At 45.4% G+C, this 44,900-nt stretch carries 50 protein-coding genes, 3 tRNA genes and 1 pseudogene (1 of these 54 only partly in view); 31 read left to right on the forward strand and 23 right to left on the reverse strand.

All coding sequences use genetic code 11. The annotated features are described in order from the left end of the window. A protein-coding gene (locus Q8P05_06055) for a hypothetical protein (GenBank protein ID MDP2667034.1) crosses the window boundary here: on the reverse strand, positions 1-247 show its start. The gene continues 701 nt to the left of window position 1, outside the view; 247 of the gene's 948 nt are visible here — the first part of the coding sequence; it begins with the start codon at positions 245-247; its stop codon lies beyond the left edge, outside the window. Between the two features lie 75 nt (positions 248-322). Between Q8P05_06055 and Q8P05_06060 the strand changes: the two genes are divergently transcribed. The 6 genes from Q8P05_06060 (at position 323) to Q8P05_06085 (ending at position 5,041) form a co-directional block, all read left to right on the forward strand. Beyond that, entirely contained in the window at positions 323-451 is a 129-nt protein-coding gene (locus Q8P05_06060; protein MDP2667035.1) for a hypothetical protein, read from the forward strand. 138 nt (positions 452-589) lie between these two features. After that, entirely contained in the window at positions 590-799 is a 210-nt protein-coding gene (locus tag Q8P05_06065) for a hypothetical protein (GenBank protein MDP2667036.1), read from the forward strand. A gap of 133 nt (positions 800-932) precedes the next feature. Beyond that, complete coding sequence (locus Q8P05_06070; protein MDP2667037.1) at positions 933-2,549, forward strand: hypothetical protein; 1,617 nt, start codon at positions 933-935, stop codon at positions 2,547-2,549. Positions 2,550-2,832: 283 nt separating this feature from the next. Continuing rightward, positions 2,833-3,390: a hypothetical protein gene (locus Q8P05_06075; GenBank protein ID MDP2667038.1), complete on the forward strand. Its 558-nt coding sequence runs from the start codon at positions 2,833-2,835 to the stop codon at positions 3,388-3,390. 56 nt (positions 3,391-3,446) lie between these two features. Next, positions 3,447-3,797, forward strand: a complete 351-nt coding sequence (locus Q8P05_06080) for a hypothetical protein (protein MDP2667039.1) — start codon at positions 3,447-3,449, stop codon at positions 3,795-3,797. Positions 3,798-3,958: 161 nt separating this feature from the next. Further along, a complete protein-coding gene (locus tag Q8P05_06085; GenBank protein MDP2667040.1) occupies positions 3,959-5,041 on the forward strand; it encodes a hypothetical protein in 1,083 nt (360 codons plus the stop codon). A 226-nt stretch (positions 5,042-5,267) separates the two neighbouring features. Here the strand turns inward: Q8P05_06085 and Q8P05_06090 are convergent, their stop codons facing one another. Next, a complete protein-coding gene (locus Q8P05_06090) occupies positions 5,268-5,996 on the reverse strand; it encodes a hypothetical protein (protein ID MDP2667041.1) in 729 nt (242 codons plus the stop codon). Between the two features lie 78 nt (positions 5,997-6,074). Between Q8P05_06090 and Q8P05_06095 the strand changes: the two genes are divergently transcribed. Both Q8P05_06095 and Q8P05_06100 read left to right on the forward strand, forming a co-directional pair. Next, positions 6,075-6,572 carry a hypothetical protein gene (locus tag Q8P05_06095; protein ID MDP2667042.1) on the forward strand — a complete coding sequence of 166 codons (498 nt, stop codon included), beginning with the start codon at positions 6,075-6,077 and terminating at the stop codon, positions 6,570-6,572. After that, positions 6,559-7,749 (forward strand): hypothetical protein, encoded by a 1,191-nt coding sequence (locus Q8P05_06100; GenBank protein ID MDP2667043.1) that lies wholly within the window; start codon positions 6,559-6,561, stop codon positions 7,747-7,749. The genes Q8P05_06095 and Q8P05_06100 overlap by 14 nt, the downstream gene beginning before the upstream one ends. Here the strand turns inward: Q8P05_06100 and Q8P05_06105 are convergent. After that, a complete protein-coding gene (locus tag Q8P05_06105; GenBank protein ID MDP2667044.1) occupies positions 7,746-8,492 on the reverse strand; it encodes a hypothetical protein in 747 nt (248 codons plus the stop codon). The two genes, Q8P05_06100 and Q8P05_06105, sit on opposite strands and share 4 nt — an antisense overlap. A gap of 96 nt (positions 8,493-8,588) precedes the next feature. Between Q8P05_06105 and Q8P05_06110 the strand changes: the two genes are divergently transcribed. Beyond that, positions 8,589-9,437, forward strand: coding sequence for a hypothetical protein (locus Q8P05_06110; GenBank protein MDP2667045.1), 849 nt, complete (start codon positions 8,589-8,591; stop codon positions 9,435-9,437). Between the two features lie 8 nt (positions 9,438-9,445). On the opposite strand, the gene Q8P05_06115 is transcribed toward Q8P05_06110, so the two are convergent. The 5 genes from Q8P05_06115 to Q8P05_06135 form a co-directional block, all read right to left on the reverse strand. Further along, the gene (locus Q8P05_06115) at positions 9,446-9,721 is read right to left on the reverse strand and encodes a hypothetical protein (GenBank protein MDP2667046.1); all 276 of its coding nucleotides are present in this window, start codon (positions 9,719-9,721) and stop codon (positions 9,446-9,448) included. A gap of 444 nt (positions 9,722-10,165) precedes the next feature. Further along, on the reverse strand, positions 10,166-10,621 hold the full coding sequence (locus Q8P05_06120; protein MDP2667047.1) for a nucleoside deaminase: 456 nt from the start codon (positions 10,619-10,621) through the stop codon (positions 10,166-10,168). A gap of 2 nt (positions 10,622-10,623) precedes the next feature. Next, positions 10,624-11,262 carry an SGNH/GDSL hydrolase family protein gene (locus Q8P05_06125; GenBank protein ID MDP2667048.1) on the reverse strand — a complete coding sequence of 213 codons (639 nt, stop codon included), beginning with the start codon at positions 11,260-11,262 and terminating at the stop codon, positions 10,624-10,626. A gap of 2 nt (positions 11,263-11,264) precedes the next feature. Then, a complete protein-coding gene (cutA, locus tag Q8P05_06130; protein ID MDP2667049.1) occupies positions 11,265-11,579 on the reverse strand; it encodes a divalent-cation tolerance protein CutA in 315 nt (104 codons plus the stop codon). A 49-nt stretch (positions 11,580-11,628) separates the two neighbouring features. Next, positions 11,629-12,003, reverse strand: coding sequence for a nuclear transport factor 2 family protein (locus Q8P05_06135; GenBank protein MDP2667050.1), 375 nt, complete (start codon positions 12,001-12,003; stop codon positions 11,629-11,631). A 52-nt stretch (positions 12,004-12,055) separates the two neighbouring features. On the opposite strand from Q8P05_06135, the gene Q8P05_06140 reads away from it, so the two are divergent. Then, positions 12,056-12,688: an MBL fold metallo-hydrolase gene (locus tag Q8P05_06140; GenBank protein ID MDP2667051.1), complete on the forward strand. Its 633-nt coding sequence runs from the start codon at positions 12,056-12,058 to the stop codon at positions 12,686-12,688. An 82-nt stretch (positions 12,689-12,770) separates the two neighbouring features. On the opposite strand, the gene Q8P05_06145 is transcribed toward Q8P05_06140, so the two are convergent. Together Q8P05_06145 and Q8P05_06150 are read right to left on the reverse strand one after the other, a co-directional pair. Next, positions 12,771-13,127: a hypothetical protein gene (locus Q8P05_06145; protein ID MDP2667052.1), complete on the reverse strand. Its 357-nt coding sequence runs from the start codon at positions 13,125-13,127 to the stop codon at positions 12,771-12,773. Between the two features lie 20 nt (positions 13,128-13,147). Continuing rightward, entirely contained in the window at positions 13,148-13,498 is a 351-nt protein-coding gene (locus tag Q8P05_06150) for a hypothetical protein (GenBank protein MDP2667053.1), read from the reverse strand. Positions 13,499-13,575: 77 nt separating this feature from the next. Here Q8P05_06150 and Q8P05_06155 point away from each other — a divergent pair, with 77 nt between their 5' ends. Beyond that, complete coding sequence (locus Q8P05_06155; GenBank protein MDP2667054.1) at positions 13,576-13,965, forward strand: VOC family protein; 390 nt, start codon at positions 13,576-13,578, stop codon at positions 13,963-13,965. A gap of 1 nt (position 13,966) precedes the next feature. Here the strand turns inward: Q8P05_06155 and Q8P05_06160 are convergent, their stop codons facing one another. The 4 genes from Q8P05_06160 to cca all read right to left on the reverse strand — a co-directional run bounded on the left by Q8P05_06160 (position 13,967) and on the right by cca (position 17,586). Beyond that, positions 13,967-14,410 carry a PIN domain-containing protein gene (locus Q8P05_06160; GenBank protein ID MDP2667055.1) on the reverse strand — a complete coding sequence of 148 codons (444 nt, stop codon included), beginning with the start codon at positions 14,408-14,410 and terminating at the stop codon, positions 13,967-13,969. Next, on the reverse strand, positions 14,407-14,688 hold the full coding sequence (locus Q8P05_06165) for a hypothetical protein (protein ID MDP2667056.1): 282 nt from the start codon (positions 14,686-14,688) through the stop codon (positions 14,407-14,409). Before Q8P05_06165 ends, Q8P05_06160 begins: the two co-directional genes overlap by 4 nt. Positions 14,689-14,813: 125 nt before the next feature. Next, complete coding sequence (locus Q8P05_06170; protein ID MDP2667057.1) at positions 14,814-16,184, reverse strand: GTPase; 1,371 nt, start codon at positions 16,182-16,184, stop codon at positions 14,814-14,816. A gap of 13 nt (positions 16,185-16,197) precedes the next feature. Further along, the gene (cca, locus tag Q8P05_06175; protein MDP2667058.1) at positions 16,198-17,586 is read right to left on the reverse strand and encodes a CCA tRNA nucleotidyltransferase; all 1,389 of its coding nucleotides are present in this window, start codon (positions 17,584-17,586) and stop codon (positions 16,198-16,200) included. Between the two features lie 51 nt (positions 17,587-17,637). Between cca and Q8P05_06180 the strand changes: the two genes are divergently transcribed. The 3 genes from Q8P05_06180 (at position 17,638) to Q8P05_06190 (ending at position 21,707) form a co-directional block, all read left to right on the forward strand. Then, on the forward strand, positions 17,638-19,236 hold the full coding sequence (locus Q8P05_06180) for an ATPase, T2SS/T4P/T4SS family (protein MDP2667059.1): 1,599 nt from the start codon (positions 17,638-17,640) through the stop codon (positions 19,234-19,236). A 63-nt stretch (positions 19,237-19,299) separates the two neighbouring features. Continuing rightward, the gene (locus Q8P05_06185) at positions 19,300-20,094 is read left to right on the forward strand and encodes a hypothetical protein (GenBank protein ID MDP2667060.1); all 795 of its coding nucleotides are present in this window, start codon (positions 19,300-19,302) and stop codon (positions 20,092-20,094) included. A gap of 11 nt (positions 20,095-20,105) precedes the next feature. Continuing rightward, entirely contained in the window at positions 20,106-21,707 is a 1,602-nt protein-coding gene (locus tag Q8P05_06190; protein MDP2667061.1) for a tRNA uridine(34) 5-carboxymethylaminomethyl modification radical SAM/GNAT enzyme Elp3, read from the forward strand. 1 nt (position 21,708) lies between these two features. On the opposite strand, the gene Q8P05_06195 is transcribed toward Q8P05_06190, so the two are convergent. Then, positions 21,709-22,398, reverse strand: a complete 690-nt coding sequence (locus Q8P05_06195; GenBank protein MDP2667062.1) for a hypothetical protein — start codon at positions 22,396-22,398, stop codon at positions 21,709-21,711. A gap of 43 nt (positions 22,399-22,441) precedes the next feature. Beyond that, a complete protein-coding gene (locus tag Q8P05_06200) occupies positions 22,442-23,389 on the reverse strand; it encodes a hypothetical protein (GenBank protein MDP2667063.1) in 948 nt (315 codons plus the stop codon). 52 nt (positions 23,390-23,441) lie between these two features. Between Q8P05_06200 and Q8P05_06205 the strand changes: the two genes are divergently transcribed. Beyond that, a complete protein-coding gene (locus Q8P05_06205; protein ID MDP2667064.1) occupies positions 23,442-23,807 on the forward strand; it encodes a hypothetical protein in 366 nt (121 codons plus the stop codon). Next, complete coding sequence (locus Q8P05_06210) at positions 23,800-24,168, forward strand: Holliday junction resolvase-like protein (GenBank protein MDP2667065.1); 369 nt, start codon at positions 23,800-23,802, stop codon at positions 24,166-24,168. The genes Q8P05_06205 and Q8P05_06210 overlap by 8 nt, the downstream gene beginning before the upstream one ends. Before the next feature lie 286 nt (positions 24,169-24,454). Here Q8P05_06210 and Q8P05_06215 read toward each other — a convergent pair whose 3' ends face one another. Then, a complete protein-coding gene (locus Q8P05_06215) occupies positions 24,455-25,507 on the reverse strand; it encodes an mRNA surveillance protein pelota (GenBank protein MDP2667066.1) in 1,053 nt (350 codons plus the stop codon). A 60-nt stretch (positions 25,508-25,567) separates the two neighbouring features. Here Q8P05_06215 and Q8P05_06220 point away from each other — a divergent pair, with 60 nt between their 5' ends. Together Q8P05_06220 and Q8P05_06225 are read left to right on the forward strand one after the other, a co-directional pair. Beyond that, the gene (locus Q8P05_06220) at positions 25,568-25,765 is read left to right on the forward strand and encodes a hypothetical protein (protein MDP2667067.1); all 198 of its coding nucleotides are present in this window, start codon (positions 25,568-25,570) and stop codon (positions 25,763-25,765) included. An 18-nt stretch (positions 25,766-25,783) separates the two neighbouring features. Beyond that, a complete protein-coding gene (locus Q8P05_06225; GenBank protein MDP2667068.1) occupies positions 25,784-27,556 on the forward strand; it encodes a ribosome biogenesis/translation initiation ATPase RLI in 1,773 nt (590 codons plus the stop codon). Between the two features lie 87 nt (positions 27,557-27,643). Here the strand turns inward: Q8P05_06225 and Q8P05_06230 are convergent, their stop codons facing one another. The 3 genes from Q8P05_06230 to Q8P05_06240 form a co-directional block, all read right to left on the reverse strand. Next, on the reverse strand, positions 27,644-28,447 hold the full coding sequence (locus Q8P05_06230; protein MDP2667069.1) for a hypothetical protein: 804 nt from the start codon (positions 28,445-28,447) through the stop codon (positions 27,644-27,646). Positions 28,448-28,635: 188 nt separating this feature from the next. Then, positions 28,636-29,496 (reverse strand): lipopolysaccharide core heptose(II) kinase RfaY, encoded by an 861-nt coding sequence (locus tag Q8P05_06235; protein MDP2667070.1) that lies wholly within the window; start codon positions 29,494-29,496, stop codon positions 28,636-28,638. Between the two features lie 48 nt (positions 29,497-29,544). Beyond that, on the reverse strand, positions 29,545-30,111 hold the full coding sequence (locus tag Q8P05_06240; protein MDP2667071.1) for a hypothetical protein: 567 nt from the start codon (positions 30,109-30,111) through the stop codon (positions 29,545-29,547). 128 nt (positions 30,112-30,239) lie between these two features. Between Q8P05_06240 and Q8P05_06245 the strand changes: the two are divergent. The 4 genes and pseudogenes from Q8P05_06245 (at position 30,240) to Q8P05_06260 (ending at position 34,947) form a co-directional block, all read left to right on the forward strand. Then, positions 30,240-32,555 (forward strand): annotated as a pseudogene (locus Q8P05_06245) (AAA family ATPase). A gap of 174 nt (positions 32,556-32,729) precedes the next feature. Continuing rightward, on the forward strand, positions 32,730-33,116 hold the full coding sequence (locus tag Q8P05_06250) for a hypothetical protein (protein MDP2667072.1): 387 nt from the start codon (positions 32,730-32,732) through the stop codon (positions 33,114-33,116). A 193-nt stretch (positions 33,117-33,309) separates the two neighbouring features. Further along, positions 33,310-34,551, forward strand: a complete 1,242-nt coding sequence (locus Q8P05_06255; GenBank protein ID MDP2667073.1) for a LuxR C-terminal-related transcriptional regulator — start codon at positions 33,310-33,312, stop codon at positions 34,549-34,551. Between the two features lie 102 nt (positions 34,552-34,653). Beyond that, entirely contained in the window at positions 34,654-34,947 is a 294-nt protein-coding gene (locus Q8P05_06260) for a hypothetical protein (GenBank protein MDP2667074.1), read from the forward strand. Positions 34,948-35,039: 92 nt separating this feature from the next. On the opposite strand, the gene Q8P05_06265 is transcribed toward Q8P05_06260, so the two are convergent. Beyond that, the gene (locus Q8P05_06265) at positions 35,040-36,287 is read right to left on the reverse strand and encodes an Nre family DNA repair protein (GenBank protein MDP2667075.1); all 1,248 of its coding nucleotides are present in this window, start codon (positions 36,285-36,287) and stop codon (positions 35,040-35,042) included. 88 nt (positions 36,288-36,375) lie between these two features. Between Q8P05_06265 and Q8P05_06270 the strand changes: the two genes are divergently transcribed. The 3 genes from Q8P05_06270 (at position 36,376) to Q8P05_06280 (ending at position 40,598) form a co-directional block, all read left to right on the forward strand. Continuing rightward, entirely contained in the window at positions 36,376-37,410 is a 1,035-nt protein-coding gene (locus Q8P05_06270) for a sigma factor-like helix-turn-helix DNA-binding protein (protein ID MDP2667076.1), read from the forward strand. A 25-nt stretch (positions 37,411-37,435) separates the two neighbouring features. Then, the gene (thrS, locus tag Q8P05_06275; GenBank protein MDP2667077.1) at positions 37,436-39,370 is read left to right on the forward strand and encodes a threonine--tRNA ligase; all 1,935 of its coding nucleotides are present in this window, start codon (positions 37,436-37,438) and stop codon (positions 39,368-39,370) included. A gap of 118 nt (positions 39,371-39,488) precedes the next feature. Next, positions 39,489-40,598, forward strand: a complete 1,110-nt coding sequence (locus Q8P05_06280; protein MDP2667078.1) for a PQQ-dependent sugar dehydrogenase — start codon at positions 39,489-39,491, stop codon at positions 40,596-40,598. A 182-nt stretch (positions 40,599-40,780) separates the two neighbouring features. Here Q8P05_06280 and Q8P05_06285 read toward each other — a convergent pair whose 3' ends face one another. After that, on the reverse strand, positions 40,781-41,464 hold the full coding sequence (locus tag Q8P05_06285) for a queuosine precursor transporter (protein ID MDP2667079.1): 684 nt from the start codon (positions 41,462-41,464) through the stop codon (positions 40,781-40,783). Between the two features lie 59 nt (positions 41,465-41,523). On the opposite strand from Q8P05_06285, the gene Q8P05_06290 reads away from it, so the two are divergent. After that, entirely contained in the window at positions 41,524-42,210 is a 687-nt protein-coding gene (locus Q8P05_06290) for a DUF2431 domain-containing protein (GenBank protein MDP2667080.1), read from the forward strand. On the opposite strand, the gene Q8P05_06295 is transcribed toward Q8P05_06290, so the two are convergent. Beyond that, complete coding sequence (locus Q8P05_06295) at positions 42,211-43,308, reverse strand: hypothetical protein (GenBank protein MDP2667081.1); 1,098 nt, start codon at positions 43,306-43,308, stop codon at positions 42,211-42,213. It abuts the gene before it with no gap. A 113-nt stretch (positions 43,309-43,421) separates the two neighbouring features. On the opposite strand from Q8P05_06295, the gene Q8P05_06300 reads away from it, so the two are divergent. The 5 genes from Q8P05_06300 to Q8P05_06320 all read left to right on the forward strand — a co-directional run bounded on the left by Q8P05_06300 (position 43,422) and on the right by Q8P05_06320 (position 44,770). Further along, positions 43,422-43,493 (forward strand) — tRNA-Val (locus Q8P05_06300). 65 nt (positions 43,494-43,558) lie between these two features. Next, on the forward strand, positions 43,559-44,287 hold the full coding sequence (locus tag Q8P05_06305; GenBank protein ID MDP2667082.1) for a hypothetical protein: 729 nt from the start codon (positions 43,559-43,561) through the stop codon (positions 44,285-44,287). A gap of 26 nt (positions 44,288-44,313) precedes the next feature. Next, on the forward strand, positions 44,314-44,529 hold the full coding sequence (locus Q8P05_06310) for a hypothetical protein (protein MDP2667083.1): 216 nt from the start codon (positions 44,314-44,316) through the stop codon (positions 44,527-44,529). Positions 44,530-44,558: 29 nt separating this feature from the next. Next, a tRNA-Gly gene (locus Q8P05_06315) sits at positions 44,559-44,630 on the forward strand. Between the two features lie 69 nt (positions 44,631-44,699). Beyond that, positions 44,700-44,770, forward strand: a tRNA-Gly gene (locus Q8P05_06320). The last annotated feature ends 130 nt before the right edge of the window (positions 44,771-44,900 follow it).

The following is a 44,900-nucleotide window of genomic DNA, read 5'->3' on the forward strand; positions in this document are numbered from 1 at the left end:
GAATATTTTTCCCAATTCTTATCTCATTTTGAATAAGGTTTGTTCCTTCCAACTCTTTAAGCGCCAGTTGTATACCAGTGTCTTTTTTGGCGTCTAACAACTCGAATATATCTCGTTGGAAAAGTCCGTCTGGGAACAGTTCGAGCAGGTATAGCACGCGACTGATTCGCGGAGTTTTCAGGCAGGTAACCCACTTGGTAGTAGGTTTGGATTTTTCCCCTACTTTATTTCCGTCTTTGGACATCATCTATGTTCATTAGTGGCTTAACCCCTATAAATCTCCGTAGAAAATCAACAGTTTTTCTACGTGGAGGTGAGAACGGTGAAGACCTTTCAAATAACGGTTCCTGAAGCCTTAGATTCACGGCTCCAGGAACAAAAGAAGAGCTTTACCACCCGAAACGCCCTGATTCTCCACTTGTTGAATCGGGGATTGGAGGCCCAAAAATGAGTCAAAATCAGACGATTTTGAGGATCGTCAGGTTGGCCAAGGAAGGAGGGGCTGAAAAGTTCCGTTCGTGGGAGCTCAAACTCATCGAAAAATGAAAAATCCACTCCGACTAGGGAATGGAAAAATTAGGTTTTGGATATGGATAAGCAGCAAAAGCTCACTTTAATCTTTTCGGAAACGACTTTCCCAATTCGCGCGCGCTATTGTACGCAACGCACGGCTAAGTTGTATGGCGCGAAGAAGCTTTTCCAGCTTCTTTATTCTCAAAATCGACTTTTTCATGGAAGCATCGCAGTTTCAGAAGATGGCAAGCGCTACTTTATTTTTGAAACAGGGGTACTTGAATGAATCCACATCCTGTTTGTACGTTTTGTAATCAAGAAAAACCTCCATTCATCGGACTCGGATTCGAAATTTTCTGCCCGAAACATGCTGAAGATGTTGGAAAAGCACTTTTAGAATTCTCTAAGAAGGCGAATCCATGAATAGAAAAGAAAAGTCTTTGCGCATTCGCGGAGAATGGACTTGCAAACAATGCAATGAAAAGTTTTATGAAACGACCCAACCAACAGTTTGTAAATGTAGACGCGGAGATTTTTATTTTTCAGGATCGCGCGAAGAAGAAGTCGTCAAAATAACGGTGGAAGGAGTTCACTACGAGACTATTTGCGACGAAAACAATAATGTCTCCTTTGCATTTCTAACAGAGAGTGGATCGCCCAACATTACTGCATTTGTTGATGATGAGGACAAAAATATACGATTTGTTCCAATTTTTAAGAAAAAAATAATGAAAAAAGATGCAACAGTAGTGATTTTCCCTGAAATACCAGTCGAATATGGAAGCGACTCCGAACTAGTCCATGAAATCAAGAGCTTTATCCACCGATATTTGGATATTTCATCTGAACATGAGATGTTCGCGACGCAATATATTTTGCTTTCGTGGGTATACGAAGCGCTAACCACTATCCCTTATTTATCGGCCCGAGGAGACTTTTCGACAGGGAAAAGTCGATATCTAGATACCATTGGAGATCTATGTTACTTACCTATTCATGCGAATGGAGCAACAACCGATAGTCCAATCTTTCGTTTGATAGGAACTTTTGGAGGAACTTTGGTCGCAGAAGAAATTGACAAAGAAAAAAGCGACACAACCCAAATGCTAACAAAAATAATCAATCTCGGCTACGAAAAGAAAAATTCCATCCTCCGCTCAGACAAAGAAGATCCAAATGAAATTGAGTCATTTAATGTTTTTGGACCAAAAGTTTTCTCAAGGCGATTTGAATTTCAAGACAAAGCGACTGAGAGTCGATGCATTACAGAATTAATGTGCGACACAACAAGAGAGGATATTCCAATCCAACTCCCACAAAAGTTCTTTGAAGAACAAAAAGTTCTACGAAATAAATTATTGATGTTTCGATTACGAAATTTACAAAAAGTTGACCCAAATGCGATTGAAAAAATTCGCTTACCCAAACAACTAGACTCTCGAATAAGACAAGGGCTCGCAAGCTTTGCCATCTTGTTTCATAATAATGAAGAAATCTTCACACAATTTTTAGACTTCGCCAAAAAACACCAACTAAAAATTAAAGAAGAGTTATCCACGAGCATCGAAGGACAAATAGCCCAATTTCTTTTCGACTACAAAGAAGCACCAAAAGAACAGCAGGAAAAAATTCAACCCCAACTAATCGCTAAATGCTTAAGTGAAAAATCAAACAAACCATTAACCCCTAATTTTATCGGTGTTCGACTAAAGAGTTTGGGAGTAAAGACGGTTCAAGGACATGAAGAAGAAGGCGGAAAACGTAAAACCATTCGCCACATCGTTTGGGATGAACCACTTTTTGAACGAATATTTCTGAAATACTTGCCGGAATATTGGATTGAAAAGAATAAGGATTATTTTGATACTGAGGCCCAGAGTCTCGTGCCTGCTGTGCCAAACGTGCCAGTCGTGCCAAGCTCTATCCACCTGGCACAAGCGGCACAAGTGGCGCAACCAGCACAACGTTCACCCATTACCCATGAAACAGACCCTGAACCCAATTCAGAGGAGATTGTTCCTCGGGAGCTGATTTGATTGAAAAAACCTATTCGAGTTCACCGCGCTTGGCGGATATCTCCCGAAACCGATCAAGCCATCAAGAAATGGTCAAAGATCTTAGGAGTCTCCGAGACCCAATTTGTCGAATCCACTATACTAACTGTATCTGAGGGCTTAGCGGAGAGTGCGACACGCGTGAAATCGCGTGTATCTGCCTCAATAGCTTCAAAATCCACTCAAAAAGAAGAGAAAAATACGCCCACCCCATCATCAAAGATAATAGAAAAGACTATACAAAAAGACACGGAGGAACCGTGACATGGAAACGAAAGCCGTTTTTAAAACACATGGAGAACCCGATCAGGTGCTATATCAGCTTATTCAACGAAATCACTTCCTCCCCTGGTATCGATTCTCGCCTGAGCATTGGGTAGCGATCCAATTAGGCAGACATCGAATTGCGGAGTATAATGAAGGAAAAATAGTGTCGCGATGTTACACCACGATGAAAGAATTTCAAGATAGTGTTTCCCTCCAAATATTATTCCTTGGAACCCCCTTAGTTGGAGTTAACCCCGAACTGTATGAACGATTCCGAAACGATGACGTTTTACAAACTAAAGCTATCGAAGCCGTTAGTTCTTGGCATCGTGACGGAACTCCCAATGCCAAAAGACGATTAGCACAAATCAGAATGTTTTGTCTATTACTCGCGATTGCAAAAGAAGAAGGGCGTTCAATCGAAGAAATTTCCATGGAAGGACATGAGGCAGACAAAAATCTTTCCCAAGAAACAAAAGCAGAAATCAAAGCAAAAGGCTCGTGCTTGGCCACTCCAATACTTATTGAAGAAATGATTAAAACCACTCAACAATAACACATAATTTAGCCAGAAAAAATAAAGTTGTGTGTTTTTTATTTTCTGGAACATTCATGCAGGCAAAAATATCTCTTGTTTTCCCGCAAAAACAGCTCTTTTTTCACAATTCAAATCAAAAGACAATGATTTCTGCATTGCCTGAAAAACATTTTTTCCAAAAATTTCAAAATTATGAAGACAACATGGACCTAAAGCGCTTCAATTTCATGAAGCAGTTTTCCCAAACTCTGACCCTTAGAAGTCAGACTATAGGCGAAGAACTTTCTTCTTTTTTCACGAATCACGGTCGACTCAATCAAATTCAGTTCTTCGAGCTCCTTGATACGACTCGACAATGTGGCTTCCCGGTCTACCGTCTTTTTGAGGTCCTTGAACCGCAAGCCCTTGCTCTTATAGAGCGATAAAAGCACTTTTACGATATATTTCCTTTCGAGAATCGTTGTATCCATACCTACCGAAATCGTAGGTATTTTACCTCAAATAGCTTTTACGCACATTAAATAGTGTTACTTACGCTGGCAGTAAGTATTTTAATGGGGGTTTTGTTCCTACTTTATGGTAAAGTATGCCCCGAATCGCCCTTTTTGGAACCTTTTGGCTTTTGGCTATTATCGGGCTGAGCGCGTGCATAAGTGCCCCTGAAAATCAACAGCAGGAGATTAACCCTATTGACATCCCCGAAGTTACTCCGAATCTAAAAATTGCTGGGATAGTTGAGACTGATGTTTTCCGACTCTTTCCAGCAATTCGACAAGTGAATTCCAACACTATATCCTATGAGGTAAGACGTTGTGCATTTGGCGAAGAAGCAGTTCCAGGTGCCAATTTTGGACGACCCGTAGTGAGTATTCATTCATTAGATGAAACAACATCTAAGCGCAATGACATTATCATGTCAGTGGTTGAAGATTCACGCGACTATGTGCAAACGCTCTCCGCACCGCTCCTTACATTTCTCATTTCAAATGAAAGTGACGTGAATTCAGGCGAAATAATTCTTTCCTATGATGAATCGGATAATGGTGACCAATATTGGGTTCCGCGACCATTCAGTTTTTCTCCTTCATTTTCAAAATTTACTGAATTAACCTTGGTCGGAGCTTCCGAAAATAGCGATTATGCGTATTTTTTCAATCCCGCATTGACTTCAAGGACCTATTTCTACGATCAAAATGAAAACTTGATTTTCACAGACGCGGGAAAACTGGGAGATAAGAATGCAACCTACGAATTCAATGAAATCCCTCCCGAAAAAATTTTGGATGCAAATATCTTGGGCTTGTGCGACAGCGAATTTGACTATGTCGAAATTGAACAGAATACTTTCCCTGTTTCAACTAGGAAAATTCCATGCAAACAAAATTTCGACCAGATCAGAATTGATAACCTCCAACCGAACGAATCAGCACTTGTTTCCCTTCACTATTATCCTATGCGACGAATAAATTTGAACATGGAGCATACACCCGATCCTCCATTTCAATGGCCTGTAAAGGAACAAAAAGAAGCCGCGATCAACATTCAAATAAACGCACAGTATTCTGCCAAGAAAGAGAAGTTATTCCAGATTGAATTAAAGTTTACCAATCGGGAATATGAGTATGATATCTATGATAATGTGTGCAAACCAATTAGTGAGAGTTCTTGAAATTGTTAATCATTGATTTCTCAGCTCTGTTCCTCATAAGAAAAGCTGTGAGGAACATGCATACTCTCTCTTCGCCAAAGAACCCTATTTTTTCGGAAATGTGAACAAAAACATAAAAAATACGGAAAAGAAGAATCCTTTTCCGAAACGGAACATCAAAAATCATGACCTTGGTGATTTGCTCGTTCTTTTTAAGAAAAAACAAAATGGAAAATTTCTATTTGTCTTACTCCTTTGATACCCCGTCTTCACAAACCATTGTAAAATCTTCTGTGACACTGAGTTCCATTTTTCTAACGTTTTTCCTCAATCGATTGATAACTGCAGGTTCTCCCTTTTCTTTAATATTTTCTTTCAATTGCCAATGTGTGAAGTTGGCAACAATATCCGCTATTCGAATAAGCGGATAATCCCAATCACCATCTTGCAAATCGCAAGACCCTAACCAATTTTCTGCATGCTCTCGTACTTTTTGCTTTGATGTTTCCCAACCATATCCTTTCAAGTCTTTGTCCCATCGCATGACGGTTTCACCTTTGAATCCCTGGATTTTTAGAACCTCAACCACTAACCATTCATGTTTAGCATAGATATCATTCATTGTGGTATATGCTGATGTTCCATCGTCTTTGAAAGTGATTCGCCAAAAGGGAATCCTGTCATAGTTTTTCTTATCAATTTTTCCACGAAAAATTTCTTTGTCAACATACAGAATAAAGAATTGAAAATCAGTCTTGGCAAGCCGATCCACAATTTCTTCCCATGAGCTATGTAAATTTACTCCTTTTTTTCCTGGCCAGCTTGTTTCAAGCCAATCACAAATTTTTTCAGCGGCTTTGAAATCCCGGGTTGTGATCGTGACAAGAGCGAGATATCGATTAGAGTAATTATCATATTCGATCTCACGATTTCCCGAGGCATCAAAACCAGCATAAATTTCCTTCAAAGAGTCCATAATTAGGTCTTTTCCAAATTAAGGTTAAAAAATGAATCAAACCACCCGTGCTAATCATGCTAATGAGATGTGAATACCATGATTGATCCAGCCGTCCCCAATGAGACACGCGAGCAAAACCGAATTGCAATTGTGATTGGTGTTTTTGCCATCTTGTTTGTTTTGTATCCTCACGTTAACCAATCTACTGATGAAATCAAACTTCTTTTTTACCTCACGGCCTTAGTAGCTATGTTTTACGGTTTGTATCTCTTTTTCATTGCCCTTGCGTATACCCCTGAAAGCGTTGGTCGAATGCATTCAAAATATTTTAACAAATTCAAAGAACTGGCATATTTCAATTATTTCATCGGCTCGTATGCAGCGTTTCTATTTATGGCCGTAATTGTTGTTTCGCTTATTTTTGGCGGAGTCGCAAAGGCAATTTTGGGTTTTGAAATCCCTCTAATAATTCAACAAATTCTTCTTATACTTTTGATTGCTGTTGAAGCGATTAAAATTTTTGGAGTGAATACAGAGGAAAAAACTGAAGAGCCGATTTGGTCTAGAAGAAGGCGGTACCATGAGCAAAAATAGTGCCGACTTTGTTAAGGCAAAGAAACTCTACTATGTTGAAAAATGGGCCGTTACTGAAGTTAACATAAAATTTGAGAATGTTGATGGAAACCAAAGTATTTCTGCTACGATGATTTTTGAAAAGGGCGGGAAAACTGAAACGATTGTATCAGGTGAACCAGATTTTGTTGACATGGCATTTAATTTCAAAACATTATATCGAGACGGTGAAACTAAGATTATAGATTTATCATCTACTCCAATTAAGAATGTCGCTAATCTTTACAAGAATGTCGAGTTTTTCAAAGACCTTTCCAAAGATAAGGTTAGAGAACTTATTGGAGAAATACAAAGTGGTAAATTTTTATTTCCTTCTGGATTTAACTTGCGTTCGACGATATTAGATGTCTTAGCTAAGAGATTTGATAATGAACATGTAAAATTCCTGCTCGCAAACTACAATGCATCTTTAGCGTTGCAACTAGCTGGGATGCCGTTATGGTATTCATCTTACCAGAAAATGAAGAATGCTGCAAATGACAAAGGGAGATTCGAAAATTTTGAGAGAATATTTAGCAGAGTTTTTAGGGAGACACTTGGTGAAATGCCTGTTATAAAGGCGTTTTTAGCGAAGGAAACAAAATACAAAGCCGATAGAAATTTATTGTTAAAAAATCTTGGAACCGAATTTTCGCGCCATAAAGAACGGTGGGATACTTACTACAAAACTACCGGCGGACAGATGGATGGAAATGCTGCAGTATTGCATTTTCTTGATGATTACGCAAATTTGTTTGAGATTATCAAACCTTCTCTTCAAGATATGGTCTCTATCGTGAAGGAGAAAAACAATGAAAATAATATCTCTTTAGAAAGTGATAATCAAATAGCAGCGTATCTCAAACAAAAGGGATTTTCTGATTTAGTTGACCCGATTGACCCAATACTGAGGAATGGCAGGAGTCATTACGCGCTTGAGCAGATAGAAAAAGGGAAGCTTCATATTTATAATACAAAATTCAAAGATAGAAAGCTGCTTAAAATTTATGATATACAAGATGTCATTGATAAGTACATGGAATTTTGTGACTTTGCTCGCGCGTTAGTAATTACTGATGTCCTTAACGACGAACTTCTTTTGCTAAAGGCCCTTGATTCGCCCGATTTTAAATTCTTTGTCATTGAAAATAAGACTTAGTTTATTGCTGTAACAATTTGTTCAACTTTTTTGATATTTTCCAAGAGTGTTTTAGTTTTATTATTCTCGAATTCTTCAAGCGAATAAATAATCTCACTATTATTAAGGTAGTTATAGTATTCCGCAAAGGATCGCGCTAGAATTTTGATATTAAATTCTAAAACTTTTCTAGTAACTTTTGGATCATAGTTTCGAGTTGTCTTTTTCAGATTTGCTAAACCTTTTCTGTGATAGGTTTGGAAAGGCAACATCAGCTTTTCCGTATTACTATGTGCTATTTTTGAAAAACTGCTGTACAAATTTAGGCGCAAGTGTCTTTCCATTTGACTATAATTTGGTTTGTGACCATATTCTATCATCTCTTGGATAAGGTCAAAATTATTTGTATCTAAGCAATATACGACTCGCAGCATTCTTTCGTAATTTGCTCTCAATATTGTGACGGATTCGCCCAAACTTCCTTTTAATGCTAAATCTTCTATTATTCGGGATGCGTCTAAATTTTCCACAAGAAAATATTCATAAATTACGGATGATTTCCAACTAATTTTTCCATTTTTGTAAAAAAGGCCTTGTATTGATTCAAAAAGAAGTTGTCGAACTTTTTCACATTTTTCTAATAGCTTCTTCAATTCTTTTTCATTATTACTATGGATACTTTTTTCTTCATTTTTAGATTTTTCTTCGAATGTTTCTTCGCTAGTCGCAAAGGAATGAATAATTTTTTGTAATGTTGATTTCATCCGTTGATTCCTTCATGGTTACAAATTCTTAGATTATTATCTAGACAACGAACATAATGAGAAAGGCCGTAAAAAGCATTTGGTCTAATACTCGCTATGGATAAAAAAACCGTACTTGAGCTTGAGGATGCCGTAAAGACCCTGAAAGTTTGGATGAATCAATCTGCGGCTATGGTGACTCCAGAAATAAGAGATGCCGCTCTAGAATTATTTCAGTTAGGTAAATGCGATCTGGCAGTATCAAAACTTGCTTTTGATGGTGGTCACTATCCACAAGCCCTATCACTGTTACAACAGTCAGTAGAAAAACTGGGAAAAAGTGGGTTTTTAGTGACCGGTCAGGAGAAGCCTGAAAAGCTGGCCACTCATTATTTTTATGAGCCGGTAAGTAAAAAAATATTGGATACCAACGCGACCGCATTTGACTATTTTACTGAAGTTTCTAAAATTGACCTGCCATTTAGTTCTGATTTTTCCGAAATCAGAAGAAATGAAGTGAAACTAAGAGAGATGTCCAAAGAAAAAATCAATGAATTTTTTAATTCTTTTGATGAAGGTGTGGCGCAAGTAATGGATGATGGTTTTATCGCTACAGAATTGAATAGACAGTTTGGCTTTTATGAGGGAAAAATTGATGTTCATCATCTCAATGTCGCACGTAAAAGTGCTAAAGAACAAACTCCACGCGTTAGAAATATGTTGCTAAGTGTTCTAAACTGGGCAAAACTAACAAGCTTGGTCGTCTTACTTACATCGCATTATCAGTCCTCCAGATACCCCTATGACAATAAGGGTGCGTCCTACTCTGATGATTATCACATAAAGTATGTTCAGAATCTTGGGGTTATTCAAGCATATCCATTAGTGTATATTCAAATTCAGAATCTATTCACGTTTTTTGGAGATAGTTATGGATTAGAACTGAAACAAGTCACGGATGATTAAGAATTATGTCAGGGTTTCAACCACGTCACAATTACAATTAAGAATGTGGCAATTGTCATCAAGATTGTTGCGATTGCCATCCATTTTTGCATCTTTGTTGATGCCCTCATTTCATTGATTAGTTCCCGGCCGCTTCGCCGTTCCATTTCAAACTTTACCATCGTTAAATAATTTTTGTTGATGGTGTGGGATGTAATTAGTCTCAAATCTTCATCAGATAGATCGCTGACCATTCCATTATCCAAAGAACGGTATAACTGATCCAAGTGTTCAGCCTTATTCATGTCAGTTCTCCATTTTTGGTAGTTCACGTATCAGGAGTGTATTCCTTCCTTGTCGTTCCCACAGTAGCTTTGTGCCTTTTTCCCATAGCATCAAGTGCATGAGTTCGACGGGTATGGTGGCATGGTAGCGGAATGAGCCGTCTTTGTTGGCGCTTTTCTGGATTTTGGAAGTTGCCATAGGGAAAACATTACCATTATATGGATTGCTTCCTATAAGGTTTGTTACCTCTAAAAGGCTAAAAAAAGAGCATCTTGATTTTACGAATAAGCGTCCTCCGGGGCCGTTTAATTTTTTGTAAGGTAGCAAACAGGGTAGCCTCTTTTCTTTTTTGGAGATGGAATGGCATATGTCGGTGGAATCAGACCGATTTTATCACTACGAACTTTTTTACGAACTACTGAAAGGCCGAATCTGGCCCGAAAAATTTTCTCGCAAATTTTGCTTTATGGTTTTTTCACCGCACTTATTGATTTCCATTCATTTAATAGTGCTATGGCTTCCTTTTTTTCTACGCCGCCTTTTACTATTATTTTACCAATTTTATTTTTTTTAAGAATGTAAAATGTTCTTGTTTTCCCATATTCTCCATGTGGACATCCATAGATTACTTTGGATATTCCAGCATAAACCATTGCTTTTGCACACATTAAACAAGGTTCCACTGTGGTATAGAGAATAGATCCTTTCAACGAGTCTTTTTTCCGAGATGCTTTTCGAATAGCAGAAATTTCAGCATGAGCTGTAGGATCGTGCTTCCCGCCCTCTTGACTTCGAGATTTAGCGACGATTTTATCACTTTTTACAATGATACAACCGCATGGATAATCGCCGCGATTTAATCCTCTTTCGGCTTCTATGAGAGCAATTTTCATTATCCGTTGATCTGAGTTGCTTTTCATAGTTAAATCCACTTTTTCTTGTTTAGGGCAGCCCACACAATTTTTTCAATGAGTTGATGACCTTTATTATTCGGGTGAATTCCATCATTCAATGTAGAAATGAACGTTTTATTATTTAATATAGCAAATGCGTTGACAAAATAGACTTTTTCCTCCATACAAATTTTCTTCAAGGCTTCGTTGTACTTTTCAAATTGCTTTAAACGATACGACCCTTTTGGGTACCATGGAATTGGATCTACTTTGCTTTCATCGCATGGCTTTATTCCCAAGAAAACCATTTTATCTGAATACCTTCGCGTCATCTTTATTAGACGACGAATATTGCGCTTGAATATAGGTAGAGCAACCTTATTTTGTTTCTTTTTAGGTAACCAGATAGCATCGTTCCCCCCTCCGGAAAAAATGAAAATGTTTTGCTCAGTTGGATCATCATCTAAGCGAATCTTAGCCTCACTTTCAAATCTTTTAACTAATCCAGTTGTTGTGCCACCTGAGATCCCAAGATTATAGATCAGTAGATATTTGTTATTTGGAATATTTTTCTGATCTAATTTCTCTCGAATTCGTGAAACCCATCCGCCTTTTTTATCCCAAGCACCATAGGTAGTTGAATCACCAAAAACCAAAATATGTGTCATAGTCAAACTCCAAGAGATTCTTTTACCCACTTTTCAAGTTTGCTTTCATTTTTTGCGACTCGAACAAATTCTATTGCTGGCAAATCGTATGAGTGTACTTTCTTTGTCTCTACAATAATTTGCTCTATTTTTTCTTTGGTCGTTTTGACAAGGAGCATTGTTTCATTAGAAGATTCCATTTTTCCCTTCCACCAATAATATGACTCAATACTGGGAATAATATTCCCACATGCCACCAGCTTTTTCAGCAGGAGATTTTGAACAATTTTCTTGGCTTCGGAACGATCTTTACAAGTAATAAATCCGATATAAATCATTCTAGACTTTTTGTTTTTTCCTTTATATTACTCACTCGTAATTAGATTATTAGGGGCTTCTACAGAGGTGTTCATGGACAATCTTCATCCCGTTAAGACCCTTCACAATGAGCATAGTTCCTCGACCACTTCCCTCTGCCATTTTCCCGATGACAATCCCTTTCCAATGAAAATTAAAAGTGCACACTGCGCACTCGTCTCCAATATACAACCACTTCACTTTTGAAATTTGGTATTTTTCGTCTTTTATTTTGTTAAACGTCTTTTCAAAAGCTATCCTTATCTCGTCTATTCCTTTGAATGAACCATCCGTAAACTCATATATTGCATTGACATCGATGAATGGTTCTACATTTTTGAAATCGTGAGAATTAGAGGCCTTTTCATACTCCATCAAAAAATTATCCAGTACTTTTTCTTCCATAACCCCCAATAGTGCCCTTAATCTTAAAATAACTCCTTGCTCTATCTAGCATATGCAAGTTACAAAGTATTGTCACTGTTGTCTATTTATTGAGGAAAATGAAGCGCGGATTCTTATCGATCCAGGAAGCTATTCAAATCCCCCCTTCGATTTGAAGCTGAATGCTATTTTCATTACGCACCAACACTCGGATCATATCGATGTGAGTTTGCTGAAGAATATTTTAGCCGAAAATACTGGTTGTCCAATTTATACATGTCAAGACGTGTCCGAAATATTATCCAAAGAAGGAATTTCATCAACTGCTCTCAAAGAAGGACAAGTTATCACAGTCAAAAATACTCCAATAAAGACTGTGGGAAAAGAACATGCTATTCTCTATCAGAAAAGTCCATGTATGAATCACGGATTTCTAGTTTCAAATCGATTTTTCTTTCCCGGAGACGCACTAACAATTCCTAATGAATCTGTCGAAATTCTCGCCCTGCCCGTAGCCGGCCCCTGGTTGAAACTCTCAGATGCAATTGAATATGCTATAAAAGTAAAACCAAAAATAGCATTTCCAGTACATGACGGAATTCTCAAAAAACCTGGAACAACAAACACCATTCCTCAAATCAGCTTACCGCAACAAGGAATTCAATGGATTATCCCTGAAGACGGGAAAAAAATGGGGTTTGGCTAGTTTCAGAAATTAGTCTACTGGAATCTTTTTTGTTTAAATTAAGAGTAAAAAGAACGCCCCACCTCCACGGTGGCGATTCGTTTCACGCCAGCTGGATCACAATCTCTTTCGCATTGAGTTTTGGATAGACATATTTTCCCTTTTTGGATTTGACAATAAGGTGGCTTTTTTCGAGCGCATTAAGGTCGCGGGATATGGATTCCTGCTTTCTTTTTGTTTTTTTGGCTAGCTGTGAAACACCCAATGGTTTTTCATCATCATATTCAATAAGTTGCTGAAGCAAATGAAGCTTCTGTGGAGACAACGCCTCCAACATACTTTTCCAATCCTTGAAATAAATCACATGACTAGTCACTTTAATGAGTTTTGGGTTTTGGAAAACGGCCTTAAGGTCTTCCCGCGGGTTCCCCCCGATTCTGAAAACGATCCTTCGCCCCATCATACGTATAGCACACTCCGTTATATATAATTGTTTTGGTATTGAGCCAAATACCATCTCCAGTTTCCCATGACCTTCTCATAGTAATATATCACCGCCTCATACGAAACAGGACGATTATGATACTCCTTTTCTCCTGGACCTATGAAAAAATTATGCATGTGAATGGACTCCTTTTTGTTCCCGTCAATTTTGACAATTTCAATTGGATGACTATCTTTCCAATGAAGCTGAATGATAGCGAATGATTCAATAATCGAAAAATCTTCATCAGCCCGAATCCGGACGACCATTTTATTCTGTTCGGTTTCATCGAGTGAAACTATCATTTTATAATTTTTCAAATCGCTCATTTTAGCAACCGCCAGCATTCAATTTATATTGTTAGGGAAAATTTTTGCGCGAATTCATACCTTTATTTTTATACTGTTGACTACAAAATAGCAATATGCCCCCTATTCTCAATGTCAACGCCATCGACCACATCAACATGTCCGTGAAGGACCTGGAGAAGAGCGTGCGGTTCTACCGAGAGGTGTTCGGCTTCGAGATCAAGGAGGACCAATCCAAGGACGCTTCCTACATCATCGGCAATGCGCACGTGAAACTCTGTTTATATGAGGACAAGAATTTACATGTCAAGGAAGGGCTGAACCATTTCGGCTTCCACATCGAAAATTTTGATGAGATAATTTCAAGATGCAAGGAAATGGGAGTGCCGGTTTCCTATGATGGAGCAATTGAGTGGAAAAACCCCGCGCGATCCAAATCCATCTACATCACCGACCCCTCCGGATATGTCATTGAATTAAGCAACCTTCCCGGGGGCGGGTTGTGAATCACGCAATCGGGTTTATGGCAGTGATCCCCGGAATATTATTGAAATCCTTTACGTTTTCAGTGTAAATGACATGGGTTTTATTTCGTAGTGCCGTTTGGGCTAAAACAACATCGTAATAGTCAAGACGCTGCTGGCCGCAAATCGCAACCGCTTCGCGAATGCTTATCGGGTCATCCACCAATACTATGGGAAACATCTCGCAAAAAAAGGAGATGAAATCGCCGACTTCTTGAGAATGGGTGCCTTTCTTTTGAATCATCACGCTACCAAATTCGCGCAAATTCTGCATTGCAATAAGAAAATGATCCTTATTCTCTTCCACTTCTCGCATAAACCGTTGGGCTTTGGCGTGCTTTTCCTTCTCGTTCGCATCCGCAAAATAAACGAGGATGTTGGTGTCAATTAGGGCTGTCCCGCTCATTCGAACACCTTTCAAAATCATTCTCCGTCTGAATCGCCCACGATTTTATGCAAGTGCTCAAACCGTTTTCCTTTGTAAAGGTCGGCGCGCTTAAACGTTCCCACGCCTAAATCAATATCACGATTGGATAATTCCCAGGCTTTTTTCCAGGCCCGTTTCCGTCTGTTTTCTTTATCTAATAATTCGAGGGCCTCTTCTACGGTCGCCGAGATGGCCCCTTTTTTACCGCCTTTTTCCATGGCCAATTTTGTCAATAGCTTATCCTTTTCATCACTAATGGAGATTAAACGCTGTTTCATAGTAGATATGGGCATTCCAACTATATATGGATTACCATATATATCCTTTTCGAGGGCGGAGCGCCGAGAAAAAAGGGCCGCTGAAACCTACAGACGGGGAATTCCTTTCTTGGGATAAAACTGCTTCACCGGGTACGGCGCGATGGGGGCTTTTCGAAAAACCCTCCTTGCTTCAAAATTCGTTTCAAATCCATTTTCCCTTTTTCCTTCAACGCGTAATTCACCTGCACGATGGGCTTGTTGAGCTTAACAATGTTCCCCAAATCAATAGGAGTGCCGGAAACCACATAGTCACAATCCGCCTTATTCAACGTCTTCTCCAGTTCGCTGATCTGGATTTTGGAATAACCCAGCGCAGGAATCACTTCTTTCAGATTGGGATATTTGTCGAACGCTTTCCGAATATCCCCCACCAGGAAGGGTTTGGGGTCTAGGATGATGGCGCCCTTCTCTTTAGCGAAAACGGTTCCCGCTCCAAATGGCATACCCCCATGCGTCACGGTGGGACCATCTTCCACCACCACCACTTTTTTCCCACGCAACCGAATCTTAGAATCGGTATGGAGTACAGAATCCGCATGGATGATTTTAGCCTTTGGATTATAATGCTGAATGTTCCGCTGGGTCACCTTGATTTGGGACGGGTGCGCGGCATTCTCCTTGTTGATCACAATAACGTCGGCCATGCGCAGGTTGGTTTCGCCGGGATGATAATGCATCTCGTCCCCCGCCCGCAGGGGGTCCACAATTACGAAAAGGAGATCCGGCTTGATGAACGAAAAATCATTGTTCCCCCCATCCCAGATGATGACATCGGCTTCCTTCTCGGCGCGGCGGAGAATTTTTTCATAGTTCACCCCCGCGTACACAATTAATCCCTCCCGGATGTGTTTCTCGTATTCCTCCCGCTCCTCAATGGTGGCGCGGTGGTGCTTGAGGTCCTTGAGCGTGGCGTATCGCTGCACTTCCTGCCGGGTGAGATTACCATATGGCATGGGGTGCCGGATGACCACGCCCCGACGCTTAGCCAGCTTGAGCAACCCCCCAATTTTCCTCGTGGTCTGGGATTTCCCCGAACCGGTGCGCACCGCGCAGATGGCGATAACAGGTTTGCTCGATCGCAACATCGTGGCATCCGGCCCCAATAGCCTGAAATTGGTTCCCGCCGCCAGGCATTGAGAGGCGCGATGCATCACATACTCATGCGACACATCCGAATACGCGAACACCACTTCATTCACCTTGTATTCCTGAATGAGTTGAGTCAGCTTGTCCTCCGGGAAGATGGGAATCCCTTTAGGATAGAGCTTCCCGGCGAGCTTGGCGGGAAACTTCCTCCCCGCTATCCCTGGTATCTGGGTGGCCGTGAAACATACTACATCATAGAAAGGATTGTCCTTGTACACCTGATAGAAATCGAAGAAATCTCGTCCAGCTGCACCCATGATGATGATGCGGCGTTTTACGAATTGAAGGGGAGTTGTGGGCCCGGCCATTCTGGTTCACCATTCACAGGAAAAATTCCTTGCCTTTTAAGAATGCGCTCAGGGCACGGGCGAATTCATCATCTTTGCGCGCGAGCCCAGTCAAATGCGTTTCCTGCAGAATCTTAAAATCACTCATCGCTGAGGCCAATTCGTCTTTTTCATTAGCAATCATCTTACCTTTCCATATCTCTTCCAGTGCGCCCTCGGCCTTAACAAAACGCCTTGTTTCTTCCACCACCAACCGCCCCTCCTCGATGCGGGGCCCCGACAAAGGATGAGAGTGGGCTTTAAGGAACGCCTCCGCATGCCCTGCTTCCACCACTTTCGGTCCAATCCTGGTTTTGGATTTCTGCAGGATAGGATTGGCGACATCGAAGAAGAGGTAACAATCCTCCCCCCCACTCGTATGGGTGAAAGTGCGTCGCACGATGAAATCATTCTGCTGCAATCCGGTGGAGGCACGCCGGGACAATCGAGCGAGCTGCCCCCACACCACATCCTCGACGATTCCTTTTGGATAAGAAAAATGCAGGCCGATGAGCTCTTCCGTCTGGAACCTTTTTTTCAATTCCTTTTCTGGCAAAGCCTTTTCCTGGTGACCGAAAAAGAATGTCATTCGGGGGCGGTTGAGAAAGCTCCGGGCCGCCATGATAAGACGGGCGAACTGGTTATAGGACAAGGCCGCGGCCACATTACGAATTTTATCGGTGGGATCCACGACCACCAAGAACGCGCCTGGAAAAAGCGATAGGGCCTCGGACTCGGAACCGTATTCGTTTTCCCTATCAATCACCGTGCCCTCTTTCCAAAAAGCCATGGCGCGCAGCGCTTTCTCGAATGTCCCATATTCCAGAATAAGCAATTCCACCAGATACCCTGGCACCCCCTGGTACCGGGTGTCCGCTCCATACACTTGGATGCCCTTGAAGAATTGTTTGAGCAGACGAACCTGATTCCGTTGATAGATTTTCAATCGACGTTTGACATAGGAGGTATGAAACGGGGTGCGATCCACGGCAGAAATCTTCTCAGTAGCTTTTCCCACCTTAAACACCGGGACAATTTCCACATCGAACCCATCGATATTTCCCCGGACGTAGGGGTGTTCGCTGTAGGCTTCCTCATGGGGATTTTTACCAAAAATGAAATGGCCCAGTTTCAATCCGTGCTTCTCGAAGGATTCCCGTTTGAGGGAAGGGGAATAATACACGAAAATATCCAAATCCTTGTCCCCCGCGAGATGCGTGTCGCGCGCGATGGAACCGGCGAGCACGGCACCTTTATGGGGGCCGCGGGTCTTCCGAATGGTGCGCATGATCCTCCGGCACAATGCCTGTTCCGCGGTCCGTTCTTTCTTGGAAGGAACGATATAGGTCAACACTTTCCGTGAGAGCGCTGCTAAGGAAACCATATGCACGGGAAAACCCCCTGCTTAATATATTCCACCGTGGTTCTCCCCTCCATGGACAAACGCATCACGTCCATCCGGGGCGAATTATTGGAAGACACTCCCCACGCCCGCATCTACGAGGGGTTTCCCTACAACGAGTACGAGGCCAAGAAGCCTGTTTTCACCCCCCCTGAACAGGAATTCGCTGACGCATTGGCATCTGCCCTGAACGCGCGCACCCGCAGTGAAGAATGGTCGCACCGACTCCCAACAAACGTCGCCAAATCATTCGTCACGCCCTTCAAGATGCGCATGATTACCCTCGTTGAAAGTAATGAGCTCGTGGACAAACTCCCCTCGGAAGAGGATTGGGAGACCCTCCACGCGGTGTTGACGGGATTGCTCCGCGAGCACGGGGATATCGTGAAAGACATGGATGCTTTCGCTACCTATGTATTGGATTATGGGGTGGGGTATGCGCAGATAGGGTCGCTCCTCCGCGACCCCCACTTGGAGGAAGTAATGGTGAATGGGCAGAAACGAAATGTCTTCGTCTACCACCATCGCCATGGTACTTGCAAGACTAATATCTTCGTGGAAGCGCACGACCCCCACATCCTGCGCATCATCACCAAGGCATCCAAATATGCCGGGAGAAAATTTCATGAGCACGAACCCCTATTAGACGCCCGCCTCCCCGATGGATCACGCCTCAATGCGACATTCGAAACCGTCACCCCATTTGGTCATTCCATCACCATCCGCAAGTTCACCCGCAACATGCTGTCGGTAACCCAACTCATCGCCAACAATACCCTCACCTTTGAGACAGCCGCCTTCGTGTGGGTGATGACCGAAGGGATGGGAGTGAAACCCATGAATATGATCATCACCGGGGGCTCAGGATGCGGAAAAACGACCTTCCTCAACTGTGTGGGGAGCTTCATCCCATTTGGGGATAGGGTCATCACCATTGAAGACACGGCCGAACTCAAATTCTTCGATCGGGAGAATTGGATTTCCATGGAAGCCCAACCCCACACCCGAACCAATCCCGGGACGGACATGAATGATTTGCTCACCAATGCCATGCGGATGCGGCCCGATAGATTAATCGTGGGGGAAGTGCGGGGAAAGGAAGCCGAAACCCTGTTCATAGCTATGGACACCGGTCACCAGGGGTGCATGGGAACCCTCCACTCCAATTCCGCGCGCGAAATGCTCGTGCGCTTGACAAATGATCCCATGAACGTGCCCCAATCCCTATTGCCGGTGTTGGATATGGTGGTGGTGCTCCAGAAAGTGAATGATGTGAAACACGGCCTCCAACGCCGAGTATCTCAAATTGCGGAAGTGTCCCACATGAACCAGAGCATCCTCCTCTCCAACCTCTTCGAACGCCACCCGGAAACCGATCTGCTGATGCGCACCGACACCCCCTCCCACCTGATGCAGGTGCTATCCGATGCTGCTGGAAAGAACAAGCGGAGCATCCTCCAAGAAATTCTTGTTCGCCAGCGCGTGCTGGAATGGATGATCCGCCACCGCATATTCGACCCGGCGGACGTGGAAAAGGTGGTGCAGCAATACTACTTCGACCCGGCCGGGATCGTGGACCAAGTGACAAAGGAACTGGAAGACATCAACCCCCCTCCCCCGCGGAAGAAATGAATGGGATTTACTCTCTGGCGAATCACCCGATTGTTTATATTCCAGTAAGCCCTAATGGGAAGCATGCGTTTATTGGGAATAGGATTGGCCTTTTTGCTCGTTCTCTCATTCGCCTCGGCCGATGCCCTCCTCGTGGACCCGGTGGTGGAGAAAGGGAAACCCGGCGCCACGTTTGACTTGGGAAAGATCGAACCCGGCCAGGGGATTGAGGTCATCCTCTCCAAGGACACCGGGTATGGGGCGTCCGCATTCTGGACCCAATTTGAATGGACCTCTCTTTCGGATGACAGCCTTCGGGCGCAGGATTCCCAGATTGGCCAAGAAAGCCTTGTCGGCCGAATACAAGCCACCGGATTCACTGAGGAAGGAACGTACCACGCCACCCTCGTCCTGAAAGGCGACCCCACCCTATTACAAGAGGAAACCTACCACGTGATATTTACTGTTCAACCCACCCTCGTGAAAGGTAGCTTGGCCGTGAGGGGGGTAGAAGGAAGGGTCAACCAGGAAATGACCTTTGATGTCCTCCTGGTGAATGATTCCTCTTCCCCCGTGCGCATCCGCGTACAACCCGAGCTACCGGGAACATGGAGCTCGCCGCGCGAGATCCACTTGGCTCCCCGCTCATTCCAGAATGTGGAGGTTGGCATTACCCCCCGATTCGCGGGAGAGAAGACTTTCCCCCTGCACCTGGTGAATACTGAAACCAATCACATTTATTCCACGCTCCAGGGCAACCTCACGGCCCGACCCGAACTCAAAGACCGGTACGCGGCGGGGTTATACGGATTTCCATTTTTTACCATCTCATTAGTGGCGAACACCCTGGCGAATGCCTTTTTTAGCCTTCTCCTGTGATGCATCATTTCATGTCGCCCAATGATAATCCCATGAAGCCTAATGAACGCCTGGCCCACCGGCTCTACACCGAGATTCAGGCCAATACGATTACGGACATTCCCCGCTTCAACACGCGCAAACGCGAGCTCGCAGAAGGTTTGGGAATCGCCCACTTACCCCCCAACCCGGATTTATTGCCCCTCATGCCAGGGGCATTGAGGAAGGAACAGCGCGCGCTTTTCGCCATCAAACCTGTTCGCAACATTTCAGGGGTTGCCGTCCTCGCGGCCATGGTGAAACCCCACCTCTGCCCGCATGGGACGTGCATCTACTGCCCTAAAGGATTACACCACCCCGCACCCCCCGCTTACACGGGGGATGAACCCGCGGCCCAACGCGGATACCGGAATGATTTTGACCCCTATCGCCAAGTCAATGGCCGCATTCAGCAGCTACAAGCGGTGGGCCGGGACACTGACAAGTGCGAGCTCATCATCATGGGAGGCACCTTCCTCTCGATGCCCCTGGATTACCAATATTCCTTCATGCAAGGATGCTTAGAAGGGCTCGCCGGGAAACGATTTCCATCCATGGGGGAGACCATAGCGGCGTGCGAAACGAGCGCGAACCGAGTCATTGGCATCACCATGGAAACCCGCCCGGACGTGGCCAAAAAGGAAGACATCGCCCGCATGCTTTCATGGGGGAGCACCCGCGTCGAATTGGGGGTACAAACCATTTACGATGACGTACTTGAAAAACTGAACCGCCAACACACGGTGAAGCAGACTATTGATGCCACGCGCCGATTGAAAGAAAGCAGTTTGAAGGTAGGCTATCATATGATGGCCAAACTTCCCCATTCCGAATTGAAACGGGACATGGCCGCGCATTTAAACATATTTTCAAACCCAGATTTCAAGCCAGACATGGTGAAACTCTACCCCGTCGCCGTGGTGGCCAACACCGCGCTCTATGGGATGTGGAAACGCGGCGAATATGAGGAGATGACTCAAGAGGAAGCGGTGGCATTCTACGCGGCACTGAAACCCCGCATTCCGGAATGGGTGCGAGTGATGCGGGTGCAACGCGATATCCCCACTCCCAATATTTCCGCCGGGGTGAAGAAAACCAACCTCCGCCAGCTGGTGGAAAAACGAATGAAAGAAGAGGGAACACGCTGCCGCTGTATCCGGTGCCGCGAAATGGGATTCAAAAAGGTCAAGGAAGGGGTTTCCCCTCAAAAAATAGAATTGGTGACCCGCTCGTATGAAGCCTCCGGAGGAATGGAGTATTTTATTTCCGCCGAGGACGTGGAACAGGACATCCTGGTGGGGTTTATCCGCCTCCGGATCCCCCACCTCCCATTGTTCTCCGAACTGGCCGACTCCGGATTCGTGCGCGAAGTGCATGTATATGGCCAATCTGTTCCCCTGGGGGAGCAAAATGTCACAAGCGGCCAGCACAAAGGATGGGGCCAACGCCTGCTCCAGGAAGCCGAGCGCGTGACTAAAGAGAAGCACGGTTTATCCCACGTCAACGTCATCGCCGGAATTGGAGTGAGGGAATACTACAAGAACTTGGGGTATGTGCAGAACGGGGCGTGGGTGCGGAAAAATCTGAAAGGATGAATCATTTCCTCAATAATCTTTCCAATTTTTTCTTTTGTGTTTGCAGCAATCTTAGTTTTTCCCGCAGTAATTCGGGTGGCTCATTCCGGACCATCAAGTTGAATTCCTCCGCGAGATACAATTGGTTGGTATAAATATTGATATCAATAATGGTCTTCATCAAATTCTGAGAAATGTAATACTTTTTCAATCTGGAATAATATAATTTTTGATTCGACTTACGAGCTATTGCCATCTGTCTAGAAATCACTTCTAATTCACTTTTCGCTTGTGCGGAATCATAGAGGTTATTCTCAATTTCGGTTGCCTTATGGATAGCGATAGATGGGTTTCCTCGGAAGGCATATGTCCATTTCAAATCCTTCATCTGTTGCATTTGAACGCCCATTTGCAATACCATATTATCCTGGAGCGATCCCGGATGCCTTTTCAACCAGGAAATAATCTTTGATATCCGCCGAATACGCAAGTCCGCATATTCCGACACCGCATTGGAGAAAGTAATTACGTTAAGGAGATTTAACACTATCCCATCAATGGAACGGAAATTTTGTAATGGCACATGACTCATTTTGCCTAATGTTTGCTTTAACCCCCGTATGTCCTCAGATAAAGGTTTAAGCTGTTTCCTTAGCTCGATCCACTTGTCCCGGGGATTTCGATCTCTCCTCCTATTGGGCTTTTTAGGCATTAATGGGTTGGGAGATTGGAATTTTTAACCTAATTGGTAAAATTCAATTACCCATTTCCCGCTGGAAACGTCTAAGTGCCTTTTTGGAATATTCCAAGTCTTTCCGAATAATATCCCGCGTGCGTCCTTTGAACCGCAGTCCGGTCAGACGGAGGATTTTCAGCTCATATGTGAGGCGTTGAATATCACGGGAGTAATAATTGATTCCAGAGGTAAAAAATCGGTCGATCAATTGGGGGGAAGGGGATAGGTTTTTCTGTAATCTGTCTTGATGCGCGTCCATAGCTTCTACGAATTTCCTTTTCCAATCAATACCTTCAAGTGAATATCCTTCAAAAGCTTTAATCTCCGGTCCGATATTGAGCAATTGCTCAACTTTTCTCTTCTCTTTTCGCCATTCACTTTTCCAGGTCTCCAGATTCCGGATATATCGCTCTCGATATTTTGATGTCGCCCCGGTGAGGGAGGATGCGGATGTCAACCAATCCAATTCAATATCCAGCCGATTAATCTCAGCCTCAATATATTTCACGTAAGCCGAATGAAACCCCAAAAGAACGGGAACGGCTCCCTTCAATTCACTAATCGTTTGGATCCTGATTTTTCCCATTCTATTGCGAGTCGTCCGGTATTCTCGGCGTTTTTCTTTTAGATCCGCTTCTCCCTCCGCCACTTTCCTTTGGTGCAATCGCCGAAGCGCCGCTAAACGATAGGTAATCGAACGATACCGCCGATTCCTTCCAAATAGATTGACCATCAACTGGGAAGATCCTCGGTAATGAGAGGATAATGCTTGTTTCACCATATCGGGGTATACGCGCTCAACTGCCGATGTCCCGAAATAGATTGGTCTACGCGGCTCGGTCACCATATCCGGACGCATGACTATTCCGCGACGCCACACATTTGCACGCTTGGCTTCCCGCTCTAAAAAAGCCAAATCCCGCTTGGCTGTCTTCTTGGGATACGATCGTCTTTCTCTAGACCCCATGTTCCCCAATACCATCGCGCGACTTTAAAGGGTGTCACTCCCACCAATATACATGATCCTCATCGCCACCATTGGTTCGGGAAAAGGGACGTGGGGACATGTCCAGCGGGTGATGAAAGAGGGGGATTGGGAGAAAACGCTGCTCATCGGGAACGATTGGAGTAAGGAGCATTTCTCTTTCCCGGAGGGGATGGATGTAGAATGGATCGTGCTCCATGCGCAGGAACCATTTGAGCAGATCAAGGAGCAGATCGCCGCCCGGTTGGATAAAAAATCGTATGGGGTGTGCCTGTCCTCGGGCAGCGGGAAGGAACATTCAGCCCTCCTCGCAGCGCTGCTGGAAAAAAGGGTGAAATGGTCCATCGCCTACCTTTCAAAAAGCCAGCTGGCCATCTACGGAGGGGAGAAGGATGCTTGAATGGGTGCTCGCCCTCCTGGTTCTCGTGCTCGCGGGAATCAGTTTCTTCCTCTACAAACGCGTGGAGGCGCTCAGCGCCTTTGCCAATGACCTGCAATTCGCCAAACAGAGTCAATCCGTGAAATATGGGAAAATGAGCGAGCACTGGATTCCTCTGTCAGAAAAATTTCCTTACGAGAAAGAACGCTTCCGCTTCCTCGGAAACCCCATCGACGGCCTCGCATTCCTGGATGACAAAATCGTATTCTGCGAATTCAAAGCCAACACCAGCCGATTATCTTCCGTGCAGGACAATATCAAACGATTGGTGCAGGAGAAAAAGGTGGAGTGGTTGGAAATCCAGACGAAGGAAGGAGATTAGCCTCTCCTACGTATCCTTCGAAGAAGTCCGGCCCCCCATTTTCGCAATCCATATTCTTTTCTTTCCTTTTCGATATGTGAATGCACCAAAATAGAAGGGTCTTGAGGGATGCTTTCCCCTTTTTCTCTCAACCTAAACCTTTTCATCAATTCGTATGCTTCCCCCCTCTCCAAGGGTGTCACCTTCAATTTTACATCGGGCCTCAGGTCTCCCTTTTTTTTTGGTTTTTTTTCATCCGGCATGGGAAAGGAAAAGGATATTTCCTATTTAACGATTTGTTTTTTCGCTATGAGTGCTCCACCCGGTACCGCAAAATAGCCGCGATGCCCCCTAAACCATCCAATTGCTTGCCCGGGTCGGAGTCCGAATCCAGGATGGGGGAAGGGATTCCCATGCGCTTGGCGAGCGCGAGAATAATGTCTACTCGTTCCCGATTGGAATCGTATAGGTTTTGGGAAACCAACACCCGGGAGGCCGCCCCCACCTCCACGGCGTATTCCACCTGCTTGAATCCATAGGTGGCCAACCCATCCTCTTTCCCCAAGTGGCGCATCACCTCATCCACCGCCTGGGCGTGCCGGGACATCGCGTATTCTCCCACGGCCTTGGCGATGGCCTCCGAGGCAATGGCTTCCTTCACCCCCGACATCCCCGTGTCATGAGTGGGAATAGAGAGGAATTGTTTGTCGCCCTTAGGAAAGCGCTCTTGAAGGTACGCGAGCAAGGATTGTCGGGTGAAACCGGGCCCGGCAATGACCATTTGACCAACAGGGGAATGCTGCAGGATGTCCGCGATGGATGAAAAATAGTCATCCGGTTTGGACTGGGAAGCATATTGCTTTCCCGATCGGTAGGCTTTCACCCGCGCGGACTCTTTCACTCCTACCCCCGAAACCTCCACGATCACGGCTTCCTCGTCATCCAACACGACACAAACCAATTTGGCTTTCTTGCTATCCGCTTCTATCTGACGTAGGCGCTCGATTTCATGAGCGGGCAAACGTGTTTTTTTCACCGCGATGGGTTGACGCACCCCGAATACCAGGGAATGCATGGCATGCAATTCAACAAATTCTCCGGGTGAGCCGGATTCGATCGAGCCGGTGACACGGAGCTGGGACGAATGAGCATCCACCTCCACCTTATTGGTTTTGAGGGAGAGGAACATCTTCAACCGGAAGGGTTTCTGCCCCACCTCCTTGGGCTTGATGAGGCGATCCGTCTCCCCACTCACTAAATCTCCCGGATGAATGAGCTGGGATACCAAACGTAATTCGTCCGAGGAATGGCACTCGACCTTGAAAGAAAACTCATCTGGCCGCAATGAAAGGATACGCATACATAGGTCGAAAGGGCGCAGGGGGCTTAAAAAACGAGGGGAGGGTAGAATAAATACGATATGCGTCCCCTCACCAAGATAGGATGGTTCACCCTGGCAGTAGGATGGGTTATCCTGGGGATCGTTTTCATCGCGCACAATGGGATGAATGACCCTATGGCCGCCCTCTTATGGATGTTAGGTCACCTCGTCTGGGGAGGCATTATCCTGGGAGGGTTGCTGTTCATCCTCATGGCGGTCCTCTTCCTTTCCGCTTAACCATAAGGAAAACCCATCATGAGCCTCAAACGAATCGCCGTCATCGATCACGCGAAGTGCTTTCCCGACAAGTGCAACTGGCTCTGCCAGCGCAAATGCCCGGTGAACCGAGTGGGAAAGGACTGCATTACTCAAAATACCTCATTGTTCAAGGCCCAGATATCGGAAGAATTATGCACGGGCTGCGGCATCTGCCCAAAAGTATGCCCCTTCGGGGCCATCACCATCATCAACCTGGACGTGGATTTTGGAAACCCCATCCACTCCTATGGGGTTAATTTCTTCCGGTTGCATAAACTCCCCATCCCCCGCGCCCAAAACGTGGTGGGCATCGTGGGACGGAATGGAACGGGCAAAACCACCGCCCTCCGCATCCTATCAGGACAGATGCCTCCCAACCTGGGAGACTATGATCAAAAACCCACATATGGGGGAGCAGTGGAGGCCTTCCGCGGAAAAGAATTGCAGCATGTCTTCTCCCGCCTGCGGGATGGGACGCATACCCTTTCCATTAAACCCCAGGACGTAGAAAGGATCCCGCGACATTTCCAAGGGAGCGTGCGGGAATTGTTACACACCATTTCCCCAGAAAAAACGGATGCCACGGTGCACGCCCTTGGGTTAGAAAATATCCTCGACCGGGGTATTGAACAATTATCGGGAGGGGAACTCCAGAAAGTGGCCCTCGCCGTGTGCGGAATGAAGGACGCCACCACCTATTACATCGACGAACCATCCTCCTTCCTGGATATCCGGGAACGCTTACGCATCGCCGGCTATATCCGGGGCCTCCTTGGAAATGATAGGGGGGTTATGGTCATCGAGCACGACCTAATCCTATTGGATTACCTCTCGGATTCGATTCACCTCATGTTCGGTGAACCCGCTGTATTCGGGGTCGTTTCGAGCGTCCATCCCACGCGGGAGGGTATCAATATGTATCTCGATGGTTATGCTAAAGACGAAAATTTCAGGTTCCGAAACCATTCCATCACCTTCATGGAACGCGGAGCGCGCGACTTTACCAAAACAACCCCTCTCATCCACTGGCCATCCTTCAAAGTCAAGCAGGGCCCGTTCACATTGGACGCGGAACCAGGGCACCTGGGAAAGAACGAAGTGATTGGGATATTAGGACCGAATGGAATAGGAAAAACCACCTTCATCAAGGCCCTCGCGGGACTGCTCACTCCGGAAGAAGGAGTGTTGCCCCTGCACATGCCGGTGGCCTATAAACCCCAGTATGTGGAACCCATTCCTGGAATGACGGTGGAATCCTATTTACGAACCCGCTTAACGGGAGCGGCCCGGGAGGCCCGTCATTTACTCGTGGAACCCCTCCACCTTCCCTCATTGTATGAGAAGGAGATGCAAACCCTCTCCGGAGGAGAATTGCAGCGCGTGGCCATCGCCGGGGCATTGGGAAGCGATGCCCCGCTCATTCTATTGGATGAACCCAGCGCCAACCTTGATGTGGAACAGCGCCTCCAAGCCGCCCACGCCATCCGGAGCATCGTGGATGCGTTTGATAAAACCGCGTTGGTGGTGGACCATGATCTCCTCTTCATGGATTTCGTATCGGATAGATTACTCCTATTCGATGGCGAACCCTCCACCCATGGAAACGTTCGCGGACCCATGGGGATGGAGGAAGGGATGAATGGACTATTATCCCAATTAGGTATCACTCTGCGCCGCGACCAGCACTCCAAACGCCCCCGCATCAACAAACCGGGAAGCGTTAAGGATACCGAGCAAAAAAAGACGGGGCAATATTACTACACCAAATGATTTTCCGTCCCAATGGATTATCAAAAAATCCATACTACACCAAAATATCTTGATAGAAACGGGGATATTGGCGTGCGTGACGCGTATCTAATCCGAATGTTCTATCTTCGTCATCAGATGCCCGCGCAACCCCGCGTGGTGGCGGGACGCGTACTCATGCCCCCGCACCAATTCAAAACGGCGCATATAGAGAATCGTCTTGAGAATCTCAATGAAAGGAATGACCAAAACAAACATGAGAACAAGAGTGATGTACCGCCCCACGAAAAGAATGGAATCGATTCCCGCCTCAACCAAAGGAAGTAACCCCACGAGCAGGGTGGACACCACCAGGATCAACAGGAAATCCTTGGGATACTTGAAGATCACATACCAATTGGTCTTGATGGCCTCGATGATGGGCTTCTCATCCACCACCAAAGACTGGGGGACGAAAATGAATGATAATGAGACCAGGAACAACGCGAGGTTGATCCAAACGATATCCAAACCCAGGAACAGCCCGGCGCTCACCACCAGAACAAAGAGGAGGCTGAGTAGAACAAAATAGATGAACATGGTGAGGAAGAAATGCTCCATCATGTCCCGCAGATACCGCTTCACGGGGACATGGGAAAGGTCATTGCGCACCGCGAGCAACAACAAGGAGAGGAGGATGGCATACATCGCCAGGAAAACCAATGAGCCCCCGACTAGGGCCGCCACCACTTCCACGGACAAAAGACTAAATGAATAATCAAAGAAAATCGTGCCATCCAGGAGAGCGGTGTTGTTGAACTGCTGGAAGAAGAACACGAACACCAGTAATATGGCGAAAGAGAGGCTAATCCTCAGGTTATTTCGATAAAGCTCCCAAACCTGCCCCCACCACTCGGATTCAGTCCGCGCCATGCTTACACCAAGGCATTATCGGGTTAAAAGCCTGCCATTCAACCGCAGGGAATCCTGTTCCTCCCCTCGGAAAAAATAGGCCCTTACAACATAAAACAGGAGGAGTTCCCTTCCTCAAAAAATTCAGGAAGAAGCGGGGACCGCATAGACTGTTATCAGCAACCACTCGCAAACAAATTTTAATGGTGTTAATCCTCATCATAGTGGCGCCTCATTTCGATGTTTAGCCTTTGTCCAGCCAATAGGCCTTTTGCCATCCCGCGGATATGTTGATAAAAATAATCGTCTCTCTTTCCTAATCCTTTGAAATACGCATTTAATGCCAGTTCAAAGTCTTCTGGCGTCCTGAAGAGATAGTAATTACCAATGACGTGCCATGCCTCATGCAAAAAGTGATAGAATTCAGATAGTTTTGCTTTTTCGTACCCCTCTTGGTAAGCGGGAACAAATAGTTTCTTGCTTTTTCTTTTTTCTACCTCCTCTTTAGTTAACATCTGTTTGGTGTCGAGGACGGTGACTCGTGACCCATCAATGATAAAGTTGCCCATATGTGGATGTCCATGCCATATCCCGACACGGTGCATCTTTCCGATGGTTTCAGCAATTTTTAATCCGATTTCTCTTTTTTGGTCAGCCGACATTTTTTGGTTGTTGAACGCTTCCTGTCCGCTTGTTCCCTTCACAAAACGGAATACGTGAAAACGTCTCTTTTTAGCGTCAACATATGATGCCAAAGGGGATTCCACGCGTACTCTTCGGCCTATTGCCATAACAGCAGATACAAGAGCGCCTCGCTCACCTTTGAGTTCCCGATCAAGCATGTAGGAGTTTCTCCACCTCTTTAACGCTTCTGCATTTTTTATCACTAATTTCATGCCGCTGGGAGTTTCCACTTGCATGGGATATTCATACGGGAATTCTTTTCCTAATGCTTTTTTCACTATTCTCCATTTTGACGGGTCGCGCAACTCAGGTCTATTTTCACGATAAATGATGGCGCGAATCGAGGAATGCGGTCTGCGCGCACGGGCAAAAGATTTTCCTTGCATAGGCTAGTTGGCTTTTTTGATTATATAAAATTTTGCAAGTAGTCCTTTCTACGTAGAAGCAGGGGCCGTGTGCGCGGCTTCCTTGGTATGGTGGGGCAGGGGCTCATCCCAATACCGATGAATGATGACGAAAGAAACCCACCCCAGCAACCCCGCGAGCACGAATAGGAAGAAGGGTGACTTGAGGAGGAAATCAAGAAAGTTCTGCATCACGAAATCAATCGTAGGACTCAACGAGACGATGCCGGGGTATGCGTCTCCCTTATTGAGGGCCACTAGAAACGCATTGTTCCAATAATAACCCACCATGGAAAAGAACCAGGCCACATACCCTAACACCACCCACATCAAAGCAAACGGAATGGATAGAACAAAATCGTCCTTGAAATGAAGGGCATACCATTCCATCCCCAGCCAAACAAAAATGAACCCAATCAAAGGAATCCCCCAGAACAAGGGGTCCACGAACAAGTATCCCTGGAGGGGCACTCCTTGGAATAGGGAATGACCATAGGCATCCCACTTGGGAAGGAAATCAAACACAAGATAAACAAGATACAAAATGACATACGTCAAAACAAGGAAAATGCCTATCTTCATGGGACGCGCGACCATATGCTTCCATTACAAGCCCAATGCCATAAAAACCCCATCTCCACTCCCCTCCAACACCCATCCTTCACTCACAATGGCTCTGCCCCCGGCGTACCCTAAAAAACCCAATAGGGGATTAAGCATCTTGCATGGAAGCCAAACTCCCCCCCAAAATGCCCTGGGTGGAAAAATACCGCCCTCACGCTCTCAAGGATGTAATCGGGCAACCTGAAATCGTTCCCCGACTTGAACGGTATGTGGCCACCCGGGATCTGCCGCACCTCATGTTCGCGGGGCACGCGGGAATAGGGAAGACATCAGCGGCCGTGGCATTGGCCAAAGAACTATTTGGTGAAGAGTGGGGGCAGAACTTCATGGAGCTCAACAGCTCGGACGACCGGGGCATTGATGTCGTAAGGGGCACCATCAAGGATTTCGCGCGCACGCTAGCGTTCAATGCGGATTTCAAGATCATATTTTTAGATGAGTGCGACGCACTCACCGCGGATGCCCAACAGGCTTTGCGTCGAACGATGGAAAAATATTCCAGGACGGTTCGCTTTATTCTTTCGTGCGTAACACCCGAAACACGTATCGCAACACCTGAAGAAACTGAAATGACAATAGGCGAATACTTTGAGCGATTTGAAGAAAAAAAAATAAAACATGTTTTCAATGTCCACGAAAAAAGGAGCAAAGCAAAAACTGATTTGGTCTTGGCAGCCTTAAAACAGAATCCAAAAATGAATGGAAAAAAAGTTATGGAAATACAAACGAATACTGGACGCACCCTCCACGTAACGGACGACCACCCCCTCTTCACGAGTGAAGGATGGAAAAAAGTCAAGGACCTCCAAATGAAAGAAAAGATCGTTATATTTCCGGCACTGGAAACTACTTCTTATCCAACTGATATTCGACCATTATTTGATATTGAAGAATTTGAGCGATTCCTCGAGAACCTGGAGGTGCGTCCACGTCTAAATCTCACCAACGCTACCCAATTCAGACAGTTAACCGCCATGGACAAACGGAAAATGGTTGATAAAATACACGAATATTACTCCTTCATTTCATCGGGAAAAGGAGTTACGCCACGAGAGTTAAAACTTTTGTCATTTATTCCAACCGATAAAAATATTTCCCGTGCCTCGTTAGCACAACATATGCAGCTATCGCGCATTCGTACCGTGCAACTACTACAAGTATTAGAATCCAAGGGGTTTGTCCGACGCACAATAGAAGGAAAAATCCATTCATTTTGCCGCACAAATGAAATCCCACGCAAAATAAGGAACTTTAGGGATATCCAAAATGAAATCAAAAAACAATTTGGAATTAGTGTTTCTTATACCGAAGTCCAAAAGCTGGCACGACGGGAAGTAGTGTTTGAAGGAAAAACAGCCGGAACCCTGAACGAATTAACAAAAAAAGAACTGTTAACCCTCCGTTGTGATGATGAAAAAACGTTTGCTCTCATCCGAGTCCTTGGATTTGTATTTGGTGACGGCCACATCATCCATAACCACCAACGCATTTGGTTCAGTGGAAATACGGATGCGCTAGACGAAGTCCGCAACGATCTCAAAAAGCTGGGTTTCACTCCCAGCCCCACCCAGACCAAACAGATTCGCGGGAACATTGGAGGAAGACAATTCGATGGCGAAACGACATTTATGTTTCTTGATTCGCGTCCCCTGGGATACTTGCTTGCCTTTTTGGGGGCATCAACGGGAGATAAAGTAATCACGCCGTATTCCCTACCCTCTATAGTTAAAACAGGAAACCGTCTAATCAAGCGCGAATTCCTTCGTGCATTATTCGGATGCGAAGGTTATTCGCCGCGAATAACATACAAGAGTTTGGAAGCCATCACGTTGCGCATGCACAAGGATTTTATTCTCCGATCAAATATGCTCGCATTTTTTGGCGATCTCCAAACCTTATTGAAGGAATTCGACGTTGACTCCTACTTAGGGATAAACTCAACATCCTACACACGAAAAGATGGACAAAAATCTGAAATCCACGAACTTATCATTACTCCCAATGAAGAAAACACCTATCGCTTCTTGAGTCGAGTTGGATACGCATTCGAAATAGCTAAAATGAACAAAGCACGATTGGTGGGAGAATATTTACGCTATAAAAGTGCTAACCTAATGCGCCAAAAAAAGAAAGCGGAAGAAATCGTTGTATTATTAAAGGATGGATATACCAAAAGCGCCATCGCACGTATCGTTGATTGTTCAAGAGACTTCGTTGTTGGCCAATCTTTAGGAAAGCAAGTTCATTCACCGCACGACTTCTTATCTTATGAAAAATGGAAAGATAAATACGGTTTCAAAGAAGGCCTTGTATTCAATGAAATCACATCCATGCACGAAATTGAGGTTCCGTTTGTCATGGATATCACATGCCATAACGATCACAATTTTATCGCGAATGGTATTATGGCCCATAATTGCAATTTTTCATCTCGGATAATCGAACCCATCCAAAGCCGGTGTGTCGTGTTCCGATTCCGCCCGCTGCGAAAGGTGGACCTGGAAAAGCAATTGCGATTAATCGCTGAAAAAGAGGGGGTGGTGCTGGAACCCAAAGCCATCGACGCCATAGAATATGTGAGCGAGGGGGATATGCGCAAGGCCATCAACGTGCTGCAGGCGGCCGCGACGCTTGAAAAAAAGGTCACTGAAACCATCGTGTACAACGTGGCCAACAAAGCGCAACCAAAAGAAGTGAAGGAAATGATCCATGCCGCCCTGAAGGGGAAATTCATGGACGCCCGGGAAAAACTGGATTACCTCATGCTAGAGAACGGGTTATCCGGGGAAGATATCATCAAACAGATCCACAAGGAAGTCCTGGATTGGGACGAAAACGAATTGGACTCCCAGACCAAAATTCGCCTTGTCGACCGAATTGGAGAATACGACTTCCGCCTCGTGGAAGGGGCCAATGAACGCATCCAGCTCGAAGCCTTGCTCGCCCAGATGGGCTTGGTTGCGAGTGAGAAGAAATAAGAACCTCGACGCGCCATCTGAAAATGGCCAAAGATCGACCGGTCGCGCGAAAACACCAACCGAATCACCTATAAAGAAACAAAAAACCGTGCATTTGGACAAGATTTAAATTAAGCCAAACAATGCCATGTTCATGCCCCAAAAAAACCGATTGGCGTCGAGACAAGAAAGGGTATTGCGGAAAATAGGATTGATGCCATTAACCTCTACTAAAGAAATTTCCACGCGTTTTGGAATATCAATTAATAACCTCAAAATTATTGAGAGATTACATGCGGGAAGGTTAGAAACCAAAAGAGGATTAATCGAAAAGTTTTCAAGGGACCCCAACAAAAATCGTCTTTTAACGCACCCAAAATTATGGGCATTGCATCGAACCATGGAACTGGCACCCCTTTTAACCGCTAGGGAAATACATGAACAACTGGAAAGAGAAAAAAAACACCACCCTCACCTTTCCTCGCTAAAAATTCCGTCCGAAAATATGATAAATTTGACAATTAAAAATTTAAAACTCCGCACCGAAGAACAGGAAAAGATATTGCTTCGAAAAAGATATGATAAAAGAAGAAGGCCCATCAACGAATTGACTCCGGAGCAACGACAGATGCTAGCCGATGCCGCAAAACCCCTTATTGAAAGATATTGGAGTAAGATACGAAGAAATTATGGAGACGAATTGGCTGACATCATCCGTGACCATATTCAGGACGAAACCAAGTATGTTCGAATTCCCGCCCATTTATCAAAAGAAGAGATGGAACACGCATGGTTGGCCTACCTGAAAAAAGGACAACGCTACTTTTTTCTGCGAGGGGTAGCCATTCTCCGATCGCGCACAAAAGGAAAGCGCCGCATTCAGTTTCCCGAAGGAGAAATTCCTAATATTGAAATCGAAGCACTCCAACCGATAGAAAGAGAAATGGAATTCCCTCCCGACATAACGTTTCCTACCCGCTTAAGTCGACGAGAAGGGCAAGTATTGCAGTTATTGAAAGAAGGAAAAACGCGAAAGCAGATTGCTGTAATACAAGGGGTAGGAACCGCTGCTATCGGTGCTACTGTAAGTAGGATTCGAAAAAAAATAAAAATAGGAGGTGGCGAAGAAACACCCCGCCCATCAGAAAAAACCTCACTCCCAATAAAAAAAGCTATTCGCAGACCACTTGATCCTCCAAAACAACAAAAATATCCAGAAACACATATTGGTGACCCTATTCGACGAGCCATCATTACCTACCTTTCAAAGAGAGCAGGAACCTATTATTCACGAGGGAGATTAAAGCAAAGAATACGTGAGGAGTTTCCAAGTCCACATCCATCTACATTTTGGAAAAAACGTGTCATGCCCCAAATCCAATACTTATTAGAAAATGGCTGGATTGAGGAAGAAATCATCCAAGGGAAAGTACCTTGGTACCGGTTGAAAACCTAAAAAACCAAATCCGCTGCTGAATGTTGGCACAATTCAACCGTTTTGAAACCTACGGCGGTTTGGTCCCGATAAAATTAAATGGATAAAAATGAAGGTCACCATATGTCTGATATTGAGCACGAAAATGAAGCCTATGAGGAGCTCAAGGATTTCCTTGAGAATCGGTTCAATAATTTTCATTATACCATCATTGTCGGCCTCGGCCGAATTGAAAATGACAAAGAGATATATGCCATGGGATTCACATTATCGAATACGGATGCGCATACACCCTTTGGTATTATTAAGGGAATAATTGCTAATATAATAGCTGAATATCAGCAATTGATCGACCAGTATGAGCCAAACCCCGCCCCCTCGCTTTTCAAAACAAAAGGAGAAAAACCAAATGCCTAACATTACCCGCATTCGTGTTCCGATTGACCGTCTCGATTTACTCCGAGTTCCTTTTCCAAAAGAAATACTCGTGGATGCTAAAAAGGAAATGGCTAAAAAAAATCAAGCAAACGACGCTGATGCATAATCCGATCCAGCAATTTTGAATTTTTCTTCCATTCCTTCAAAGGAATGGTCAATTTTGATCCGAGTGCCTGTAACGCCGGTTCCAACGAATCGAATAAATATGAAGACTGTTCCATGGCGTTTCGCACATTCTGGCGACACTGCCAAACACCCATAGGTTGTTGATACCCGGGCCCAATCTCCCGGAAGATTATGGCCGCGGCTTGCCGGCGGTTCTCTTTCATCCACTCAAGCACCGCGAGGCGCGTAGCATAATATCCTCCTGCCACATTCTCGGCATAATTTTTCCGCCCATCAAAGAATTCATGATCGCAACTCATGTGCACATTCGTCATCTCCTGCGCCCAAAAGGAACCCGGGCGATATGCTTCCATGATGTCGAATCCCCATTCCCGAGGAAGGAGGAGAACATAGAAATGATTATCCAAAAAATGGGATTCAAAAAGACGGAACTCATCAATCTGAGAAAAATCCTTGATTTGGTCGATGAGATATTTGCCGATGGTGTCGTCGGATACGGTGATGCTCCAGCGCGTGGGAGTCAATTTTCGGTTCGCCATCACCCCCAACGTACCCGCGCTCAACAGTTTGTACAAATGATGCACAGGAATATCTTTCTCGTATAATTCCTGCATCGCGGTGGCGGCCTTGACCTGGTGATCACTGACCAAATACTCCACCTTATCGGGAATGTGGGGGTTTTCCTGCAACGAAAAATGTTTCATGGGCGCCTGTGGACCCATGGGGGGTGTGTCATGGGAGAATTCCAGTTTGGACATCGGGCTTTTTGTCAATTCCACTTCCACCTCCACCTTTTGGGAAGCCATGGCAATCTCCTGGATCTTCTGCAACTCATTGGAAGGATTGCGCGCGGCATGAATCGACATAGGAAGGTTGGACCGAATTAATTGGGAGCGGAATCCCACCAGTTCATCCAATGGCCTCCCGAACCAGCGCTCCGGGTTGTCCAACAGGTCCGCGGCGTCCGCATCCAAGGAGAACGTGGGGGCCATGGGGGCAATTTTAACCTTGGGATAACCATGATGGGAGACGAATAACGAGGGAGGGGAACTCCCTGAAAATACCTTTCCTTTCATCCGCGAAATGGTGCGCTGTTGCCCCTCATGCTTCTCCAAAACCCAGCATATGGGCCCACACCACAAGCGCCCACGGCACTTGACACACGTTTCGGGGGAGGGCTTGAGGGGCTGCATACCTAGGTAAAGACAAAACGGGCTTTTCAAGGTTTGGACGGTCTATCGCCGAGGAAAACGTTAAATGGGTGGATTGGGTCAATCCCCCATGACCCGATCCTCCCGGTTGCCCAGCGAGCGATTCCATCGCCGGCCATCAACGCGAGAAAGGACACGTGCCGCTCTACTAGCACGAACGAAAAAGGGATGGCTGGAACGCCTTCACGAACCGCCCCCCTGGTGGGAGAAAGGAAAACTGTTGGATTATAGAACTAAAAGATGGAATGAGGTGGAAGAAGGCATTCGTTCTACCAGTCCCGAAAAATACGCAGAAGCCGAGCGTCAGTTAAAAAACCATTTTGATTATCAAGCTGAATACGCGATTAGAAAATATTTTGAATTGAGACCAAACACCCCCTATTCATTTGAAGAAATATATACGCGCATGCTCGAAAGACATTATTTCAACTTTTTGACAGCAGCCAAAGAAAATTTATCTGGTTCCTCTTATATTCTTGCAAGAATGAGCCTTGCCATCGGGCCGGAAAAAAGGGTTCTTGAAAGTTTTGAACAACAAAATCTACCAAAAGCAAGTCGCTTTACGAGCCACCCACGTTTTGGCAAAGCGAGTTCCAGAAAAATATCTTTACTTGGAATACTTCCCCCCCACATCCCGACAACGCCTAGCCGACCGGACATCGTGCATTACCTATCTGGGATACCTGAACCCAACCGGACCATTGTGATGCGCTATTTCGGAGTAGGGACAGCACCCGAAACACTAGCTTCCATTGCAAAAGATTATGGCGTAACTGGGGTAAGAATTCGCCAACGGATTCGACGCTCGCTCGAAATCATCCGCACCAGAACGCGGCCACCAAAATCAAAAAAAAAGATTATCCGACGGAGGCGGAATGAACTCATTCGGGAAACCCTTGAAATATTCATGAAAAAGGGGGAAGGTTCTATAAAAATGATCAAATCCAGAGACCTATTTTCCCTATTGCGATTAACATATCCGGCAATTAACTATTCCACTTTTATTCGGCTGCTAACTCAACTGGAAAGAGAGGATCGAATCGACCATATCGCTTATGGGGTATACACCCTCCGCCCGAAAGGGCGGCCGAGGAAAGACCATTAAAACCCATCCTCCCGGAAGATAGGCTATGGGCGAAACCGTTTCCCTGACCCTTCCTGACGGAAAAAAAATAGAGATGGAGAGAGGAACGACCGTGCGCCAAGCGGTGGAAAAAATTGGGCCGCGCCTGGCGAAAGACGCGCTCGCCGCATCCCTGAATGGGAAGCTCGTGGACCTATTCAGCGAAGTCATTACGGAGGCCGAATTAAAGGTACTCACGTTCTCTTCGCCGGAAGGGAAAGAGGTGTATTGGCATTCCACCTCTCACCTCATGGCGTTCGCCATCGAGGAATTATTTCCAACCGCCAAAATTGCCATCGGCCCCGCCATCGAAGAAGGATTCTATTACGACATCGATTTTGAACGGCCATTTACCCCCGAGGATTTGGAAAAAATAGAAGCCAAAATGCGCGAATTGGCCAAGGCGGATTTTCAAGTAAAACGCATCGAGATGAAACGGGATGACGCCATCCGCTTCTTCGAGAAGAGGAAGAACCCCTACAAGGTGGAGATCCTCTCGGAATTGGCTGATGAAAAGGTTTCCTTGTACGAGGAAGGGCGATTCATCGACCTCTGCACCGGTCCCCATGTCCCCTCCACGGGAACGATTGGGGCGGTGAAATTGTTGCGCGTCTCTGGGGCCTATTGGCGAGGGGATGCCAAAAACAAACAATTGCAGCGCGTCTATGGAATAAGCTTTCCGACGCAAAAAGAAATGGAAGCCTTTTTGAAGGAACTGGAAGAAAGAGAAAAACGCGACCACCGGCGAATAGGAAAAGAGATGAAGATCTTTGCCTTCCATGAAGACATTGGGATGGGATTGCCATTATGGCTGCCAAATGGGGAGCAGTTGTTTCATACCCTCCAAGAATTTATGCGGGAAGTGGAGGAAGAAGCGGGATACCAATATGTGCGCACTCCCCATATCATCAAGGGAAAAATGCTCGAACGCACCGGACACATCCCGTATTACACCGCCTCCATGTACACCCCCATTGAGATTGAGGGGGAACACTATTACCTCAGACCCATGAACTGCCCCCACCACCACGCCATCTATTCGGAACTGGTGCAGAGCTACAAACAGCTCCCTCTTCGTTTAGCCGAAGCAGGAACGATATACCGGTATGAATTGAGCGGAACCATGTATGGAATTATCCGCACGCGGGGATTTACCCAGAACGATGCCCACCTCTACGTGACACCGGAACAGGTGGAAGATGAAGTGATAAACGTACTGCAAATGAATATAGACATTTATGAAAAAATGGGATTGAAAAACTATTGGTTCCAATTGTCCCTGCCGGATTTCGAAGGACATCCTGAAAAATATGCGGGTGACAAAAAAAGGTGGGAAATGGCCGCGGAGGCCCTGCGCCGGGCCGGTAAACGGATCAAAAAGAATGTAGTGGAAGTGATGGATGAAGCCGCGTTCTATGGTCCCAAAATAGATATACAGACCAAAAATGTTAAAGGGAAGGAAGAGTCCATCGCCACCGTACAAGTAGACATCATGGTCCCCAAAAGACTTGGGTTAACCTACATCGACGAGCAGGATAAACCTCAAATACCCGTTGTCATCCACCGGGCCATCATCGGCAGCTATGAGCGATTCATCGCGTTCCTATTGGAACAGACGATGGGAAAATTTCCCCTATGGCTGGCACCAGTGCAGGTAAAAATTCTCCCCCTGAGCGAAAAGTTCCGCACCTACGGAGAAAAAGTCTTTTTGGAAATGAAAAAGCGGGGAATTAGGGTAGAACTGGATTCCACGGACGAGACACTCAACTATCGCATCCGGAATGCGCAACTGGAAAAAGTTCCCTACATGGTGATTGTCGGGGAAAAAGAAGAGAAGGCCCATGCCGTGAGCATCCGAACACGCCAAGGAAACCAGGAGAATGGGATTCCTTTCGACACTTTTTTGGCCCGCATCCAAAAAGAAAATGACGAAAAGGAATAAATGGCCTAATTATCTTTTTTCACCAGGAATAGAACCCGAAACCGGTGACATGAATTTATGGATGAAATAATGGGCACCCTCACTCTCTCTTTTATGGTCGCGTGGGGCTAATATTTGGATGCAACCCCCATCCCTTCTCATAGGTTTTTTGATTTTAGGCTCCATCGTTCTAGGAATCATCTTCCTGGGCCAACCTCAACCACTCGCACCCGACCTCGATATTTCAAACACCCTCCCTAAAGACAATCAGAATATTGAAACCATCGCGGAAGGACTGACTATTCCCTGGGAGGTGACTTTTTTGCCTAATGGCGAATGGCTCGCGACTGAAAGACCCGGGAGGCTGTGGCGCAGTGGTGGAGACAACTCACCCATCACTATTGAAGGAGTCCATTACTCCGGGGAAGGAGGATTATTAGGTATGGCCCTCCATCCGCAATTCCAAACCAACGGGTGGATTTACCTCTATTACACTTCCCAAAACGATGGACTAATTGAAAACCAGGTATCCCGATATGTATTTGATGGCCAGCAAAATAGGTTGACCAATGCTAAAACGATATTGGGGGGTATCCCGGGATCGGCCAACCACCATGGCGGCCGGATCGCTTTCGGGCCTGATGGATATCTATACATCACCACCGGCGACGCGCAACAATCGGAAACGGCGCAGGACATAACCTCGCTCGCCGGAAAAATATTACGGGTGGATGAAAACGGGAACATTCCTTCTGATAATCCATTCGGAAATCAAGTGTATTCGTTTGGCCACCGCAACCCCCAAGGATTAACATGGGATGCGGAAGGACAGTTATGGTCCACGGAACACGGGCGCTCCGGACTGGCCTCAGGATTCGACGAGCTCAATCAGATTGAATCAGGGAACAACTATGGATGGCCCGCCATTCAAGGAGATGAAACGGGAGAGGGGTTTAGAAATCCCATTATCCATTCCGGCGCCACCGACACCTGGGCGCCGGCGGGGATGGCTTTCCACCAAGGAAAGATCTATTTCGCCGGACTACGAGGAGAAGCGCTATACGAATACGACCTCGTTACTCATGAACTGAAAATCCATTTCAAACACCGGTTTGGAAGGCTACGCGCCGTGGTTGCCCAAGCGGATGCGCTCTACCTTTCCACGAGCAACCTGGACGGAAGGGGCATTCCCCGGGTCGGGGATGACAGGATCATCCGAATCAACTGGTCCTATTTCAAGGATACGTGAAATGACTATCTCTCCACTCTAAAATGAATCCAACGAATGGAAAACTTTACCGAATGTCCAATCGCTCGCGAAACAGTGCAAAAACAATCTGAAGGCCAAATAATCGGAAATTCGCCATATCAAAAAATAAAATTTCATTAAAATAGGAAAAAACTATCCCGCGAACCAGTTAATTAATCCTATCAACTCTTGTGCAATACCCATCTATTCGCATACATGAAAGGGATGTCAACCAATCCCACTAACCATTTCATGGCTATCAAACCAATGAAAATTGGAACTATTGGCTGCAATCCATAAAATGCCAATGTGACGAATATCATCGAATCCACTGCCATTGATGGGATGGAACTAAAAACATTCCTCATCCATAATTGTTTTCCCTTCGTAAACTCTTTGAACCAAGCGAAAATGTGTGCATCCAAGGATTCACTAATATAGAAAGCGATCCAGCTAGCCACCATAATCCGGGGAGCGAATCCTAAAATAGTCTCAAAAATCTGTTGATCAGACCAAAAAGGGGCAGGGGGGATGGCAATCGTCAACCAAATAAAAAAAACCATTACAATCTGTGCTACCAGCGCGATCCGAATCATGTTTAATGTTTCATTTTTACCAAATCGTTCATTCACGATATCAGTTATGAGAAATGTGACGGCAAAAATCAATGTAGCAGCTGGGGCGATGAACGTGCTAAATCCCAAATCAAAGGCTGCGATTTTGATAGCCATAATATTGGCCGCAATCACGAAGGCAACGTATAACCCTATCAATGCGTCTGGTTTACCATACTTTCGAGCATACCAGGAACCAAAAAGGGTTACAGAAGAAATGAGGATGATCCAAACAATGATCCACTGGAGCATGTATATGTACCTCAAAGGAGATATAAAAGCCTTATATTCAAGATTTGCCGGATTACCCTATGCAAAGTGCGTATGCCGTGAAAAGCACACTAAAAATATTAAGTGAACTGAAACGAGCAGGAAAGCACCATATTCGCTATTTGGGAAAAAGACTTGTTGTATATCCACACGTTTTCTCACCAGCATACTTTGGCGATTCATTATTTTTCGCAAAAGAAATTCCAATTCGCAGAGGAGAAATTATTCTGGATGTAGGAACGGGAACAGGAATATTGGCCATTGCATCCGTGAATAAAAAAGCGAAAAAGGTTGTAGGAGTTGATTTTAATCCTAATGCAATCATTAACGCAAAAGAAAACATTAAAATCTATGGGATGGAAAAGAAAATTTCCATTTACAAAGGAAATTTGTTCTATCCGTTCCGAAACGAAAAATTCACCACAATAGTTTGGAATTTCCCTTTCTGTAATACCAAAGCAAAGAGTTATCTCGAAAAATCAGTGTTCGACTATCAATACAAATCCCTTGAACGGTTCTTGAAGGAAGCCAAAAAGCATTTGAAAAAGAATGGGCGAATCATTCTTGGATTCTCCCCAGACTTGGGGGATGAAAAATTATTGAAGAAAATTATACACAAAAAAGGATATGGACAAAAATTGATATGTGAAAAGAAATCGACTCAATCGCATGTGCGGGGAGCGCAAAAACGAGTAAGATATCAACTGTTTGAACTGAGACCGAATTAATTATTTCACCAGAACGACAACCCGCTCGTTCACCTTCCCCACGAAACCGGAGTGGCGCTTGTGACAATCGATGGTGCGCGCGATGATATTGTCTTCCAGCGTAAAACCTTCTTCCTTGGCGATGTCCATCAATAATTCATCGCTCTTCACCACCCGATCGGGAAAGCAGCCCCCGGCCACATTGACCACGGCCTTTCCCCCATCCTTGAGGACGCGGTGGAATTGGCGGAAGCATTTCAGCATGTCATGCAAATAGGCATCCGCGATAGGCAAATCACTTTCTCCTTCTCCCATCGCGACTTGTTCCCCAATGAAGGAACGCAATTGGGTTTTGGATTCATCAAAAAATAATGCTAATTCCAGCTTATAGGCGCTCGCATACTCCACTTTATTCAAGTAGGGCGGGGACGTGATAATGGAACCGATGGAATGGGATTCAATATGCTTCAATCGCCGCGCATCGTCATCCAGGATTTTAGGTATGTAACCTTCCGAGGGGACCTTTTCAAGGTCCTTAATCATGTGTCCTATTTTTTGCACCCAGAATTTTCTCACGGGCATATATCCTTTATTTATGCGGCGGAGGCTGGCGCCTAATCGTTCAACATTGGCACAGCGCAAGGTTTGGTCAATCAACGCGAGGAGCGCGATGTCATGCAAGGGAGATTTTGTCATCTCTTTCCGAATGTACCCTTTAATGAAAAGGAGTTCGCGGAATGTTTGAGGATGAAAACGCTTGGCGACCCAGGAATCCACTCGCCCTTCCCGGGGGAAATCGAATCGTTCTTTTTTGAGGACGGCATACTCCTCCTGGAGGGAATCCAAATCATATGTTTTGGTTTTGGTCTCAGCTACAAACCGCATGAGAGGAGAGGTATCGCACCCGATGGAAATTAGACCCATTTCCTTGCACGCCAGAGGAGTGGTTCCCACGCCACAAAATGGATCAAGGATGGGCCCTTGCAGTGAATAGGATGTCACCCCCCACTCCACGAAAGCCTTGGAGAAACCCTCGCGGTAATGAAACCAGCGGTGAATGGGGATGTTTCGGTTGGGGGAAAAGGTGACCATCTCGGAAAGAGGAATAGAGAACGGCATACCCAACCTTCGAAGGGGGGCTTATAATCTTATTTTACGGGGGAAATGGATAGAGGCGGCTGTCGTATCGAATATGGCGATGGGGTCTCCTAACATCAACCGATAACGTGGGTGGCCCCGTGGTCTAACGGCTAGGATAGCTCCCTTACACGGAGCGGGCGGCAGTTCGACTCTGCCCGGGGCCATTAAAAGAGGAATCCGGTGGCACAAAAAGCCTAAGGGTTAAATACCGATTTTCCCTTCGCAACCAATGGCCCACATTTTCAGCGGAAAGGAGAAAAACGATGCCCGGCTCATCACCTGGGCGCTCGAAACTACACGAAAGGGAAACGTATTGCAGCGACCCGAATTTGTTTATGACGTGCTCACCCATTTCGGGGCTCACATCACCCTTGACCAGGTCGAAACCATTCATGGCCTAATGACTCACCTTATACAAAATCTATTAGCTATCCATCAAATTAAACCCTCCCAGCCCGATTCGATTCAAGAAATCGTCACGACAGCCGCCACCCGTATACGTACAAACAAATCCGTCCGAACCCCTCAAAATCCGGTGGCCCAAAAAATGGCGGATTATTACCCCCGCCACTCACAGGTAATTCCCCCTTCCAAAGAGCCTATGATCGAGCGGAGGAAAACTCAACTCACTCCCACTGAGAGGGTTGATAAAATGCTCAAGCAATTCATCGAAAATCCAGTATTGAAACCAGCTGATATCCAATATATATTGCCATCCATCAGACTATTTTCCCAAAAATTGCCGCCTAGAAATAATCTGGATAGGTTAGTCTTTGATCGAATCATTCAAAATAATTTTGGTCCAGACATCCGAGAAGCCGTGATCCAACGCGAACTAAAGTTGGCCCAAATAAAACGTGAAAGTCGGCAAGGTATTGATAATTATTATAGACAAATATCAGAAATAGAAAGAAGACGAAAAGAACGAGGCCAACGACCCCCTCGGCCTCACCGCTAATAAAGGCAAGTATCTCATTTTCTTCCATGGAAGATCTCCATTCCAAGAAGAAAGAGAAACCCGTTACCATCGAGGTGCTCATGGAAGGGCCGGGGGGCGAGCTCTATTTCCAACCCGTGGAAGCCACTCCCGATCACCTGGAGGACTTGATTAAAGCCACCACCAACAGCATGATCAAGCACAACCTGGCGAAGCAGCTAGAACGGCTGAGGAAAGACCATGGGGAAGAGGACACCCATTAAAAATCATCCTCAAGGGATTTTAGTAGAAGGCGAGAGTGGGCCAATGGTTAAGCTTCGGCCTTGCCAAGGCCGAGATCCGGGTTCAATTCCCGGCTCTCGCATATTCCAATAATCCCATGAAAGAAAAAATGCGCAACAAATCATTCGGAATGAAAAAAGTATAGAAAAAAGCAGCGATAGTCTAGTGGTATGATAGGAGCTTCCCAAGCTTCTGGTCCGGGTTCGATTCCCGGTCGCTGCATCGTATCCAGCGTTAGAGTGCAATCCGGCTGGCTGATATCCCCAGTTTAGCGACTCTCATTTTGATTTATTTTCAATCCTATATTTTATTTCATAGACATTGGGAGAAGATTGCTGCGGATTTGATTTTT

The organism is Candidatus Diapherotrites archaeon, assembly GCA_030688545.1.
GTDB lineage: Archaea > Iainarchaeota > Iainarchaeia > Iainarchaeales > VGJJ01 > VGJJ01.

Excerpts from the sequence above, each read along its gene's own strand:
- Q8P05_06065 (MDP2667036.1), top strand. The coding sequence starts at position 590 with ATGGATAAGCAGCAAAAGCTCACTTTAATCTTTTCGGAAACGACTTTC.
- Q8P05_06070 (MDP2667037.1), top strand. The coding sequence starts at position 933 with ATGAATAGAAAAGAAAAGTCTTTGCGCATTCGCGGAGAATGGACTTGC.
- Q8P05_06075 (MDP2667038.1), top strand. The coding sequence starts at position 2,833 with ATGGAAACGAAAGCCGTTTTTAAAACACATGGAGAACCCGATCAGGTG.
- Q8P05_06080 (MDP2667039.1), top strand. The coding sequence starts at position 3,447 with ATGCAGGCAAAAATATCTCTTGTTTTCCCGCAAAAACAGCTCTTTTTT.
- Q8P05_06085 (MDP2667040.1), top strand. The coding sequence starts at position 3,959 with ATGCCCCGAATCGCCCTTTTTGGAACCTTTTGGCTTTTGGCTATTATC.
- Q8P05_06090 (MDP2667041.1), bottom strand. The coding sequence starts at position 5,996 with ATGGACTCTTTGAAGGAAATTTATGCTGGTTTTGATGCCTCGGGAAAT.
- Q8P05_06095 (MDP2667042.1), top strand. The coding sequence starts at position 6,075 with ATGATTGATCCAGCCGTCCCCAATGAGACACGCGAGCAAAACCGAATT.
- Q8P05_06100 (MDP2667043.1), top strand. The coding sequence starts at position 6,559 with ATGAGCAAAAATAGTGCCGACTTTGTTAAGGCAAAGAAACTCTACTAT.
- Q8P05_06105 (MDP2667044.1), bottom strand. The coding sequence starts at position 8,492 with ATGAAATCAACATTACAAAAAATTATTCATTCCTTTGCGACTAGCGAA.
- Q8P05_06110 (MDP2667045.1), top strand. The coding sequence starts at position 8,589 with ATGGATAAAAAAACCGTACTTGAGCTTGAGGATGCCGTAAAGACCCTG.
- Q8P05_06115 (MDP2667046.1), bottom strand. The coding sequence starts at position 9,721 with ATGAATAAGGCTGAACACTTGGATCAGTTATACCGTTCTTTGGATAAT.
- Q8P05_06120 (MDP2667047.1), bottom strand. The coding sequence starts at position 10,621 with ATGAAAAGCAACTCAGATCAACGGATAATGAAAATTGCTCTCATAGAA.
- Q8P05_06125 (MDP2667048.1), bottom strand. The coding sequence starts at position 11,262 with ATGACACATATTTTGGTTTTTGGTGATTCAACTACCTATGGTGCTTGG.
- cutA (MDP2667049.1), bottom strand. The coding sequence starts at position 11,579 with ATGATTTATATCGGATTTATTACTTGTAAAGATCGTTCCGAAGCCAAG.
- Q8P05_06135 (MDP2667050.1), bottom strand. The coding sequence starts at position 12,003 with ATGGAAGAAAAAGTACTGGATAATTTTTTGATGGAGTATGAAAAGGCC.
- Q8P05_06140 (MDP2667051.1), top strand. The coding sequence starts at position 12,056 with ATGCAAGTTACAAAGTATTGTCACTGTTGTCTATTTATTGAGGAAAAT.
- Q8P05_06145 (MDP2667052.1), bottom strand. The coding sequence starts at position 13,127 with ATGGGGCGAAGGATCGTTTTCAGAATCGGGGGGAACCCGCGGGAAGAC.
- Q8P05_06150 (MDP2667053.1), bottom strand. The coding sequence starts at position 13,498 with ATGCTGGCGGTTGCTAAAATGAGCGATTTGAAAAATTATAAAATGATA.
- Q8P05_06155 (MDP2667054.1), top strand. The coding sequence starts at position 13,576 with ATGCCCCCTATTCTCAATGTCAACGCCATCGACCACATCAACATGTCC.
- Q8P05_06160 (MDP2667055.1), bottom strand. The coding sequence starts at position 14,410 with ATGATTTTGAAAGGTGTTCGAATGAGCGGGACAGCCCTAATTGACACC.
- Q8P05_06165 (MDP2667056.1), bottom strand. The coding sequence starts at position 14,688 with ATGAAACAGCGTTTAATCTCCATTAGTGATGAAAAGGATAAGCTATTG.
- Q8P05_06170 (MDP2667057.1), bottom strand. The coding sequence starts at position 16,184 with ATGGCCGGGCCCACAACTCCCCTTCAATTCGTAAAACGCCGCATCATC.
- cca (MDP2667058.1), bottom strand. The coding sequence starts at position 17,586 with ATGGTTTCCTTAGCAGCGCTCTCACGGAAAGTGTTGACCTATATCGTT.
- Q8P05_06180 (MDP2667059.1), top strand. The coding sequence starts at position 17,638 with ATGGACAAACGCATCACGTCCATCCGGGGCGAATTATTGGAAGACACT.
- Q8P05_06185 (MDP2667060.1), top strand. The coding sequence starts at position 19,300 with ATGCGTTTATTGGGAATAGGATTGGCCTTTTTGCTCGTTCTCTCATTC.
- Q8P05_06190 (MDP2667061.1), top strand. The coding sequence starts at position 20,106 with ATGTCGCCCAATGATAATCCCATGAAGCCTAATGAACGCCTGGCCCAC.
- Q8P05_06195 (MDP2667062.1), bottom strand. The coding sequence starts at position 22,398 with ATGCCTAAAAAGCCCAATAGGAGGAGAGATCGAAATCCCCGGGACAAG.
- Q8P05_06200 (MDP2667063.1), bottom strand. The coding sequence starts at position 23,389 with ATGGGGTCTAGAGAAAGACGATCGTATCCCAAGAAGACAGCCAAGCGG.
- Q8P05_06205 (MDP2667064.1), top strand. The coding sequence starts at position 23,442 with ATGATCCTCATCGCCACCATTGGTTCGGGAAAAGGGACGTGGGGACAT.
- Q8P05_06210 (MDP2667065.1), top strand. The coding sequence starts at position 23,800 with ATGCTTGAATGGGTGCTCGCCCTCCTGGTTCTCGTGCTCGCGGGAATC.
- Q8P05_06215 (MDP2667066.1), bottom strand. The coding sequence starts at position 25,507 with ATGCGTATCCTTTCATTGCGGCCAGATGAGTTTTCTTTCAAGGTCGAG.
- Q8P05_06220 (MDP2667067.1), top strand. The coding sequence starts at position 25,568 with ATGCGTCCCCTCACCAAGATAGGATGGTTCACCCTGGCAGTAGGATGG.
- Q8P05_06225 (MDP2667068.1), top strand. The coding sequence starts at position 25,784 with ATGAGCCTCAAACGAATCGCCGTCATCGATCACGCGAAGTGCTTTCCC.
- Q8P05_06230 (MDP2667069.1), bottom strand. The coding sequence starts at position 28,447 with ATGGCGCGGACTGAATCCGAGTGGTGGGGGCAGGTTTGGGAGCTTTAT.
- Q8P05_06235 (MDP2667070.1), bottom strand. The coding sequence starts at position 29,496 with ATGCAAGGAAAATCTTTTGCCCGTGCGCGCAGACCGCATTCCTCGATT.
- Q8P05_06240 (MDP2667071.1), bottom strand. The coding sequence starts at position 30,111 with ATGGTCGCGCGTCCCATGAAGATAGGCATTTTCCTTGTTTTGACGTAT.
- Q8P05_06250 (MDP2667072.1), top strand. The coding sequence starts at position 32,730 with ATGCGCAAGGCCATCAACGTGCTGCAGGCGGCCGCGACGCTTGAAAAA.
- Q8P05_06255 (MDP2667073.1), top strand. The coding sequence starts at position 33,310 with ATGCCATTAACCTCTACTAAAGAAATTTCCACGCGTTTTGGAATATCA.
- Q8P05_06260 (MDP2667074.1), top strand. The coding sequence starts at position 34,654 with ATGTCTGATATTGAGCACGAAAATGAAGCCTATGAGGAGCTCAAGGAT.
- Q8P05_06265 (MDP2667075.1), bottom strand. The coding sequence starts at position 36,287 with ATGCAGCCCCTCAAGCCCTCCCCCGAAACGTGTGTCAAGTGCCGTGGG.
- Q8P05_06270 (MDP2667076.1), top strand. The coding sequence starts at position 36,376 with ATGACCCGATCCTCCCGGTTGCCCAGCGAGCGATTCCATCGCCGGCCA.
- thrS (MDP2667077.1), top strand. The coding sequence starts at position 37,436 with ATGGGCGAAACCGTTTCCCTGACCCTTCCTGACGGAAAAAAAATAGAG.
- Q8P05_06280 (MDP2667078.1), top strand. The coding sequence starts at position 39,489 with ATGCAACCCCCATCCCTTCTCATAGGTTTTTTGATTTTAGGCTCCATC.
- Q8P05_06285 (MDP2667079.1), bottom strand. The coding sequence starts at position 41,464 with ATGCTCCAGTGGATCATTGTTTGGATCATCCTCATTTCTTCTGTAACC.
- Q8P05_06290 (MDP2667080.1), top strand. The coding sequence starts at position 41,524 with ATGCAAAGTGCGTATGCCGTGAAAAGCACACTAAAAATATTAAGTGAA.
- Q8P05_06295 (MDP2667081.1), bottom strand. The coding sequence starts at position 43,308 with ATGCCGTTCTCTATTCCTCTTTCCGAGATGGTCACCTTTTCCCCCAAC.
- Q8P05_06305 (MDP2667082.1), top strand. The coding sequence starts at position 43,559 with ATGGCCCACATTTTCAGCGGAAAGGAGAAAAACGATGCCCGGCTCATC.
- Q8P05_06310 (MDP2667083.1), top strand. The coding sequence starts at position 44,314 with ATGGAAGATCTCCATTCCAAGAAGAAAGAGAAACCCGTTACCATCGAG.